This is a genomic window from Streptomyces sp. JL2001, from assembly GCF_050917515.1.
Lineage (GTDB): Bacteria > Actinomycetota > Actinomycetes > Streptomycetales > Streptomycetaceae > Streptomyces.
On record NZ_CP169421.1, the window covers coordinates 3,458,440 to 3,515,327 of the forward strand.

Annotated in this window: 48 protein-coding genes (2 of these 48 only partly in view); 22 read left to right on the forward strand and 26 right to left on the reverse strand. The window is 73.8% G+C overall.

The genetic code is table 11. The annotated features are described in order from the left end of the window. The 7 genes from ACE1OA_RS15275 to ACE1OA_RS15305 all read right to left on the reverse strand — a co-directional run. Positions 1–753, reverse strand: partial view of a 4-coumarate--CoA ligase family protein gene (locus ACE1OA_RS15275; protein ID WP_356599931.1) — the 5' end (the start) only. The gene continues 831 nt to the left of window position 1, outside the view; only the first 753 of its 1,584 coding nucleotides appear in the window; its start codon is at positions 751–753; its stop codon lies beyond the left edge, outside the window. A gap of 46 nt (positions 754–799) precedes the next feature. Continuing rightward, positions 800–1,936, reverse strand: a complete 1,137-nt coding sequence (locus tag ACE1OA_RS15280) for an acyl-CoA dehydrogenase family protein (protein ID WP_356599933.1) — start codon at positions 1,934–1,936, stop codon at positions 800–802. Further along, complete coding sequence (locus tag ACE1OA_RS15285) at positions 1,933–3,846, reverse strand: biotin carboxylase N-terminal domain-containing protein (protein WP_432752902.1); 1,914 nt, start codon at positions 3,844–3,846, stop codon at positions 1,933–1,935. Before ACE1OA_RS15285 ends, ACE1OA_RS15280 begins: the two co-directional genes overlap by 4 nt. A gap of 10 nt (positions 3,847–3,856) precedes the next feature. Beyond that, entirely contained in the window at positions 3,857–5,476 is a 1,620-nt protein-coding gene (locus tag ACE1OA_RS15290) for an acyl-CoA carboxylase subunit beta (protein WP_386546005.1), read from the reverse strand. After that, complete coding sequence (locus tag ACE1OA_RS15295; RefSeq protein WP_386546008.1) at positions 5,473–7,170, reverse strand: acyclic terpene utilization AtuA family protein; 1,698 nt, start codon at positions 7,168–7,170, stop codon at positions 5,473–5,475. Before ACE1OA_RS15295 ends, ACE1OA_RS15290 begins: the two co-directional genes overlap by 4 nt. Continuing rightward, positions 7,167–7,958: a TIGR03084 family metal-binding protein gene (locus ACE1OA_RS15300; RefSeq protein ID WP_384871223.1), complete on the reverse strand. Its 792-nt coding sequence runs from the start codon at positions 7,956–7,958 to the stop codon at positions 7,167–7,169. Before ACE1OA_RS15300 ends, ACE1OA_RS15295 begins: the two co-directional genes overlap by 4 nt. 187 nt (positions 7,959–8,145) lie before the next feature. Beyond that, complete coding sequence (locus ACE1OA_RS15305; protein WP_432754067.1) at positions 8,146–9,189, reverse strand: EamA family transporter; 1,044 nt, start codon at positions 9,187–9,189, stop codon at positions 8,146–8,148. Between the two features lie 224 nt (positions 9,190–9,413). Here ACE1OA_RS15305 and ACE1OA_RS15310 point away from each other — a divergent pair, with 224 nt between their 5' ends. Next, the gene (locus ACE1OA_RS15310) at positions 9,414–10,271 is read left to right on the forward strand and encodes a LysR family transcriptional regulator (RefSeq protein WP_432752903.1); all 858 of its coding nucleotides are present in this window, start codon (positions 9,414–9,416) and stop codon (positions 10,269–10,271) included. A 1,211-nt stretch (positions 10,272–11,482) separates the two neighbouring features. Here the strand turns inward: ACE1OA_RS15310 and ACE1OA_RS15315 are convergent. After that, the gene (locus tag ACE1OA_RS15315) at positions 11,483–12,112 is read right to left on the reverse strand and encodes an MBL fold metallo-hydrolase (protein ID WP_356609028.1); all 630 of its coding nucleotides are present in this window, start codon (positions 12,110–12,112) and stop codon (positions 11,483–11,485) included. 83 nt (positions 12,113–12,195) lie between these two features. Between ACE1OA_RS15315 and ACE1OA_RS15320 the strand changes: the two genes are divergently transcribed. Further along, positions 12,196–13,155, forward strand: a complete 960-nt coding sequence (locus ACE1OA_RS15320) for a GlxA family transcriptional regulator (protein WP_356779740.1) — start codon at positions 12,196–12,198, stop codon at positions 13,153–13,155. A gap of 12 nt (positions 13,156–13,167) precedes the next feature. On the opposite strand, the gene ACE1OA_RS15325 is transcribed toward ACE1OA_RS15320, so the two are convergent. After that, a complete protein-coding gene (locus tag ACE1OA_RS15325; RefSeq protein WP_432752904.1) occupies positions 13,168–15,954 on the reverse strand; it encodes an FAD-binding and (Fe-S)-binding domain-containing protein in 2,787 nt (928 codons plus the stop codon). Positions 15,955–16,034: 80 nt separating this feature from the next. On the opposite strand from ACE1OA_RS15325, the gene serC reads away from it, so the two are divergent. After that, a complete protein-coding gene (gene serC / locus ACE1OA_RS15330) occupies positions 16,035–17,153 on the forward strand; it encodes a phosphoserine transaminase (RefSeq protein ID WP_356609034.1) in 1,119 nt (372 codons plus the stop codon). Between the two features lie 115 nt (positions 17,154–17,268). On the opposite strand, the gene ACE1OA_RS15335 is transcribed toward serC, so the two are convergent. Further along, entirely contained in the window at positions 17,269–18,309 is a 1,041-nt protein-coding gene (locus ACE1OA_RS15335; RefSeq protein WP_361316734.1) for a WD40 repeat domain-containing protein, read from the reverse strand. Between the two features lie 81 nt (positions 18,310–18,390). Between ACE1OA_RS15335 and ACE1OA_RS15340 the strand changes: the two genes are divergently transcribed. From ACE1OA_RS15340 to ACE1OA_RS15350, 3 genes are all read left to right on the forward strand, one after another. Further along, positions 18,391–19,101 carry a GDSL-type esterase/lipase family protein gene (locus ACE1OA_RS15340; RefSeq protein WP_356609038.1) on the forward strand — a complete coding sequence of 237 codons (711 nt, stop codon included), beginning with the start codon at positions 18,391–18,393 and terminating at the stop codon, positions 19,099–19,101. A gap of 80 nt (positions 19,102–19,181) precedes the next feature. Continuing rightward, positions 19,182–20,183 carry an oxidoreductase gene (locus ACE1OA_RS15345; protein ID WP_384874124.1) on the forward strand — a complete coding sequence of 334 codons (1,002 nt, stop codon included), beginning with the start codon at positions 19,182–19,184 and terminating at the stop codon, positions 20,181–20,183. Between the two features lie 218 nt (positions 20,184–20,401). Next, positions 20,402–20,803, forward strand: coding sequence for a peptidoglycan-binding domain-containing protein (locus tag ACE1OA_RS15350; protein WP_386541341.1), 402 nt, complete (start codon positions 20,402–20,404; stop codon positions 20,801–20,803). Positions 20,804–20,850: 47 nt separating this feature from the next. Here the strand turns inward: ACE1OA_RS15350 and ACE1OA_RS15355 are convergent, their stop codons facing one another. Continuing rightward, entirely contained in the window at positions 20,851–21,321 is a 471-nt protein-coding gene (locus ACE1OA_RS15355; protein WP_432752905.1) for a carboxymuconolactone decarboxylase family protein, read from the reverse strand. A gap of 47 nt (positions 21,322–21,368) precedes the next feature. Here ACE1OA_RS15355 and ACE1OA_RS15360 point away from each other — a divergent pair, with 47 nt between their 5' ends. Next, on the forward strand, positions 21,369–21,878 hold the full coding sequence (locus tag ACE1OA_RS15360) for a MarR family winged helix-turn-helix transcriptional regulator (RefSeq protein WP_356609046.1): 510 nt from the start codon (positions 21,369–21,371) through the stop codon (positions 21,876–21,878). A gap of 238 nt (positions 21,879–22,116) precedes the next feature. On the opposite strand, the gene ACE1OA_RS15365 is transcribed toward ACE1OA_RS15360, so the two are convergent. Further along, positions 22,117–23,106 (reverse strand): aldo/keto reductase, encoded by a 990-nt coding sequence (locus ACE1OA_RS15365; protein WP_356609048.1) that lies wholly within the window; start codon positions 23,104–23,106, stop codon positions 22,117–22,119. A gap of 220 nt (positions 23,107–23,326) precedes the next feature. Next, positions 23,327–23,914, reverse strand: a complete 588-nt coding sequence (gene thpR, locus ACE1OA_RS15370) for an RNA 2',3'-cyclic phosphodiesterase (protein WP_432752906.1) — start codon at positions 23,912–23,914, stop codon at positions 23,327–23,329. A 33-nt stretch (positions 23,915–23,947) separates the two neighbouring features. Between thpR and ACE1OA_RS15375 the strand changes: the two genes are divergently transcribed. Beyond that, positions 23,948–24,457, forward strand: coding sequence for a GNAT family N-acetyltransferase (locus tag ACE1OA_RS15375; protein WP_432752907.1), 510 nt, complete (start codon positions 23,948–23,950; stop codon positions 24,455–24,457). Positions 24,458–24,581: 124 nt separating this feature from the next. Here the strand turns inward: ACE1OA_RS15375 and ACE1OA_RS15380 are convergent, their stop codons facing one another. Next, positions 24,582–25,988 carry an MFS transporter gene (locus ACE1OA_RS15380; protein ID WP_432752908.1) on the reverse strand — a complete coding sequence of 469 codons (1,407 nt, stop codon included), beginning with the start codon at positions 25,986–25,988 and terminating at the stop codon, positions 24,582–24,584. 25 nt (positions 25,989–26,013) lie between these two features. After that, complete coding sequence (locus ACE1OA_RS15385; protein ID WP_123457423.1) at positions 26,014–26,457, reverse strand: MarR family winged helix-turn-helix transcriptional regulator; 444 nt, start codon at positions 26,455–26,457, stop codon at positions 26,014–26,016. Between the two features lie 153 nt (positions 26,458–26,610). On the opposite strand from ACE1OA_RS15385, the gene ACE1OA_RS15390 reads away from it, so the two are divergent. Then, positions 26,611–26,835 (forward strand): hypothetical protein, encoded by a 225-nt coding sequence (locus ACE1OA_RS15390; RefSeq protein WP_147978509.1) that lies wholly within the window; start codon positions 26,611–26,613, stop codon positions 26,833–26,835. Here ACE1OA_RS15390 and ACE1OA_RS15395 read toward each other — a convergent pair. Beyond that, positions 26,805–28,256, reverse strand: coding sequence for an NCS2 family permease (locus ACE1OA_RS15395; RefSeq protein ID WP_356609055.1), 1,452 nt, complete (start codon positions 28,254–28,256; stop codon positions 26,805–26,807). The genes ACE1OA_RS15390 and ACE1OA_RS15395 overlap by 31 nt on opposite strands. 187 nt (positions 28,257–28,443) lie before the next feature. On the opposite strand from ACE1OA_RS15395, the gene ACE1OA_RS15400 reads away from it, so the two are divergent. Beyond that, on the forward strand, positions 28,444–28,758 hold the full coding sequence (locus ACE1OA_RS15400; protein ID WP_432752909.1) for a DUF2530 domain-containing protein: 315 nt from the start codon (positions 28,444–28,446) through the stop codon (positions 28,756–28,758). Positions 28,759–28,846: 88 nt separating this feature from the next. Next, entirely contained in the window at positions 28,847–31,255 is a 2,409-nt protein-coding gene (locus tag ACE1OA_RS15405; protein ID WP_432752910.1) for an HAD-IC family P-type ATPase, read from the forward strand. A 31-nt stretch (positions 31,256–31,286) separates the two neighbouring features. Here ACE1OA_RS15405 and ACE1OA_RS15410 read toward each other — a convergent pair whose 3' ends face one another. The 3 genes from ACE1OA_RS15410 to ACE1OA_RS15420 all read right to left on the reverse strand — a co-directional run bounded on the left by ACE1OA_RS15410 (position 31,287) and on the right by ACE1OA_RS15420 (position 37,396). Beyond that, the gene (locus ACE1OA_RS15410; protein ID WP_432752911.1) at positions 31,287–32,633 is read right to left on the reverse strand and encodes a glycosyltransferase 87 family protein; all 1,347 of its coding nucleotides are present in this window, start codon (positions 32,631–32,633) and stop codon (positions 31,287–31,289) included. Positions 32,634–32,828: 195 nt separating this feature from the next. Then, on the reverse strand, positions 32,829–35,993 hold the full coding sequence (locus tag ACE1OA_RS15415) for a sacsin N-terminal ATP-binding-like domain-containing protein (protein WP_432752912.1): 3,165 nt from the start codon (positions 35,991–35,993) through the stop codon (positions 32,829–32,831). A gap of 482 nt (positions 35,994–36,475) precedes the next feature. After that, positions 36,476–37,396 (reverse strand): DUF3027 domain-containing protein, encoded by a 921-nt coding sequence (locus tag ACE1OA_RS15420; protein WP_356609065.1) that lies wholly within the window; start codon positions 37,394–37,396, stop codon positions 36,476–36,478. 444 nt (positions 37,397–37,840) lie between these two features. Here ACE1OA_RS15420 and ACE1OA_RS15425 point away from each other — a divergent pair, with 444 nt between their 5' ends. From ACE1OA_RS15425 to ACE1OA_RS15440, 4 genes are all read left to right on the forward strand, one after another. Next, a complete protein-coding gene (locus ACE1OA_RS15425) occupies positions 37,841–39,205 on the forward strand; it encodes an MFS transporter (RefSeq protein ID WP_356609067.1) in 1,365 nt (454 codons plus the stop codon). A gap of 97 nt (positions 39,206–39,302) precedes the next feature. After that, a complete protein-coding gene (locus tag ACE1OA_RS15430; protein ID WP_356609069.1) occupies positions 39,303–39,785 on the forward strand; it encodes a DUF2771 domain-containing protein in 483 nt (160 codons plus the stop codon). Between the two features lie 7 nt (positions 39,786–39,792). Then, positions 39,793–40,572 (forward strand): futalosine hydrolase, encoded by a 780-nt coding sequence (locus ACE1OA_RS15435; protein ID WP_356779752.1) that lies wholly within the window; start codon positions 39,793–39,795, stop codon positions 40,570–40,572. Next, positions 40,569–41,426 carry a 1,4-dihydroxy-6-naphthoate synthase gene (locus tag ACE1OA_RS15440; RefSeq protein WP_356779753.1) on the forward strand — a complete coding sequence of 286 codons (858 nt, stop codon included), beginning with the start codon at positions 40,569–40,571 and terminating at the stop codon, positions 41,424–41,426. Before ACE1OA_RS15435 ends, ACE1OA_RS15440 begins: the two co-directional genes overlap by 4 nt. 67 nt (positions 41,427–41,493) lie before the next feature. Here ACE1OA_RS15440 and ACE1OA_RS15445 read toward each other — a convergent pair whose 3' ends face one another. After that, positions 41,494–41,877 carry a cold-shock protein gene (locus ACE1OA_RS15445; RefSeq protein ID WP_147978518.1) on the reverse strand — a complete coding sequence of 128 codons (384 nt, stop codon included), beginning with the start codon at positions 41,875–41,877 and terminating at the stop codon, positions 41,494–41,496. 183 nt (positions 41,878–42,060) lie between these two features. Between ACE1OA_RS15445 and ACE1OA_RS15450 the strand changes: the two genes are divergently transcribed. Continuing rightward, complete coding sequence (locus tag ACE1OA_RS15450) at positions 42,061–42,330, forward strand: hypothetical protein (RefSeq protein ID WP_356609075.1); 270 nt, start codon at positions 42,061–42,063, stop codon at positions 42,328–42,330. Here ACE1OA_RS15450 and ACE1OA_RS15455 read toward each other — a convergent pair. Together ACE1OA_RS15455 and ACE1OA_RS15460 are read right to left on the reverse strand one after the other, a co-directional pair. After that, positions 42,327–42,938, reverse strand: coding sequence for an HAD family hydrolase (locus tag ACE1OA_RS15455; protein ID WP_384874161.1), 612 nt, complete (start codon positions 42,936–42,938; stop codon positions 42,327–42,329). The two genes, ACE1OA_RS15450 and ACE1OA_RS15455, sit on opposite strands and share 4 nt — an antisense overlap. Before the next feature lie 167 nt (positions 42,939–43,105). Further along, positions 43,106–44,164, reverse strand: coding sequence for a hypothetical protein (locus ACE1OA_RS15460; RefSeq protein ID WP_432752913.1), 1,059 nt, complete (start codon positions 44,162–44,164; stop codon positions 43,106–43,108). A 62-nt stretch (positions 44,165–44,226) separates the two neighbouring features. Here ACE1OA_RS15460 and ACE1OA_RS15465 point away from each other — a divergent pair, with 62 nt between their 5' ends. Both ACE1OA_RS15465 and ACE1OA_RS15470 read left to right on the forward strand, forming a co-directional pair. After that, the gene (locus tag ACE1OA_RS15465) at positions 44,227–46,806 is read left to right on the forward strand and encodes a helicase-associated domain-containing protein (RefSeq protein ID WP_432752914.1); all 2,580 of its coding nucleotides are present in this window, start codon (positions 44,227–44,229) and stop codon (positions 46,804–46,806) included. 124 nt (positions 46,807–46,930) lie between these two features. After that, the gene (locus ACE1OA_RS15470) at positions 46,931–48,580 is read left to right on the forward strand and encodes a DNA repair helicase XPB (protein ID WP_432752915.1); all 1,650 of its coding nucleotides are present in this window, start codon (positions 46,931–46,933) and stop codon (positions 48,578–48,580) included. 25 nt (positions 48,581–48,605) lie between these two features. On the opposite strand, the gene ACE1OA_RS15475 is transcribed toward ACE1OA_RS15470, so the two are convergent. Then, positions 48,606–48,791 carry a hypothetical protein gene (locus ACE1OA_RS15475; RefSeq protein ID WP_356609085.1) on the reverse strand — a complete coding sequence of 62 codons (186 nt, stop codon included), beginning with the start codon at positions 48,789–48,791 and terminating at the stop codon, positions 48,606–48,608. 280 nt (positions 48,792–49,071) lie between these two features. Here ACE1OA_RS15475 and ACE1OA_RS15480 point away from each other — a divergent pair, with 280 nt between their 5' ends. Next, positions 49,072–51,099 carry a HelD family protein gene (locus ACE1OA_RS15480; protein WP_361316698.1) on the forward strand — a complete coding sequence of 676 codons (2,028 nt, stop codon included), beginning with the start codon at positions 49,072–49,074 and terminating at the stop codon, positions 51,097–51,099. Positions 51,100–51,201: 102 nt separating this feature from the next. On the opposite strand, the gene ACE1OA_RS15485 is transcribed toward ACE1OA_RS15480, so the two are convergent. Then, positions 51,202–52,110 (reverse strand): aminoglycoside phosphotransferase family protein, encoded by a 909-nt coding sequence (locus tag ACE1OA_RS15485; RefSeq protein ID WP_432752916.1) that lies wholly within the window; start codon positions 52,108–52,110, stop codon positions 51,202–51,204. 82 nt (positions 52,111–52,192) lie between these two features. On the opposite strand from ACE1OA_RS15485, the gene ACE1OA_RS15490 reads away from it, so the two are divergent. Further along, positions 52,193–52,960, forward strand: a complete 768-nt coding sequence (locus ACE1OA_RS15490; protein ID WP_356609091.1) for an SDR family oxidoreductase — start codon at positions 52,193–52,195, stop codon at positions 52,958–52,960. A gap of 110 nt (positions 52,961–53,070) precedes the next feature. Here ACE1OA_RS15490 and ACE1OA_RS15495 read toward each other — a convergent pair whose 3' ends face one another. After that, on the reverse strand, positions 53,071–53,760 hold the full coding sequence (locus ACE1OA_RS15495) for a copper homeostasis protein CutC (protein ID WP_147978527.1): 690 nt from the start codon (positions 53,758–53,760) through the stop codon (positions 53,071–53,073). Positions 53,761–53,813: 53 nt separating this feature from the next. Beyond that, positions 53,814–54,785, reverse strand: coding sequence for a hypothetical protein (locus tag ACE1OA_RS15500; RefSeq protein WP_384874179.1), 972 nt, complete (start codon positions 54,783–54,785; stop codon positions 53,814–53,816). Positions 54,786–54,952: 167 nt separating this feature from the next. Between ACE1OA_RS15500 and ACE1OA_RS15505 the strand changes: the two genes are divergently transcribed. After that, entirely contained in the window at positions 54,953–55,231 is a 279-nt protein-coding gene (locus ACE1OA_RS15505) for a cation transporter (RefSeq protein WP_432752917.1), read from the forward strand. A 54-nt stretch (positions 55,232–55,285) separates the two neighbouring features. Continuing rightward, on the forward strand, positions 55,286–56,888 hold the 5' portion of the coding sequence (locus ACE1OA_RS15510) for a heavy metal translocating P-type ATPase (protein ID WP_432752918.1). Its footprint extends 671 nt past the window's final position; the window shows 1,603 of its 2,274 coding nt (coding positions 1–1,603); it begins with the start codon at positions 55,286–55,288; its stop codon lies off the right edge, out of view.

The window sequence follows — 56,888 nt, forward strand, 5'->3', positions numbered from 1 at the left end:
GAAGCGCGGCAGCACGACGACCGTGGCGCCCTTGCGCAGCGGGGCGTTCATCAGCGCGGTCAGGCCGTAGATGTGGAAGAACGGCAGCACCGCGAGGATCCGGTCGCCCGGCCCCATCGGGATGAACGGTTCGAGCTGGGCCAGATTGGTGGCGATCGACCGGTGGGTGAGCATCACGCCCTTCGGTATCCCGGTCGTGCCCGAGGAGTACGGCAGGGCGGCGATGTCCTCGTCGGGGTCGATGGCGACCTCGGGCTCGGGCGCGCTCGTGCCGAGCATCGCCTGCAGCGAGCGGTACCCGTCCGGGCCCGCGGCCTGGTCGCAGATCAGGATCTCCTCGACGCCGCCCGCGAGTTCGGCGGCCAGCCGGGCCGTGTCGAGGAGCGGGGACACGGTGACGATCCAGCGGGCCGCCGAGTCGCGCAGCTGCTTGGCGAACTCCTCCGGCGTGGACAGCGGATGGACGGTGGTCACGGCGGCGCCGGCCCGGGAGGCGGCGTAGAACGCGATCGGGAAGAGGACGGTGTTGGGGCTGTGCAGGGCGAGGACGTCGCCCGGCCGCAGCCCCGCCTCCGCCAGGCCCGCCGCGATCCGCCGGTGGAACAGGTCGACCTGCGCGTAGGTCAGGGTGATGTCGCCGGTCCCGTCGATCAGCGCGGGAGTGTCGCCCCGCTCGGCGGCGCGGCCGAGGACGGCCTCGTGGATCGGCTGGGAGACGGCTTGGACATCCGCGTACTCGCTGAGAAACACCATGCTGCACCCCTCGGGTTGCCGACAGTGGTCGCCAGAATCGCGTGTGTCAGTACGACTTGGGGAGACCCAGGGACTGATGGGACACGTAGTTGAGGATCATCTCCCGGCTGACCGGCGCGATCCGGGCGACCCGGGAGGCGGCGATGAGCCGGGCCAGGCCGAACTCCCGGGTGAGACCGTTCCCGCCGAGGGTGTGCACGGCCTGGTCGACCGCCTTCACACACGCCTCGCCGGCCGCGTACTTGGCCATGTTGGCGGCCTCGCCGGCGCCGACGTCGTCCCCGGCGTCGTACAGGAGGGCGGCCTTCTGCATCATCAGCCGGGCCAGCTCCAGCTCGATGTGCGCCTGCGCCAGCGGATGGGCGATGGCCTGGTGGGCGCCGATCGGCGACTTCCAGACCTGCCGCTCCTTGGCGTACCGGACGGCCTGGTCCAGGGCGTAGCGGCCCATTCCGATGGCGAAGGCCGCCGTCATGACCCGCTCGGGGTTGAGCCCGGCGAAGAGCTGGAGGAGGCCCGCGTCCTCGTCGCCCACCAGCGCCTCGGGCGGCAGGTGGACGTCGTCCAGCGTCAGCTCGAACTGCTTCTCCTGGGCGTCCAGTTCCATGTCGATCTGCCGTCGCCCGAAGCCCGGGGCGTCACGCGGGACGACGAAGAGACACGGCTTGAGGGTGCCGGTCCGGGCGTCCGAGGTCCGGCTCACGATCAGGGTGGCGTCGGCGATGTCGACCCCGGAGACGAACACCTTCCGCCCGTTGAGGACCCAGCCCTGCTCGGTCCGCGTGGCGGTCGTCGTGATCCGGTGCGAGTTGGACCCCGCGTCCGGCTCGGTGATGCCGAACGCCATGGTGCGGCTGCCGTCGGCGAGACCGGGCAGCCACTCCCGCTTCTGCTCCTCGGTGCCGAACCGGGCGATCACCGTGCCGCAGATCGCGGGCGAGACGATCATCATCAGCAGCGGCGCGCCGGCCGCGCCCGCCTCCTCCAGGACGATGGAGAGCTCGGCGATGCCGCCGCCCCCGCCGCCGTACTCCTCGGGCAGGTTCACGCCGAGGTAGCCGAGCTTGCCGGCCTCGGCCCAGAGCGTGGCCCGGTCGAAATCGCGGCCGTGGCGCTGCCCGAGGGCGGAGACGGCGGCGCGCAGGGCGGTGTGCTCGGCGGACTCGACGACGGATCCGGTCATTGCTCTTCCTCCTGTGCTTCGTGCTGAACGACGGCGAGCAGGGCACCGACCTCGACCTGGCGGCCGGGGACGGCGTGGAGCGCGGTGAGCGTGCCGGAGGCGGGCGCGATGATGCGGTGCTCCATCTTCATGGCCTCCAGCCAGAGCAGCGGCTGCCCGGCGGTGACGGTGCCGCCGACGGCCAGGCCCTCGGCGACCCGGACGACGGTGCCGGGCATGGGCGCGAGCAGGGAGCCGGGCTCCCGCTGCGCGGTCGGATCGGGGAAACGGGGACGGACGGTGAGCCGGTGCGGGCCGACATGGACGGTGTCGCCGTATCGGGACACCTCGAAGTCGCGTACGACCCCGTCCACTTCGAGCCGGACCCGGCCGGGTGCGACCGTCACGGCACGGACGCCCTCGGGCGCCAGGACCTCGTACCCGCCGCCCCGGGTCGGCCGGTAGCGCACCTCGTGGTCGCCGTACGTCCGGCTCTGGTCCTGCGAGGCCACGTTCCGCCAGGCGCCGCCGAACCGGCCGCCGCCGGCCGCCGCCTCCGCGAGCGCGGCGGCCACCGCCGCCTGCGCCTCCCCCGGCAGCGGGGCCGCCAGCTCGTCCAGGTGCCGCTCGTAGAACCCGGTGTCGAGCCGGTCCGCGTCCAGGAACGCGGGATGCCGCAACGAGGCGACCAGCAGGTCCCGGTTGGTCACCGGCCCGTGGATCCGGGCCCGGGACAGGACGTGCGCCAGCCGGCGCGCCGCCTCGGCCCGGGTCGGCGCGTGGACGACGACCTTGGCGAGCATCGGGTCGTAGTGCACCCCGACGGCGTCCCCCGAGGCGTAGCCGCTGTCGACCCGCAGGCGGGACCCGGTCGCGACGCCCGGGAATCCGGTGCCGGCCGGCCCGTCGGGGAACTCCAGGGTGTGCAGCACACCCGTCTGCGGGGCCCAGCCCCGCGACGGGTCCTCCGCGTAGAGCCGTGCCTCGATCGCGTGCCCCGCGGCCCGCGGCGGCCCGTCCGGCAGCGCGGCGCCCTCGGCGACCGCGAGCTGGAGCGCGACCAGGTCGACACCGAAGACCGCCTCGGTCACCGGGTGCTCGACCTGGAGACGGGTGTTCATCTCCAGGAAGTGCGCCCGGCCGTCCGCGACCAGGAACTCCACCGTGCCCGCCCCGACGTAGCCGACCGCCCGGGCCGCCGCCACCGACCGCTCACGCAACTCCTCGACGAGCCCGGGCTCCAGACCCGGCGCCGGAGCCTCCTCGACGACCTTCTGGTGCCGGCGCTGGAGCGAGCAGTCACGCGTGCCGAGCGCCCACACCGCGCCGTGCCCGTCGGCCAGGACCTGCACCTCGACGTGCCGGCCGTTCTCGACGTACGGCTCGACGAACACCTCGCCGTCCCCGAAGGCACTCGCCGCCTCCGCCGACGCGGCGGCCAGCTCCGCCTCCAGCTCGGCCAGCTCGCGCACGATCCGCATACCGCGGCCACCACCGCCCGCCGCCGCCTTCACCAGCACCGGCAGGTCCGCCTCGGTCACCTCGGCCAGCGGGGCGACGCCCAGCAGCTCCTTCGCCCGTGTCTTCGACGCCATCGCCTCGATCGCGGCCGGCGGCGGACCGATCCAGACCAGACCGGCGTCGGTCACCGCCCGGGCGAAGTCCGCGTTCTCCGACAGGAACCCGTACCCCGGGTGCACCGCGTCCGCCCCGGCCGCCAGCGCCGCCTTCACCACCAGATCGCCGCGCAGATACGTCTCCGCGGGCGCCGAACCCGGCAGCCGCACCGCCGCGTCGGCCTCCCGGACGTGCAGCGCCGAGGCGTCGGCGTCCGAGTACACGGCCACCGTCCCGATGCCCAGCTCACGGCACGTACGGAACACCCGGCAGGCGATCTCCCCGCGGTTGGCGACGAGTACCGACTGAATCATCGAAGCTGCCTCACATTCGGAAGACGCCGAAGCCGCCGCGCGCGCCCTCGACCGGTGCCGTGTGGATCGCGGACAGGCACAGCCCGAGGACCGTGCGGGTGTCACGGGGGTCGATGACGCCGTCGTCGTAGAGCCGCCCGGACAGGAACATCGGCAGCGACTCCGACTCGATCTGCGCCTCGACCATCGCGCGCAGGCCCGCGTCCGCCTCGTCGTCGTAGGGCTGCCCCTTCGCCGCGGCGGCGGCCCGCGCCACGATCGACAGCACGCCCGCCAGCTGCTGCGGGCCCATGACGGCCGACTTCGCGCTCGGCCAGGCGAAGAGGAACCGCGGGTCGTAGGCCCGGCCGCACATGCCGTAGTGCCCGGCCCCGTACGACGCCCCCATGAGCACGCTCAGATGCGGCACCCGGCTGTTCGACACCGCGTTGATCATCATCGCGCCGTGCTTGATGATGCCGCCCTGCTCGTACTCCTTGCCGACCATGTAGCCGGTCGTGTTGTGCAGGAAGACCAGCGGGATGTCGCGCTGGTTGGCGAGCTGGATGAACTGCGCCGCCTTCTGCGACTCCGCGGAGAACAACACCCCCTGCGCGTTGGCGAGGACACCCACCGGATAGCCGTGCAGCGACGCCCAGCCGGTCACCAGACTCGGCCCGTACAGCGGCTTGAACTCGTCGAAGTCCGAGCCGTCCACCACCCGGGCGATCACCTCGCGCGGGTCGAACGGCGTCTTCAGGTCCCCCGGCACGATCCCGAGCAGCTCGTCCTCGTCGTACTTCGGCGGCAGCACTCCTCCCGCACCCGCCCCGAACCCCGCCGGATCCGGCCGCGCCTTGCGGTGGTTGAGCCGCGCGACGATCCGGCGCGCCTGGCGCAGGGCGTCGGGCTCGTCCGCGGCGTAGTGGTCGGCGAGCCCCGAGGTCCGGGCGTGCATCTCGGCGCCGCCCAGCGACTCGTCGTCGCTCTCCTCCCCCGTCGCCATCTTCACCAGCGGCGGACCACCGAGGAAGACCTTCGACCGCTCCCGGATCATCACGGTGTGGTCGGACATGCCGGGGACGTACGCGCCACCCGCCGTCGAATTGCCGAAGACGACCGCGATCGTCGGAATGCCCGCCGCCGAAAGCCGCGTGAGGTCCCGGAACAGCGCCCCGCCCGGAATGAAGATCTCCTTCTGGGACGGCAGATCCGCACCCCCCGACTCCACCAGCGAGATGACCGGCAGCCGGTTGGCGAAGGCGATCTCGTTGGCCCGCAGCGCCTTCCGCAGCGTCCACGGATTGGAGGCCCCGCCGCGCACCGTCGGGTCGTTGGCGGTGATCAGGCATTCGACGCCCTCCACCACCCCGATGCCGGTCACCAGCGACGCGCCCACCGGATAGTCGCTGCCCCAGGCCGCGAGCGGCGACAGCTCCAGGAACGGCGAGTCGGGGTCGACCAGCAACTCGATCCGCTCCCGGGCGAGCAGCTTGCCGCGCCCCCGGTGCCGGGCGACGTACTTCTCGCCGCCGCCCGCGAGCGCCTTGGCGTGCTCGGTGTCGAGGGCGGCCAGCTTGTCGAGCATGGCGGCGCGGTGGGCCGCGTAATCGGGTCCGCCGGTGTCGAGGGCGGAGGCGAGCACGGTCACAGCAGTTCCTCCAGAAGGTCCACCGGAATGTCCAGGTGCCGCGAGCGGAGCCACTCGCCCAGCGCCTTGGCCTGGGGGTCGAAACGGGCCTGGGAGGCGACGCCCTCGCCGAGGAGGCCGGTGACGACGAAGTTCACCGCCCGCAGCCCGGGCAGGACATGACGCACGACGGTCAGGCCCGCGGTCTCCGGCAGCAGCTCGCGGAACCGCTCCACGGTCAGGGTGTGGACGAGCCAACGCCAGGCCGCCTCGGACCGGACCCACACGCCCACGTTCGCGTCACCGCCCTTGTCGCCGCTGCGGGCACCGGCCACCCGCCCCAGCGGCGCCCGGCGCACCGGCCCGGCCGGCAGCGGCGCGGGCAGCGCGGGCTCCGGCACCGGCTCCAGGACCCGGGTCCGCGCCGGTACGGGAACGTCCCACCGGGTCCCGTCGGGCAGGACGGCGACGTGCGGGACCTCGGCGGCCGGCACGTACCGCGCCTCGAACACCCCGTACGGCGTGCCCTTCCCGGGCGGGGCCGTCACATGGAAACCGGGATAACTCCCCAGCGCCAGCTCCACGGCCGCACCGGTCAGCGCCCGGCCGACGGCCTGCGGGTCCGGGTCGCGCACGACGAGCCGGAGCAGCGCGCTCGCGGTCTCCTCAGTGGCCGCGTCGGGCCGGTCGGTGCGGGCCAGTTCCCACCGCACCTCGGCGGGCCGGGCCCCGGCCCGCTCGAACGCGTCCTCGACCTGGTCCCGGACGAGCCCCGCCTTCTCCTCGATGTCGAGGCCGGTCAGGACGAAGACCACCTCGTTGCGGAAGCCGCCGAGCCGGTTCACCCCGACCTTCAGCGTGGGCGGCGGGGCCTCGCCCCGCACGCCGCCGACCGCGACCCGGTCGGGACCCTCCTGGCCGAGCCGGACGGTGTCGAGGCGGGCCGTCGCGTCGGGGCCGGCGTAACGGGCGCCTCCCGTCTCGTACAGCAGCTGGGCGGTGACCGTGCCGACGTCGACGAAACCGCCCGTACCGGGGTGCTTGGTGATGACGGACGTGCCGTCGGCATGGATCTCGGCGACCGGGAAACCGGGCCGGCGCACGTCGGCCGGGCGGAAGAAGGCGTAGTTGCCACCGGTGGCCTGGGTACCGCACTCCAGGACGTGCCCGGCCACGACCGCGCCCGCCAGCTTGTCGTGCCAGTCGGGGTCCTCGGGGGTCCAGCCGAAACGCCACTGCGCGGGCCCGGTGACCAGGGCGGCGTCGGTGACCCGGCCGGTGACGACGACGTCCGCGCCGGCGCCCAGACAGGCGGCGATCCCGGCGCCGCCGAGGTAGGCGTTCGCCGTCAGCACGCCGTCGGCGGCGGGCAGCCGGTCACCCTCGACGTGCGCGATCCGGCTGGGGAGACCGAGCCGCTTCGCCAGGGCCCGCAGCGCCTCGGCGAGCCCGGCCGGATTGAGACCGCCCGCGTTGGCGACGATCCTGACGCCCCGCTCGTGCGCGAGCCCCAGCCCCTCCTCCATCTGACGCAGGAACGTCCTGGCATACCCGGCGTCCGGGTCCTTCAGAAGGTCGCGGCCGAGGATGAGCATCGTCAGCTCGGCGAGGTAGTCACCGGTCAGGACGTCGAGCTCGCCGCCGGTGAGCATCTCGCGCACGGCGTCGAAGCGGTCGCCGTAGAAGCCGGAGGCATTGCCGATACGGAGGATCACGGCCGCTCCCCGCGAGGCCGGCCCGGACCGGCGGGCCCGGCGAAGGCCTGCGCGATGGACAGCCACTCCTCGGCGTCGCCGCCCTCCGCCGTGAGACCGGTGTCGGCCCGGTGCACCCGCTGGGTGACGAGGAGACAGAAGTCGAGGGCCGGACCGGTGATCCGCTGGACGGCGTCCGCCGGCCCGTACGTCCACTCCTCGCCGTCGGGGGCGACGAGCTCGATCCGGAACGGCTCGTCGGGCGCCTTCCGACCACGGACGAGATAGGCGTAGTCACGGGCCCTGATGCCGATCCAGGCGACGTGCCGCAGCCGGGCGGTCGGCTCGCGCACCACCCCGAGGGCGTCGGCCACGTCCTGCCCGTGCGCCCAGGTCTCCATGAGCCGCGCGGTCCCCATGGACACGGCGCTCATCGGCGGGCCGTACCAGGGGAACCTGGCCCCCGGAGGGGCGGCCCGCAGCGCTTCCTGAAGCCGCTCCCGCCCGGTGCGCCACCGCTCCAGCAGCACGGCGGGCGGCAGCGCGGCACCCTCCTCGGCACCCTCGTCGACGAAGGTGTCGGGGGCCGCGAGGGCCTTCTCGGTCTCGGCCGCGAAGCCGGCGGGATCGGTGGCGGCGAGCAGGGCCGCCCGGTCGGTCCAGGCGAGATGCGCGATCTGATGCGCGACGCTCCAGCCGGCGGCCGGGGTCGGGGCCGCCCATTCCGCGTCGCTCAGCCCTCTGACGAGCCGGTCGACTTCTTCGCTCTCACTGCGCAGATCGTCGAGGACGACGACGGGGTCGGACACGGTGCGCTCCCCTCGGGGCACGGGCGAACCACGGGCGTGTGCCGAGGAGCATGGCAGCGACGAAGGAAACAATCAAGCGTGCTTGCTTGAGAATTTCGAGGGAGGGGAGGAGGGGGAGAGGGGCGAGGCGAGAGGTGGGGGGGTTGGGGCGGGTTGGGGTGGCTGGAAGGCACCCCCGGCCCGGTCACTACTTCTTCGAGGCCCTCGGGGCGGTGGGGGTCGTGGGGGCGGTGGGGGTCGTCGGGGCTGTCGATTCCTTCGAGCCCTCCTCGCCCTTCGCCTCCGTCGAACCCGTCGCCTCCGTCGCACCCTTCGCCTCCGCCTTCGGGGGCAGTACACCGCGCTTCGTCTGGGTGCGGACGGCGCCCATGCTCGCGGCGATGACCAGCGCGATCGCCAGCGCGTCGGTGACCGACAGCGCCTGGCTCAGGACGAGGAACCCGGCGGTAGCGGCGATGGCCGGCTCCAGGCTCATCAGGATCGCGAAGGTGGGAGCGGGCAGCCGGCGCAGCGCGAGGAGCTCCAGCGTGTACGGCAGCACCGAGGACATCAGCGCGACGGCCAGACCCAACCCGATCGTCGACGGCACGAGCAGCTTGTCGCCCGCCTCCACGATGCCGAACGGCAGCGACAGGACGGCGCCGAACGCCATCGCCAGCGCCAGCCCGTCCGCCTTCGGGAAGCGGCGCCCGGTGCGGGCGCTGAAGACGATGTACGTCGCCCACATCGCGCCGGCGGCCAGCGCGAACGCCGCGCCCAGGGGATCGAGGCGGTCGAAGCCGCCGCCGCCGAGCAGGACGACGCCGCCGAGTGCGAGACCCGCCCACAGCACGTTCATCAGCCGGCGCGAGGCGATCACCGACAGGAGCAGCGGGCCCAGGACCTCCAGGGTGACCGCGGCGCCGAGCGGGATCCGGTCGGCGGACTGGTAGAAGAGGATGTTCATGCCCGCCATCGCGGCGCCGAAGGCGACGATGGTGCCCCAGTCGGCGCGGCGGTAGCCGCGGACCTTGGGCCGGCAGACGATCAGCAGCACGGTGGCGGCGAGAACGAGGCGCAGGGTGACGACACCGAGGGCGCCGGCACGCGGCATGAGCAGGACGGCGACAGCCGATCCGAACTGCACGGAGAGCCCACCGGCCACGACGAGCGCGACGGGCCCGAGGCGGGTGGCACGGGAGGCGGCGGAAGCGGCCCCGGCGGCGTCGGACGCGGAACCGGACTCGGGCACGGAACCGGGTACCGAACCGGACGCGGGTACGGAGACGGCCTCGGGCACGGAGACGGCGGCGATGTCCTTGACCGGGCTGTCCACCGGCTCACTCCTCGGATAGTTCATTTCACTGGACTACCAGTCCAGAATAGTAGACCCGTCAAGTGGAGTCCGACTCTCACGCTACGAGCCCGTGCGCGCCGCGTGAAATGCCGATTGGTCTGCGGTTATGCTCCGGACGCATGGTCCTAGAGCTGCGCCACCTGCGCGCCTTCCTCGCCATCGCCGAAGAAGGCAACGTGACCCGGGCCGCCGCCCGCCTCCACCTCACCCAGCCCGCCGTCTCCCGCACCCTCGCCGCCCTGGAGACCCACCTCGGCGCCCGGCTCGTCGACCGGTCCACGCATCACCTCTCCCTCACCCCCGAGGGCCGCGCCTTCCGCGACCGGGCCGCCTCCGCGATCGCCGCGTTCGACGCGGCGGTCGACCCCGCCCGCCTCCGGCACCGGCCCCTGCGCCTCGGCCACGCATGGTCGGCCTTCGGCCCGTACACCACACCTCTACTGCGCCGATGGCAGCGCGAACACCCCGAGACGCCGCTCGAACTCCTGCGGATCGACGACCGAACCGCCGGACTCGTACGCGGCGACGTGGACGCGGCGCTGCTGCGCGGGCCGGTGGACGCGCCGGGGCTCGCGACGGAGGAGCTGACCACGGAACCCCGGGTGGCCGCACTGCCGGCGGACAGCCCCCTGGCGGAGCGTCCGGGGCTGACCCTGGGTGACCTGGCGACCGAGACCGTGGTCCTCAACACGGTGTCGGGCACGACGGGCCTCGACCTGTGGCCGCCCGAGGATCGACCCGCCGGCAGCCTCACCGTCGGCAACACCGACGACTGGCTGACCGCGATCGCGGCGGGCCGGGGCATCGGCGTCTCATCCGTCTCGACGGCGGACATGCACCCGCACCCCGGGGTGACCTACCGCCCCCTGACGGACGCACCCCCCATCCACGTGGTCCTGGCCTGGCGGGACACCTCCCCACACCCGGCGACCCCGTTGCTGGTGGCGCTGGCCCACGAACTCGCGAGGGAGGGGTGAGGGGAGGCACTTGTGGTGGAGGTGGGCCGGGGGCCTGGGGGGCGTTGGGGTGGGGGTGCTTGGGCGTCGAGCGTCACCTGGGGCGGGCGGACAGGATGGGGGTCTTCGCGCCGGGGGCCTGAGAGGGGGGCGGGGGCTTGGCGGGGGCGCTTGGGGCGGGCCGGCCTCCGTTGCTTCTGGTGATTGGCCGCCCTCTCTCCGAGTGTGGCGGGTTACGGCGCCGCTTCAAGGGCGCTCCTCGTTCCTCGTCGCGTCGCTGCGCGATGGGCTGCGCCCACCCTTGACCCGTCACCTCCACCCGCCTTTTCACACTCGGAGGGCGGCCCGGGGAGGGGCATCCGCTCCGGGGCCCGGTCCCTCTCGGGCGCCGTCGGCGGCCATCGGCTTTCGGCGTGGCTTCCCGCACCCATTGAATGGGGCGGCTGGGCATGGCTTAGCGGGTGCCGCTCGCTTCTCGGCTGGGATTCATGCCCCGCTGGTCATTCCCGGTGGTGGGTGATCCCTTATCCGAGGAGGACTTGGAAGGGGTGACGTCTCAAGCCGGCCGCCATCGAGTCCGGCCCGTCTTCGGCGGCGGGGGGTTCCATCCCTCTCCCCGGATGACGCTAGCGCGTACATTACTTGCGGTAACCAGGACGAGATAAGGGACTTCACGGGCATATCGGACTCTCGGGAGGCTTAATGTACGCCGTAGCGTCATTGAGCAGCCGATCCCGGATTGCCGATGGGGCTGCTGGGGCGGATGGGATCCGCGCGACCGCCGCCCCGCGCGCCCCGTGCCCCTGACCTGAGCCGGCGATGCTGGCTCCGGATTCGGCTTCACCCCCACCGGACATTGACCAGCGGGGCATGAATCCCAGCCGAGAAGCGAGCGGCATCCGCTAAGCCGAGCCCGGCCGCCCCATTCAATGGGTGCGGGAAGCCACCCCAAAAGCTGTCGGCCGCCGACGGCGCTGCGCGCCCCGCCGGCCCCCGCCTGGCCCCTCCCCGGGCCGCCCTCCGAGTGTGAAAAGGCGGGTGGAGGTGACGGGTCAAGGGTGGAGCGAAGCGAAATCGGCGAAGCCGACGCGACGAAGGAGCGCCCTTGAAGCGGCGCCGTAACCCGCCACACTCGGAGAGAGGGCGGCCAACCACCAGAAGCCACCGAGGCACCCGAGCCCCAAGCGCCAGGACCCCCACCCCCCAAGCCCCCCAGTCGAGGCCCCCACCCCCTACAGCGGCACGTCCTCCCCCGCCGGGAAGGGGCCGCCGTGGCCCGGGACGATGGTGTCCGCGGCCGCCAGGACGCGGAGGCGCGAGGTGCGGTGGGTGTCGCGGTGCGGGGCCACCGGGTCCTCGGCCGGCCCGTCCGGGCGCCACCAGAGGTCGCCCACGAAGGCGACCACCCCGTCCGCCGTGCCCGCGAGCAGGGTGATGTCCTCGGGGCTGTGCCCGGGCGTCCGGATCAGGCGCAGCGACGGCGTCAGCTCGTACCCCTCGGCGTCCCGGTCGGTCCACTGGTCGTGCAGGTACTCCGCCTTGTGGTCGTGGACCCGTGCCTGCCCGAACAGGCCCACGTTCATGGTGTTGTCGGGGTGGTGGTGGCTGAGCACCACGTCGGTGATGTCGTCGGGGCCGAGGCCCAGTTCCGCGAGCGGCCCGAGGATGCGGTCGCGGCTCGCCACCATGCCGGGGTCGATGATCACGTGCCGGTCGCCGTCGGAGACGTACGAGACGGTGGCGGCGACCCCGGGCCCCGTGGAGAGGGTGTAGCCGGTGGTCAGGATCTTGTGGACGGCGCTGTTGCCGCGCGGCCGGTCGGTGTCCCGGGCGGTCTCTCGGTCGATCACTCGCTCTGTCATGCCTCAAGCTTCGTACCCCGCAGCGGAGTTCCGTGAGTGGCCTTGCTGCCACCCATCGCGGGTTTTGTGCCACACTCCGCGCCATGCCGTTCCTCTCCGTCGCCGCGTACGCGCCGCCCCGCGTCGGCATGCTCGCCGTCGGTGTCGTCGCGGAGGTCTTCGGCGCTCCCCCGGCGGGTCTTCCGCGCTTCGACTTCGCGCTCTGCTCCGACCGGCCGGGGCAGGTCTCCACCGATCTCGGGGTGCCGCTGGCGGTCGAGCACGGCCTCGACCGGCTCGCCGTCGCCGATCTCGTCCTCGTCCTTCCCTGGGCCGACTTCCGGGTGCCGCCGCCCGATCCGGTGCTCGACGCGCTCCGTGCCGCGCACGCGCGGGGCGCGCTGGTGGGGGCCCATTGCGTGGGCGCGTTCGCCCTCGCCGCCGCCGGGCTGCTCGACGGTCTGCGGGCCACGACCCACTGGCGGTTCGCCGAGCTGCTGGCCCGTCGCCACCCGGCCGTCACCGTCGAGGCGGACGCCCTCTACGTCGACGAGGGCCGGGTCCTGACGGGCGCGGGCGCGGCCGCCGGATTCGACCTGTGCCTGCATCTGGTGCGCCGCGAGTACGGCGCCGCCGCCGCCAACACCGTGGCCCGCGACCTGGTGCTGCCGCCCCACCGGGACGGCGGGCAGGCCCAGTACCTCGTCGCCCCCGTCCCGGAGGACGGCGAGGACGAGCGGCTCGCGGAGGTGCTCGCCTGGGCCCGGGCGCATCTGCACGAGCCGTTGCCCGTCGCGGAGCTGGCGCGGCGCGCCCTGATGAGCCGGCGCTCCTTCGCCCGCCGGTTCGCCGCGGCGACCGGGACGACGCCGCACGCCTGGGTCCTCGGCCTGCGGCTGAGCCGGGCGGAGGAGCTTCTGGAGACCACCGAGTTGCCGGTCGAGGAGATCGCCCGGCTGGTCGGCTACGGCTCCGCCGCCGTCCTGCGCGAGCAGTTCGTCCGCCGCCGGGGCGTACCGCCCCGTACCTATCGCCGTACGTTCGGCCGCGTCTCGCTCTCGTAGGCCGCGCGGGTCCTACGGGGCCGGGGCCGGACCGGTCCGCTCCGGGCGATCAGGCGGGTCGTCCACCTCACCACCCGGTTCACCCCCCTTCTCGCCGCCCGCCGTCTCCCACTCCTCCTCCAGTTTCCGTGCCAGGACCTCGGCCAGGTGGCGTCCCCTGCGGTCCGACAGGTGGGCCAGTTGAGTGCGGCACGAGTAGCCGTCCGCGAGGACCACGACGTCCTCGCCGGCCGCCCGTACCGACGGCAGCAGCTGGTCCTCCGCGCAGGCCACCGAGACCTCGTAGTGGCCGGGTTCGAAGCCGAAGTTGCCGGCCAGGCCGCAGCAGCCGCCGCTCAGTTCGCCGGTGAGGCCGGCGCGTTCCCGTAGCCGGCGCTCGGCCCCGTCGCCGAGGACGGCGTGCTGGTGGCAGTGGGTCTGGCCGACGACCTCGCGGTCCAGGCGAGGCGGTTCCCAGTCGGGGGCGAACTCCTCCAGCGCCTGGGCGAAGGTCCTTACGGAGGAGGCCAGTCGGGCGGCCCGGGGGTCGTCCGGCAGCAGTTCCGGCAGGTCGGTCCGGAGGGTGGCCGCGCAGGAGGGTTCGAGGACGACCACGGGGTGCTCGGGGCCGTCGCCCAGCGCGTCGAGCGTCCGGCGCATCACCTTGCGGGCGCGGTCGAGCTGGCCCGTCGAGACGTAGGTGAGCCCGCAGCAGACCCGGCCCGGGGGCAGGCCGACTCGTACGCCGGCCGCGCCGAGGACGCGGACCGCCGCCCGGCCGACCTCGGGGGACAGGTGGTTGGTGAAGGTGTCCGGCCACACGAGGACGTCCGAGGGTGCTCCGAGCCGTGCCCCGAACCAGGAGACGAACGTCCGCGGCGCGACCCGCGGCAGCGGCCGTTCCGGGGTCGCCCCGGCCAGGCGGGCCGAGAACGGCAGGACGCGGGCCGCGTTCAGCAGCGGGCCCGCCCAGCGCAGCCACTGCGGCAGCCGGCCCATGGTGACGTGCGACCAGGGCCGCCGCCGGTCCTGGTAGTAGTGGTGCAGGAACTCCGCCTTGTAGGCGGCCATGTCCACGCCCACGGGGCAGTCGCTGCGGCAGCCCTTGCAGGACAGGCACAGGTCCAGCGCCTCGTGGACCTCCTCCGACCGCCAGCCGTCGGTGATCACCTCGCCGAGCGCCATCTCGTGCAGCAGCCGCGCCCGCCCCCGGGTGGAGTGCCGCTCCTCGCCGGTGGCGCGGTAGCTGGGGCACATGACGTCGGCGGCCGGACTCGGGCCGTCCACCCGGCACTTGGCGACGCCGACGCAGCGGGCCGCGTCCGGGACGAGGGTCAACCCCTTGAAGCGCAGGTTCCGGTCGAGTTTCCCCGGGCGGACCAGCATCCCGGGGTTCAGGCCGCCCTGGGGGTCCCACACGTCCTTGACCTGACCGAAGAGCCCGACGAGCTCGGGTCCGTACATCTTCGGCAGGAGTTCCGCCCGGGCCTGTCCGTCGCCGTGCTCCCCCGACAGCGAGCCGCCGTGTGCCACCACGAGGTCGGCCGCGGCCTCGGAGAAGCGCCGGAAGTGCTTCACCCCCGCCGGGGTCCACAGGTCGAAGTCGATGCGGACGTGGACGCATCCGTCTCCGAAGTGGCCGTAGGGCGTCCCCCGCAGCCCGTACTCCTTCAACAGCCGCCGGAAGTCCCGCAGGTAGGCCCCGAGCCGGGCGGGCGGCACCGCGCAGTCCTCCCATCCCGGCCAGGCGGCGGTCCCGTCCGGCATCCGTGTGGCCGTCCCGGCGGCGTCCTCGCGGATCCGCCACAGGGCCCGTTGCGCGGCGGGGTCCGTCACCACCGCGGCGTCCAGCGCGTCGGCGGCCCGGACCAGCGCCCGCGCGGCCGGTTCGCCGTCCGCCTCGACGAACAGCCAGGCGCCGCCGTGCGGGAGTCCGCTCGCGCCCTGTACGAGGTCGGCCGCCATGCCCTCGACCGTGAGCGCACCGCGGGCCGCGAGGCCGGCCGCCGCGTCGGCGGCCGCGCTCTCGTCCGGGTATCCGAGGACGGCGAGGACGGGCGCGGCCGGGGCGACCACCAGGCGGACCGTGGCCTCCGTCAGGATCCCGAGCGTGCCCTCGCTGCCGCAGAAGGAGCGCGCCACGTCCGCGCCGCGTTCCGGGAGCAGCGCGTCGAGCGCGTAGCCGGAGATGCGCCGGGGCAGGCCCTCGGGGTAGCCGGTCCTCAGCAGCGCCAGGTTCGCCTCGACGAGTTCCCGCAGGCCGTCCGGCGCGCCCTGGCCGTCGCGGCCGGGGCGCAGCCGTGTTCCCTCATAGGTGAGGACGTCGAGTTCCCGGACGTTGTCGGCGGTCGTGCCCCAGGCGACCGAGTGCGCGCCGCACGCGTTGTTGCCGATCATGCCGCCGAGGGTGCAGCGGCTGTGCGTGGACGGGTCGGGCCCGAAGGTCAGTCCGTGCGGGCGGGCCGCCTCGCGCAGCCGGTCGAGGACCACGCCGGGCTGCACGACGGCGGTCCTGGTGTCGGGGTCGAGGGACACGATGGCGCGCATGTGGCGTGTGAAGTCGAGCACGACGCCGGCGCCGGTGGCCTGTCCCGCGATCGACGTGCCGCCGCCTCTGGCGACGACGGGGACCTCGTGGGTGCGGCACACGGCGAGGGCGGCGGCCACGTCCGCCGCGTCCCGCGGGGCGACGACGCCCAGTGGTACACGGCGGTAGTTGGACGCGTCCATCGTCACGAGGGCCCGCGCACCCGCGCTGAAGTCGACGTCTCCGCCGACGGCCCGTCGCAGTTCCTGTGCAAGATCCCCGGGTTCCACCATGGGGACAGAATGTCCCACCGGGTGTCTCATCCGGCGGACATCGTCCGCCGCCACCCCCGCGACCCGATACGCTCCGCCTCGTGGCTGAGATCCAGATTCCCGCTGACATCAAGCCCGCCGACGGCCGTTTCGGCGCGGGCCCCTCCAAGGTGCGTACGGAGGCGCTGGACGCCCTGGCCGCCACCGGCGCCTCTCTGCTCGGCACGTCCCACCGCCAGGCCCCGGTCAAGAACCTGGTCGGCGAGGTACGTGCCGGTGTGCGTGACCTCTTCTCGCTGCCCGAGGGATACGAGGTGATCCTGGGCAACGGCGGCTCGACCGCGTTCTGGGACGTCGCGACCCACGGGCTCATCGAGAACAAGTCCCAGCACCTCACCTTCGGCGAGTTCTCCTCCAAGTTCGCGAAGGCCGCGAAGCTGGCCCCGTGGCTGGCCGAGCCGACCGTGATCTCCTCCGACCCGGGCACCCACCCGGAGCCGAAGGCCGAGGCCGGCGTCGACGTCTACGCGTACACGCACAACGAGACCTCCACCGGTGTCGCCGCGCCCGTCAAGCGCGTCGCGGGTGCCGACGAGGGCGCGCTGGTCCTGGTGGACGCGACCTCGGGTGCCGGCGGTCTGCCGGTCGACATCACCGAGTCGGACGTCTACTACTTCGCCCCGCAGAAGTCCTTCGCCGCCGAGGGCGGCCTGTGGCTGGCGGCGTTCTCCCCGGCGGCGCTGGAGCGCGCGGCGCGCGTCCACGCGTCGGGCCGGCACATCCCGGAGTTCTTCTCGCTGCCGACGGCGATCGACAACTCGCTGAAGAACCAGACGTACAACACCCCGGCGCTGTCGACCCTCTTCCTGCTGAACGAGCAGCTCAAGTGGATCAACGGCCAGGGTGGTCTGGACTGGGCCGTGGCCCGTACGGGTGCCTCCTCGCAGGCGCTGTACGGCTGGGCCGAGGAGTCCAAGCACGCCACGCCGTTCGTGACGGACCCGGCCAAGCGTTCGCAGGTCATCGGCACGATCGACTTCTCGGACGAGGTCGACGCGGCGGCGGTCGCCAAGGTGCTGCGCGCCAACGGCATCGTGGACACCGAGCCGTACCGGAAGCTGGGCCGCAACCAGCTGCGGATCGCGATGTTCCCGGCGATCGACCCGGCGGACGTGCAGGCGCTGACCGCCTGCATCGACTACGTGATCGAGAAGCTGTAACGGCGGATCCGGTCCTGCGGGGGCCCGGCATCGGACATGGCCGATGCCGGGCCCTCGTGCGTGCGGGCCGCGGGATGCCGTGGGTCCCGGTGCCCTTCCGGGCCGGCCGCCCGGGTCAGCGGCGGCGCAGGAGGCGCTTGCCGCCGATGACGAGGGCGGTGGCCGCGCCGAGGACGAGCACGCCGAGCGTGAAGTTGCCCTGCTCCCCCTGACCGGCACCGGCGTCCTTGCCGCCGTCTCCGGGCTTCGACGGCCCCGCGTCGCCGTCCCCGGACGGCTTCGCCCCGTCCTTCTTCTCGACGTCGACCCGGACGACCCGGCTCTCCTTGCCTTCCGAGCCGAACATCAGCGCCGAGCCGTCCGCCGTATAGGTGACGGACTCGGCCTGCCCCTGGAAGGGCGCCCCGGGTGACACCCCGTCGCCCACGATGCGCCCGTTCTTCCAGTCGTACACCCGGGCGCTGAAGTAGCCGCGCAGGACCAGCCGTTCGCCGTCGGGCGAGAACGCGCCGTCCGTCACCCAGGGCACCTCGCCGACCCGCCGGAAGACGTTCTTCCCGCCGGTGGAGAGTTTGGCCGGGCCCTCGTACAGGGCGCCGCCGCCCTCGCGCTTGCTGGCGATGTAGACCCGGCCGGTCTTCGGATGGACCATCAGGGCCTCGGCGTTGCGGGCTCCGTCCGCGTACGTCACGTCGAACTGCGTCGCCCGGACCGTCTGGTCCCCCAGCCGCTTCGGCTCGGGGAAGCGGTAGATCCAGACGTGGTCCCAGGAGCCGTCGAGGTTGTCGCCGATGTCGCCGACGTAGAGGTGGCCGTCCGGGCCGACGGAGATCGCCTCCATGTCGCGGGGCGTGCCGACGCCCTTCAGGGTGAGGGTCGCGACCGTCTCGCCCGTGCGGGAGTCGATGCCGTAGATCAGCGGCGCGTCCTGGTCGTTGTGCGTCCAGTAGACGCCGGGGTGGGCCCGGCTCGCGGCGAGTCCGCTGGACTCGGTGATCCGCGGGTCCTTGATCGTGAAGTCCTGGTCGGCGGCCCCGTCCTCGGCGGGGGCCGCGGCGCCGGCGACGACCGCTCCCGCCTCCTGGGAGGCACCGGCCGGCACCGCCGTGAGCAGGACGAGGGCCGCCGTACCGGTGGCGCACAGAAACGATCGCATGCCCTCAAGCCTGCCACGGCGGCCGGGAGGTGGCCCGGATCACGTCGCAGCCCGCGGCCGCCGTCCGCGATGATGGGAGCCATGCGTTTTATGTTCGTCGGCGACAGCATGACCATCGGACGCGCCGGCGACTACACCTGGCGCTACCGCATGTGGCAGCACCTGGAGTCGGTCCTGCCGGGACGGTACGAGATCGTCGGCCCGCGCACGGAGCTGTACGACACCGCCGCGGACGCCCCCCGCTCGCACGCCTACGCCGACCCGGCCTTCCCCGCGCCCGCCCGCCGCCATCTCGCCGGCTGGGGCGAGGGCTGGCTGCACATGGCGCCGGTCGTCGGCGAGGCGGTCGCCACCACCCGGACGGACGTCCTCCTCGTCTCGCTGGGCCTGATCGACCTCGGCTTCTACACCGACAGCGACCAGACGGCGGAGAACGTGCACGCCTTCGTGGCCGCCGCGCGCTCGGCGAACCCGCACGTCAAGGCCGTGCTGCTGCCGGTCATCCCGAACGTCCGGGCGGAGTCCGACGGCCCCTTCGCCGCCGACTGCCACCGCTTCAACGTCCTGCTCGCCAAGGCGGTCGCGGACCTGGACACGGCCGCCTCCCCGCTGCTCCTCGCGACGGTCCCGGAGTCGTACGACATCCACGCGGACACCTACGACGGCACCCACCCCGGTCCGACCGGCGAGCACAAGCTGGCGGCGGCCTTCGCGGACGCGATGCACCAGGCGTGGGGCATCGGTGCCGCCTACGGCAGCGCGCACCGTGCCGGGGTGACGGCAGGCGCCTGAGCCCGGTACGGGCCCGGCACGGCGTCCGCCGACGGCGAATCCGCCCGCGCCCGCCGGGGCCGGGGTGTTCGACTGTCGGCATGGAGATCCTGATTCTGGGTGGAACGGCATGGCTCGGCCGGGAGCTGGCCCGGCAGGCGGTCGGGCGCGGGCACCGGGTGACCTGCCTGGCCCGCGGCGAGAGCGGCGAGGTCGCCGACGGCGCCCGGCTGGTGGCCGCCGACCGGGCCGCCGGCCCGCGTGCCTACGCGCAGCTCCTCGACCGCCGCTGGGACGCGGTCGTCGAGGTGTCCTGGCAGCCGGGGTTCGTCCGGGAGGCCCTGGCCGCGCTGGGCGACCGCGCCCGGCACTGGACCTACGTCTCCTCGGTGAGCGCCTACGCCTCCCACGCCGAGCTCGGCGCGGACGAGTCCGCGGCCCTGCTGCCCCCGACCGACCGGGACGAGGCGGACCGCGAGGGCTACGGAGAGGCGAAGTCGGCCTGTGAGCAGGCGTCGACGGCCGCCGTGGGCGACCGCCTCCTGATCGCCCGCGCGGGTCTCATCGGCGGCCCCGGCGACGCCAGCGGGCGCTCCGGCTACTGGGCGGCCCGTGCCGCCCGCGATCCGCTGGGACCGATGCTGGTGCCCGACGAACCGGCGATCGCGACGCAGGCCGTCGACGTACGGGACCTCGCCGGCTGGCTGCTGGACTGCGCGGAGAAGGGCACGGCCGGCACTTTCGACGCCGTCGGCCCGGTCGTACCGTTCACCGAGTGGATCGAGCTGTCCCGCACCGCCGGCGGGCACACCGGTCCGGTGGTCACCGCCGACTCCGCCTGGCTGCTCGCGCAGGGTGTGGCCGAGTACATGGGGCCCGGGTCGTTGCCGATGTGGGTGGTCCAGCCCGGCTGGGAGGGGTGGTCGAGCCGGAGCGGCGCCGCGGCGTCCGCGGCGGGCCTCCGGCACCGGCCGCGGGCGGAGCTGCTGGCCGACACGGTCCGCTGGGAGCGGGAGGAGGGCCTGGACCGCGACCGGCGTGCCGGGCTGAGCGCCGCGCGGGAGCGCGAACTGCTCACGGCCCTGGCCGCGCACCGCGGCTGACGGGCCCGCCGGTCCCTCGCGGGACGGCGGAGGCCGGCGCCGCCGTCCCCGTCCGAGGTCGGGACACGTCCCAAGGCACAGCTCAGCGCCCTGGGACGGCTGGGACGTGGCCGGAGGCCCCTTCTCGTGTGCCGCCGGGGGCCGGCGCTGCAGCAGAGTGGCGTCCGAAGTGATCGCCACTTCTCCTGCCGGACACGACACACAGGAGTACCTGTCCCATGCTCAAGAGGCTCACCGCGAAGGCCGCCCTGGTCGCCACGTCGGCCGCTCTGCTCGGCGCGACGCTGACCGGCGGCACCGCGTCCGCGGCCACCACGTCGCCCTACATCGGCGACGGCTACTCCAACAACACGCACGCCGTGTGGTGCGTGCAGCGTCTGATCAACTACGCGATCGACCGGGGCTACTACTACGGTCTCGCCAAGGTCGCCGAGGACGGCAAGTGGGGTCCGAAGACCAAGGGGGCCGTGATCTTCGCCCAGCGGAGCAACGGGTTCCCGGCCGACGGGATCGTCGGGCCGCAGACGGGCGACCAGCTGATGATGGACGGCGACCCGTACTACACCGGCGGCGGCGCGGGCGACGGCTACTGCCACACCTACATCCCCACCACCTACTGAGCCGGCGGGCGCGTGCGAACACGCCCCCGGTTCCGGCCGGAACCGCCTCACGCCGCGCGCGTGAGGCGGTTCGCCAGGGTCGACAGGGTGTACGCGCCGATGCCGAGGACGACCTCCAGCGCGTTCTGCCGGGTGTAGCCGTGCCGGAAGAAGCGCTCCAGGTCCTCGTCGCCCACCGCGCCCGACGAGGCGATGACCTGATGGGTGAACTCCCGGACGGCCTCCAGCCGGGCCGGGTCCTCCGCGGGGCCCAGCCTGGCGAGCTTCGCCTCGTGGATGCGGACGCAGAGGTGGCACTGGTTGCGGGTGGCGACCGTCAGGACGACGGTCTCGCGGGAGTGCGGATCGAGGGTCGTGGACTCGAAGAGCGCGCTCATCTTCAGGAAGCCGTCGAGCGCGTGCGGTGAGGCGGCCATGCGGCCGACGGCCTGCGACAGATGGCCCCAGGCGGCGGTCACGGACTCCATGGCGGGCCGGGCGGCGGCGGGGGCGGTCTCGACGGTGTGGTCGGTGAACAAGGGGCGGCTCCTGGGTAGGCGGGGGCACACATGAGAGAATCGACAACATGGTTGACCCTGTCGACGAGAGAAACGTAAACCAGGTTGTCGATAACGGCAAGGGGTTCGAGCTGCCGCTCCTCCTCTTCGGCGGCTTCCGCACCCTGATCGACCGCCTCCACGCCGAGCTCGCCCGCCAGGGCCACCCCGAGCTCCGCCCCGCGCACGGCTTCGCCATGCAGGCCGTCGGCGCCCACGGCGCGACCGCGAGCGACATCGGACGGCGGCTCGGCGTCTCGAAGCAGGCCGCGGGGAAGACCGTCGACCGGCTCCTCGCCGCCGGCTACGCCGAGCGTGCCGACGACCCCGCCGACGCCCGCCGCAAGCTCGTCCGCCTCACCCCGCGCGGCCTCGACGCACTCGCCCGCTCGGCCGCCGTCTTCGACGAGCTGCGCGCGGAGTGGGCGGCCACACTGGGCCCGGAGCGGGTCCGGGACCTGGAGGCGGCGCTGCGCACCGTCGTACCGGCGGAGACGACGTACCGGCTGGACGCCACGAGCTGGCTCGGCGGCACCTGACCCCGGGGCCGCGCCGGAAATGCCCCGGAACCGCGCGGGAGTCCACCCCCACACGGCGAGGAGCCGTACGCCCGCGGCCGCCCGCCCGCGCGACGAGGAGCCGCACGTCCGCGCACCCGCCGCGCCCGCACGGCAAGGAGCCGCGAACCCGCCCTCCCACCCCCGTGGGACGCCGACGGCCGCCGTCGCGGACGAGGCGACGGCGGCCGTCGGGCGAGGGGACGGGACGGCTACGCACTCACCAGGCGAAGGCCTCCGGGGAGGGCCCCGGGCCGGGGAAGATCTCGTCCAGACCGGCCAGCAGCTCCTCGCTCAGCTCCAGCTCCAGGGCGCGCAGGGCGCTCTCCAGCTGCTCGGCCGTGCGCGGGCCGACGATCGGGCCGGTGACGCCCGGACGGGTCAGGAGCCAGGCCAGGGCCGTCTCGCCGGGTTCGAGGCCGTGCTTGTCCAGCAGGTCCTCGTACGCCTGCACCTGGGCGCGGACCGTGGTGTTCGCGAGCGAGTCCGCGGACCGGCCGGAGGCGCGCCGACCGCTCTTGGCCTGCTTCTTCAGGACACCGCCGAGGAGCCCGCCGTGCAGCGGCGACCAGGGGATGACGCCGAGCCCGTACTCCTGGGCCGCCGGGATGACCTCCATCTCGGCGCGCCGCTCCGCGAGGTTGTACAGGCACTGCTCGCTGACCAGCCCGACGGCGCCGCGGCGGGCGGCCGTCTCGTTCGCCTGGGCGATCTTGTAGCCCGGGAAGTTCGAGGAGCCCGCGTAGAGCACCTTGCCCTGCTGGATCAGGACGTCGACCGCCTGCCAGATCTCCTCGAAGGGAGTCCGCCGGTCGACGTGGTGGAACTGGTAGAGGTCGATGTGGTCCGTGTTGAGCCGCTTCAGGCTCGCCTCGACGGCACGGCGGATGTTCAGCGCCGAGAGCCGGTCGTGGTTGGGCCACGGGTCGCCCTCGGCGGCCATGTTGCCGTACACCTTCGTGGCGAGGACGGTCTTCTCGCGCCGGCCGCCGCCCTGGGCGAACCAGCTGCCGAGGATCTCCTCGGTGCGGCCCTTGTTCTCGCCCCACCCGTAGACGTTGGCGGTGTCGACGAAGTTCAGGCCCGCGTCGATCGCGCTGTCCAGGATGGCGTGACTGGTCGGTTCGTCTGTCTGGGGACCGAAGTTCATCGTGCCGAGGACGAGTCGGCTGACCTTGAGTCCCGTGCGTCCGAGCTGCGTGTACTTCATGGGCCCCAAGCCAACTGCTTCGAGTCCACTCGAAGCAAGGGCGTGCCCGCGGAGCGGGATCCCGGAGCTCGCGCGGGCGCCCCGCGGCGGGCGCGGCGGCAGGGCGCGGCGGCGGGGGTACGGGTCAGCCCACGACCGACGCCACCGCGATGATCGCGAACATCAGTACGAGCACGCCGGCCATGATCCGGTTACGGGTCTTCGGGTCCACCCGTCGAGGTTAACCCGGGCCCGGACCGTGCTCCGCCCCGCCCAGGGGCCAGGAGCCGACCGTCTCGTAGCGCGGCCGTTCGCCCGACACCCCGGCGACCGGCAGCCGGCTGCGCACGAGAGCCAGCTCGGAGACCTCCCAGCGGGTGCCCTCGAAGGTGTCGAGCGCGGCGGCGAAGGGCCTCAGATCCCGGTCCGCACGGGCCCGGGCGACGGTGAGGTGGGCCTGGTAGCGGCGGTGCTCGTCCATCGGCACGCCCGCCCGGCGGGCGGCCGCGTCGGCGCGCTCGGCGAGCAGCCGCATCTCGTCCAGGTCGCCGGCCGCCCCCACCCACAGCGCGCGGCGGCCGAAGTGGCCGCCCCGGTGGAGACGGAGCGGGAACGGCGCGGTGCGGTGGGCGGCACGGGCGAGACGCGCTTGGAGGTCGGGGAGCAGGTCCTCGTCGACCTCGCCCATGAAGGCGAGCGTGAAGTGCCAGCCCGGCCGGGCGGTCCAGCGCAGGTCGTCGGCGCCGGGCAGCCGGCTCAGCCGGTCCACGGCCCGGCCGAGCTCGTCCTGCTGCTCCGCGGGTGGCGACACCGCGGCGAAAAGCCTCATGTGACGAGTCTGGCAGCGACTACCGTCGGCGGGATGGAGATCACGATCAGGAAGGGCGGGTCCGACGACGTTCCCGCGATACTCGCGATGCTCGACAGCGCGGTCGTCTGGCTGAACGGCCGGGGGATCACCGCACAGTGGGGCACCACACCGTGGACGTCCCGGCCCGCGGCGGTGCGGACGGTCGAGGAGGTCGTCGCGTCGGGGACGCCGTGGATGGCGGAGATCGACGGGGAGCCGGCCGGGACGATGACCCTGACGCCGCACCCCGGCTCGTACGTGGCGCCGGCGGACGAACCGGAGCTGTACGTGCACCTGCTGGCGACGGACGGGCGGTTCCACGGCCGGGGCGTGGGCGCGGCGCTGCTCGCGCACGCGGTGGAGGAGACCCGCCGGCAGGGCCTGTCCCTGCTGCGGGTGGACTGCTTCGCGGGGAGCGAGGGGCGGCTGGTGGCGTACTACGAGCGCCAGGGGTTCCGCAGGACGGAGCCGTTCACGGTCGGCGAGTGGCCCGGCCAGGTCCTGGAACAGCGCGTCGTCTGACCGCCGGGAAGCGGCCGCGGACGGGCGGGGCTGCGCGCGGCCGGCGGACGGGGCGGGGGCCGGGACGGAGCGGGGGCCGGGACGCCCCCGCCGTCGAGGCGTCCCGCCCCCGCCCGTACGGGCGTCAGGCCGCCGTGGCGAGTCGTTCGCGGGGCACGAAGCGGACCTGCGGGTGGTTGCCCTGCCAGGTGAAGGACACCCTCAGCCCGCCGACGCGCGCCAGGATCAGGCCGATCACACCCGCCGCCGTGAGCGACACCAGGCCGCCGGTGGCGAAGCCGACCCGCGGGCCGTAGGTGTCCGTGATCCAGCCGAGCAGCGGCGCCCCGATCGGCGTGCCGCCGGCGAAGACCATCATGTAGAGGCTCATGACCCGGCCCCGCATGACGGGGTCGGTCGCCAGCTGGACGGCGGAGTTGGCGGTGATGTTGACCGTCAGCCCGAACATGCCGATCGGGACGAGCAGCAGGGCGAACAGCCAGAACGACGGCGACAGCGCCGCGGCGATCTCCAGCACGCCGAAGACGACCGCGGCCCCGACGAGCATCCGCAGCCGGGAGCTGCCGCGCCGGGCGGCCAGCAGGGCGCCGACGAGCGATCCGGCCGCCATCAGGGTGTTGAGGAAGCCGTAGGTGCCGGCGCCGACGTGGAAGATGTCGTCCGAGAAGGCGGTCAGCCAGATCGGGAAGTTGAACCCGAACGTGCCGACGAAGCCGACGAGGACGATCGGCCAGATCAGGTCCGGACGGCCCGCCACGTACCGCAGGCCCTCCTGCAGCTGCCCCTTGCCGCGGGGCGCGCGTTCCGTCTTGTGGAACTCGCTCGGGCGCATCAGCAGCAGGCCGGCGAGCGGCGCGAGGAAGAACAGGCCGTTGAGCAGGAACGCCCAGCCGCTGCCGACGGTGGCGATCAGCAGGCCGGCGACGGCGGGGCCGACGAGGCGGGCGGACTGGAAGTTCGCGGAGTTCAGCGAGACGGCGTTGCGCAGCTGGTCCGGGCCGACCATCTCGGAGACGAAGGACTGGCGGCTCGGGTTGTCGACGACGGTGACCATGCCGAGCAGGAAGGCGATCAGGTAGACGTGCCAGACCTGGACGTGGCCGGAGAGCGTGAGGACGGCGAGCGCGAGTCCGCACAGGCCGAGGGCGGCCTGGCTGAAGAGGAGGATGAGCCGCTTCGGGTAGCGGTCGGCGATGACTCCGCCGTAGAGGCCGAAGAGGAGCATCGGCAGGAACTGCAGTGCCGTGGTGATGCCGACGGCGGCGGCGGAGCCGGTGAGGCTGAGGACCAGCCAGTCCTGGGTGATGCGGGCCATCCAGGTGCCGGTGTTCGAGACGATGGCGCCGGTGAAGAACAGCCGGTAGTTCCGGATCTTGAGGGAGGAGAACGTTCCACCGTTCTCGCGGGTGTGCGCACGGCCGCCGGAGATGCCGCCGCGGCGGTCGCTCTCGCGGTCGTCTCCGGGTCCCTCGCGGGTGTAGGTGTCGGATTCATGGACGGGGGCGGAGTCTGCTCCGGATCCCGTACTCAAGGTGCGTCGCCTCCTCGGCGTCGGGTTACAGGTGGGCGAGCTTCTCCAGTACGGGGGCGGCCGCGCGCAGCTTGGCCCACTCGTCCTCGTCCAGACCTTCGGCCAGGGTGGCCAGCCAGGCGTTCCGCTTGCGGCGGGACTCCTCGAGCATGGCCTCGGCCTGCTCGGTCTGGCTGACGACCTTCTGCCGGCGGTCGTCGGGGTGCGGCTCGAGCCGGACCAGTCCCTTGGCTTCGAGCAGTGCCACGATGCGGGTCATCGACGGCGGCTGGACGTGCTCCTTGCGGGCCAGCTCACCGGGGGTGGCGGAACCGCAGAGCGACAGCGTGCCGAGCACCGACATCTCGGTGGGGCTCAGCGACTCGTCGACACGCTGGTGCTTGAGGCGTCGGCCCAGTCGCATGACGGAGGAGCGGAGCGCGTTCACGGCCGCGGCGTCGTCGGCTGTGCCGTGGGACAGGTCAGGCATAGTCCTTAGAGTAACTCATTACTCTTCCTAAAGACCAATGCGAACCGCCGTACCGTCCACCTGGTCACGGTTCGCTCTCGATGTATCACCCAAATGAGTGAGTCAGATCCGGAAAGTGACGTCGGCGGGCCTGTCTGCCCCGACTCTGACGGCATGGGATCGACAGTGCTCAGTCTGCGCATCGACGGTGAGCTGCTCGACCGGCTCAGAAGTCACGCCGCCAAACGCGGAATGAGCGTCCAGGACTACGTGGCCCGGACGCTCATTCGCGAGGATTTCGACGAGCGGTTCAAGACCGCCGTCGACGAGACGGAGAAGTTCTACGGGGCGCCCGACGCGCCCCGCGATCACGTGAGGCCGAGCGCCGGCATCGCGTAGTAGAAGACGAAGACCGCCGAGACGACGTACATGGCCACCGGGACCTCGCGGCCCCGGCCGGCCGCGAGCCGCAGCACGCTGAAGGCGATGAAGCCGATGCCGATGCCGTTCGTGATCGAGTACGTGAACGGCATCATGACCATCGCCAGGAACGCCGGCACGGCGATGGTGAAGTCGCTCCAGTCGATGTCCTTGACGGACCCGGCCAGGATCAGGAAGCCGACCGCCAGCAGGGCGGGCGTCGCCGCCTGGGACGGGACCATCGTCGCGAGCGGCGTGAGGAACAGCGCCACCGAGAACAGCGCGCCGGTCACCACCGACGCCAGACCCGTGCGGGCCCCCTCGCCGACGCCCGCCGTGGACTCCACGAAGCAGGTGGTGGCCGAGGAGGAGGTGGCGCCGCCGGAGGCGACGGCCAGGCCGTCCACCAGCAGGACCTTGTTGATGCCCGGGAAGTTGCCGTCCTTGTCCATCAGCTTGGCCTCGTCGCCGACGCCGAGGATCGTGCCCATCGCGTCGAAGAAGCAGGACAGCAGCACGGTGAAGACGAAGAGGACGCCGGTCAGCATGCCGACCTTGCCGAAGCCGCCGAACAGGCTCACCTCGCCGACGAGCCCGAAGTCGGGCGAGGCCACCGGGTTGCCCGGCCACGTCGGGGTCGTCAGACCCCAGGACGGCACGGTGGCGACCGCGTTGATCACCATCGCGACGATCGTCATGACGACGATGGAGATGAGGATCGCACCCGGCACCTTGCGGATGATCAGCGCGAGGGTGAGCAGGGTGCCCAGGACGAAGACGAGGACCGGCCAGCCGGTGAGGTGCCCGTCGGCGCCGAGCTGGAGCGGGACGGTGGTGTGCGCGGCGTCGGGGATGCGGGAGACGAAGCCCGAGTCGACGAGGCCGATCAGCATGATGAAGAGGCCGATGCCGATCGCGATGCCCTTGCGCAGGCCGACCGGGACGGCGTTCATGACGCGTTCGCGCAGCCCGGTCGCGACGAGCAGCATCACGACGATGCCGGCGAGGACGACCATGCCCATGGCGTCCGGCCAGGACATCCGCGGCGCGAGCTGGAGGGCGACGACCGTGTTGACGCCGAGGCCGGCCGCGAGCGCGATCGGGACGTTGCCGATGACGCCCATCAGCAGGGTCGAGAAGGCGGCGGTGAGCACGGTCGCGGTGACCAGCTGGCCACCGTCGAGCTGGTGCCCGTACATGTCCTTGGCGCTGCCGAGGATGATCGGGTTCAGCACGATGATGTAGGCCATCGCGAAGAACGTGGCGAAGCCGCCACGGACCTCGCGGGCCACGGTGGAGCCGCGCTCGGAGATCTTGAAGTAGCGGTCGAGACCCGAGGCCGGCCCCTGCGGGGACGCGGGCTCCGGGGCGGTGGCCTTGGCGGTGGCCGTGGTGCTCATGGGGTGTCCTCTTGGGTATGTTCTTGGCGGTTCATACGAAGGAAACCCGCCAGAGGCAAACCGTTTCAGTATGAACACATGAACGAAGCAGCGTCCATCTCCGCGCGTAGACCCCCCGCGAATCAGCCCGTCCGATGCCGCGGACCGGCCCGTGGGGGGCCGCCCGGACACCCCCTAGACTGGCCGCATGGCGAAGTGGACCCCCCGACACGAGGCACCCGAGCCCCTGGAGGGGCCCGTCGTCGCCACCATCACCGGCGGCACGGTCCTCTGGTTCGTGCTCTTCCTGGTGCAGGTCCCCTTCTACGGCTGGTTCGACGACCGCGACCTGACCTGGTGGGTCTGGACCTGCCTGGCCGGGGCCGGGCTCGGCCTGATCGGCATCTGGTACGTCCGCAAGCGCGACGCGGCGATCAAGCGGGACGAGGCCCGGCGGGCCGCCGAGGCCGGGAACGCACCCGAGGCCGGGAACGCGCCCGGGGCCGACAGCACGTCCCTGTAGTACCGGGGGACCATTCCGCTCCTCCCTCGGTCTGATCTTCGGATACCTCGGCGGGTGAACAGTCCGCTCCGGCCGTACCGTCGAAAACATGACTCAGCGGGCGAAGATCGGCACGGGCGACGACACGACCGCGGCGCCCGAACCCCCCGTCGTGCACCGTGTCGACGGGCTCACCTCCGCCGAGGTTGCCGAGCGGGTCGCCCGCGGTGAGGTCAACGACGTACCCGTCCGGTCCAGCCGCTCCACCGCCGACATCGTCCGCGGCAACGTCTTCACCCGCTTCAACGCGATCATCGGCGTCCTCTGGGTGGTCATGCTCTGCGTGGCGCCGATCCAGGACAGCCTCTTCGGCTTCGTGATCATCGCCAACACGGGCATCGGCATCGTCCAGGAGCTGCGGGCCAAGAAGACCCTCGACGGACTCGCGGTCATCGGCGAGGCCAGACCGACCGTCCGCCGCGACGGGGCGGCCGTCGAGGTCTCCACCTCCGGGATCGTCCTCGGAGACCTCATCGAACTCGGCCCCGGCGACAAGGTCGTGGTCGACGGCGAGGTGGCCGAGGCCGACAGCCTGGAGATCGACGAGTCGCTGCTGACCGGCGAGGCGGACCCGGTCGTGAAGAAACCCGGCGACCGGATGATGTCGGGCTCCTTCGTCGTCGCGGGCGGCGGCGCCTTCACCGCCACCAAGGTCGGCCGCGAGGCGTACGCCGCCCAGCTGGCCGAGGAGGCCTCCCGCTTCACCCTGGTCCACTCCGAGCTGCGCAGCGGCATCTCCACGATCCTCAAGTACGTGACGTGGATGATGATCCCCACCGCGCTCGGCCTCGTCATCAGCCAGCTCGTCGTCAAGGACGACGACTTCAAGGACGCCGTCGCCCGCACCGTCGGCGGCATCGTCCCGATGATCCCCGAGGGCCTGGTCCTGCTCACCTCCGTCGCCTTCGCGATCGGCGTCATCCGGCTCGGCCGCAAGCAGTGCCTGGTGCAGGAGCTGCCGGCCATCGAGGGCCTCGCCCGGGTCGACGTCGTCTGCCTCGACAAGACGGGCACGCTGACCGAGGGCGGCATGGACGTCACGGAGCTGCGGCCGCTGGGCGGCGCGGACGAGGCGTACGTACGCAAGGTCCTGGGCTCCCTCGGCGAGTCCGACCCCCGGCCGAACGGCTCGCTCCAGGCCGTCATCGACGCCTACCCCGCCGGCGAGGGCTGGCGCTGCACGCAGGCGCTGCCCTTCTCGTCCGCCCGCAAGTACAGCGGCGCCGCCTTCAGCGAGGGCAACGGCGAGAACTCGTCCTGGCTCCTCGGCGCCCCCGACGTCCTGCTGCCGGCCGGCGACCCGGCCCTCGCCGAGATCGACCGGCTCAACGAACAGGGCCTGCGCGTCCTGCTCCTGGCCCGCACCACCCGCGAACTCGACTCCGCCGACGTGGCGCACGGCGCCCGCGCCACCGCCCTCGTCGTCCTCGAACAACGGCTGCGGCCCGACGCGGCCGACACCCTGGCCTACTTCGCCGACCAGAACGTCGCCGCCAAGGTCATCTCCGGCGACAACGCCGTCGCGGTCGGCGCGGTGGCCGGAAAGCTCGGCCTGGCGGGCGCCGAGAACACCGTCGACGCCCGCCGGCTGCCCACCGAACGCGACGAGATGGCCACGGCCCTCGACGCGCACACGGTCTTCGGCCGGGTCGCCCCGCGGCAGAAGCGCGACATGGTCGGCGCGCTCCAGTCCCGCGGCCACACCGTCGCGATGACCGGCGACGGCGTCAACGACGTCCTCGCCCTCAAGGACGCCGACATCGGCGTCTCCATGGGCTCCGGCTCCGAGGCGACCCGGGCCGTCGCCCAGATCGTGCTGCTGAACAACTCGTTCGCGACGCTGCCGTCGGTGGTCGCCGAGGGCCGCCGGGTCATCGGCAACATCACGCGGGTGGCGACCCTCTTCCTCACCAAGACGGTCTACTCCGTCCTGCTGGCGGTCCTGGTGGTCTGCTCGCAGGTCGAGTACCCCTTCCTGCCGCGGCACCTGACCCTGCTGTCCACGCTGACGATCGGCGTCCCGGCCTTCTTCCTCGCGCTCGCCCCCAACAAGGAACGCGCCAAGCCGCACTTCGTGAAGCGGGTGATGCGGTACGCGATCCCGGCCGGCATCGTCGCCGCGGCGGCCACCTTCGCCACGTACCTGCTCGCCCGCCACCACTACAGCGGCCCGGGCGCCCTGGACGCCGAGACGAGCGCGGCGACGCTGACGCTCTTCCTCGTCTCCATGTGGGTCCTGGCGATCATCGCCCGCCCCTACACGTGGTGGCGGATCCTCCTGGTCGCCTCGATGGGCGGCGCGTTCCTGCTGGTGCTCGTCGTGCCCTGGCTCCAGGACTTCTTCGCGCTGAAGCTCGTGGGCAAGACGATGCCGTGGACGGCGGTGGTGATCGCCGCCGCCGGCGCGGTCGTCCTGGAGTTCGCGTGGCGGTGGGTGGACCGGAGGTTCCCCGCCTGAGCCGCGGGCCCGGATCCGGCCGGGCGGCCGGTCAGGAGTGCCCGGGGATCGCCGGGGGCGTTGAGGCCGTCGCCCTCCACAGCCGGTGGCAGGACAGCAGCACCGCCGCCACCAGCAGCCCGTTGCGGACGACCATGAGGGTGTTGCCCAGCGCCGTGCCCTGAATGACGTCCAGGTAGTACGTGGGGAACGCGAGCGCGGTCACCGCGGTCGCGGCGAGCAGCACCGCGGCCACCGGACGCTGGGTGGTGTGCCGGGAGGTGAGGCAGACCGCCGCCAGGCCGAGCAGCCACACCATGTACTGCGGACTGATCACCCGGCTGGTCACGGTGAAGAGCAGGACGGCGGCGAGCGCGGCGTCGAACGGGGTCGCCGCGGTCCACCGGGAGGCCCGCCCGCGCCAGAGCATCAGCCAGCCGAAGGCGGCGGCCGTCAGCATCAGCGACAGCTGGGCCACGAGATCGACCTGCGCGCCGCTGAACTCCAGGGCGCCGTAGCGGGACTCGATCCGGATCGGCTCCCCCGCCGCCCGCAGCAGCGCCAGGACCGTGCCGCCGAGGGACTCGATCTGCACGCCCCTGGCCCCCTGCTGCCGGAGGAAGCCGAGGCTGTCGGTGAAACAGAGGGCCAGCACGGTCAGCAACGCGGCGGCCGACGCGACGGCGGACAGCCAGGCGTCGCGGCTGGAGCGCCCGCGTTCCGCACCCAGCAGGGTGAGCAGCGGCCACACCTTGATCAGGGCGCCCAGCGCGGCGAAGGCGCCGCCGAGCCGCGGGCGGCGCGTGCCGCTCAGCAGCGCCAGGACGGCGAGGGCCGTCACCTGGATGTCGAAGCGGCCGTGCGGCAGGTTCAGCAGCAGGGGCAGCGCGGCCGCCCACAGCCAGGCCCCGGCGAGCAGCCGTCCCGGCCTGGCCAGGGCGAGCGTGATCACGGCGTCGGCGGCGAGGGTCAGCAGGAGGAACGCGGCGAAGTAGTCCAGGAAGGGCAGCGCCGAGGGGAACAGGAAGAGCAGACCGGCGCCCGGCGGGTACTGCCAGGTGACGTCGCCGACCGGGTAGGAGCCCCCGGCCAGCTGCTCGGACCAGCGCGGATAGAGGAAGTTCACCTCGCTCGCCACGTTGCTGACGCCGATGTCGTCCTGGACGAGCAGGTACACCATGACGATCCGGGTGAGGACCCAGACCGCCCAGAGCGCCGCGAGGGACCTCCGCCGGGACCAGGAGGAGGTCCAGGCGTCGGCGTGGTGCGCCGCCCGGACCAGGGCACGCGCCGCCGCGCCTCGCCCTTCGGCCGGACCGTCCGCCGGACGGGGTGCGGGCGGATCCTGGTCCGGCCCGGTGGGAGCGCCGCCCAGCAGGCCGGCCTTCTGCTGCGTCATGGATCGGGAATGTAGGCGGACGAATCCGCCGATCCCGGTCGGCGGACCGCGCGGCGGCGCCAGGTCCCCCGAGAGCGGGCACGCATGGACCCAGGTGGATCAACGCGGGGCCCGCCACCGGACCGCCCGCGACCGCGGGCCGGAACAGCCGCGCGGACGGGCCCGGGTCCACGGGCGGAGGGACCCGGACAGGACCTAGTCGAACCAGCGGTCCCGGGCCAGTTCCGCCGTCCTGGACGGGTCCTCGAGCAGGGCGGCCACCTCGAACCGGCGGGGCCACTGGCCGGCCGCCCAGGCCAGCCCGGCCGCGACGCCCTCCAGTGTCGCGGCGTGGATGACGCCGTCCGGGGTCCGGCGCCAGTCCAGTTCGACGCCGGCCGCGCGGAGCTCCTCATGCTCGATGTACGTCTCCGGGGTCGCCGGACCGAGCAGGGCGTGCACCGAGGACGGCACGTCGTGCTCCTCGCCGACCGTGGTGACCTCGGCCTCCACGGTCTCGCTCAGCCGGCGCACCTGGAACAGCTCCGCCAGGTCGGCCGCGCGGGACGGGGCGACCGGCAGCAGCGGCAGGTCGCCGGCGAGCGGCAGGAGGTCGGGGGCGTCGGCGACCAGCGCCTCGGCGGCGTCGACCACCACGAGCGCGCCGTCGACGACCGCGCGCAGCTCGTCGGGGAGGGTGACCTGCTCGGGGTCCAGGTCGGCGAGCGCGGTGTACAGCGCGTGCAGCTGGGCGCCGGTCACCTCGCGCTCCGGGTCGGCGAGGCGGGTCAGCAGTTCGGCGGCGCCGCCCGGCTCGTCGAGGAGGGCCGCCACCGAGGTGCGGACGCCGAGCGCCCGCAGGACCTGCTCGTCCTCGAAGCCGGTCGCGTCGGCGGAGTCGTAGAGCCCGGCGAGCAGCGGGTCCGTGCCCGCCGCGCGCAGTCCGGCCGGGCGCCGGCCGTCCAGGACGGGGTGGTCGCGCAGCCACCACGCGGTGTACGGCCGCACGGTCTCGGTCGTGCCGTCCGGGAGCAGCACCCGGACCGGCTGGGTGAGCGCGTCCCGCAGCGGGGGCCGCGCCAGCATCGCGAGCGCCTGGGGCCAGGCGTCGTCGTCGACCAGGTCCAGGTCGCGTACGGCGACGATCTCGGTCGCCACCGGCGGCACCGGCGCCTCGGGCAGCCGGTCCAGCACGTCCTCGCACCAGACGTCGACCGCGTCGAGCAGCCCGGCGTCGTCGGGTTCGGCGAAGTCGCCGTCGCGGGGCTCCAGTTCGTCCGGGTCGAGGACGAGGTCGGTGGCCCGGACCAGGACGAAGTCCGCGAGCACGCCGCAAGCGGCGAGCGGCTGTTCGCCCCACCGCTCGGCCAGCTCGGCGTCGCAGTAGGCGAGTTCGTCCTCGCGCATCACGGCGGCGAAGGCGCTGCCCGGCAGGACCAGTTCACCGGCCGGGGCCGGTTCGCCGTCCTCGTCGGGGAGGGCCAGCGCGCCGAGCCACGGCTCGTCGCCCGGTTCCAGTTCGGCGTCCCGTACGAGCGCGAGCACGGTCTCCGCGAGCTCCTCGGCGTCCAGCGCGTCCGCGTCCTCGTCCCAGATCTCCCCGGCGTCGAGGGAGCCGGCGACGGCCGCCCTGACCTGGGGGGTCGTCAGCACCGCGCGGGGCGTGGCGGGCAGGGCGCCCAGTTTCTCCAGGAGCGGGTGGACGGCGTCCGGGTGGGCGACCTTGAGCCCGAGCCGGGTGAGTTCGGCGGGCGTGCGGTCCTGCGGCAGCAGGACCTGGCGGGGGCCGATGGTGGTACGGGTGCGGGCGGGCGTCTCCGGGTCGACGGGCTCCGCGGCGGCCAGCGGGACGGGCAGGCCGGTGAGCCGGTCGGGGTCGACGCCCGCGAGGGAGTCGTAGAGCCGCCACCACCACGTCGGCGGGCGGTCGACGCCCGCGAGCCGGTCGATCGCCTCGGTCAGCGGCACCCGGCCGATGCCGAGCGTGCGGAGCTCCACGCGCCGCTCCAGGCCGGCGGGCAGCAGCGTCGGGAAGACCTCGGCGAGGACGCCGACGGTCTCGGCGCCCGCGCCCTCCACGACCTCGGCCTCCACGGGCCGCAGCGCGGGCATCTCCTCGGAGGGGGCCTCGGGCGCCAGGAAGGCCACGCGCGGCAGCCGCTGCAGGATCGCCGCGCGCAGGGCGCCGTCCAGGGGGCCCTTGCCGAGCGGTCCGGGCACCAGGTCGAGGGTGGCGACCGTCACCGGCTGCCAGGCGGCGAGGAGTTCGGTGTAGGCGTCGGCGGCGCGTTCCAGCAGGAAGTCGGTGAGCGGCCCGGGCGCGGGGTGCCGGCGGGCGGTGTCCAGCGGCAGCGAGGCGATCAGCAGGGCGGGCAGGCCGAGCGGTTCGTCGGTGGGGGTGGGCGCGTGGACGACGGGGGCGGTACCGGGGAAACGCGGTGCGCCGGTGGCGTCGACGGGTACGGCCCAGGTCACCGACCAGTACGGGCGCAGGCGCTCCTCGACCGGCCGGCCCTTGAGGAGGGCGGGGTCGAGGGCGCCGCCTTGGCTGACGGTCCGCCAGCGGTGCGTGCCGGCGGTGGAGGCGGTGTCCTCGATGTGGACGTAGCCGTCCTGTTCGGACCGCCGGAGGGTGCGGGTGCCGGCCGCCGTGTCCACGACGATCTCGGCGAGACCGGGCAGGGTCAGCAGCAGGGCGTCGTCGATGGAGTCGAGGAGCCGCTCGGCGAGGTCGACGGCGGCGGAGTCGCGCAGCGGGAGGACGACGACCGTGTCGTAGCCGTCGGGGGCGGTGCCCTCGGCGGGCAGCGGGAGGCGGAGCACCGGCACGTGGCCGTCGCGGCGGCGGAGTTCGTCGCCGAGCCCGGGGCTGTGGCGGGCGGCGTCGGCGGCCAGCTCGCGGGCCTCGGCGAGGGACCAGCGGACGCCGCCGTGGCGGCCGAGGACGGCGGGCTCGTCGGTGACGGCGAGGACGGCGGCGAAGCCGACGCCGAAGCGGCCGACGGCCTCGCGGTCGTTCTCGCGCTTGGCGGAGGCGCGCAGGGTGGAGAGCGACTCGACGCCGGTGGCGTCCAGCGGGGCGCCGGTGTTGGCGGCGGCCAGGACGGCGGGCGCGTCGGCGTCGGCGGGGTGCAGGGTCAGCCGGAGACGGCCGGTCACGCCGGCGCGGCGGGCGGCGTCGGCGGCGTTCTGGGCCAGTTCGACGACGAGCCGGTCGCGGTACCCGCCGAGGGCGAGGTCCTCCTCGGCGTTGGCGTCCTCCCGGAACCGGGCGGGCCCGGCTCCCCAGGCGTCGAGCACGCCCCGCCGCAGCCGGGCGGTGCCGAAGGGGTCGGCTCCGTCGGTCGTCGTCCTGACGCTGACGCTCACGTCTGACTCCACTCTGCGGGACGGGATGGGGCGGGTGCCCGAAGGTACCGCGACCTGTGGGTGTCCCGCGTCGCCCGTTCCGGGCGCCTGCCCGGCCGGACGCTGCGCATGCGCCCCGGGGGCCGCGGGCACCGGGCCGAGGACGCCCGCGGGAGGGCGTACGGGCCGCCTCCCCGAGGGGGCGGCACCGTCCGGGAGGGACGGGGCCGCTTCAGGCGGGGCGGGGGGCGGGGTCGGCAGGACGGAGGACGCGCCGGGTTCCGCACATCCCCCTCCAGGGTGCCGGAAGCCTCCGGTCCGGCTGCCCTGTGGGCGCAGGGGAGGTGCGGGGGTGCGTCCGGGACCGGGACGTCCGTGGGGAGATCGGTGGACGTCCGTGCGGGGTCGTCGGTACGGGACCTCCGCCGGCGCCCGCGGCCCGGTCGGGGCCGCGGGATCCCGGGACGGATCCCGGGTCGGCGAGAGTCCCGGAGTTGCGGACCCCGCCGAGGGACCTACGAGTGGCCCAGGTCTTCCGAGGTGCCGTCCGGCTCCGTCGTGGAGCCGGAGTCCTTGGCCGGGCGGAGCGGGAACGCGTCCGTCGCCATCGAGTCGAGCACCGGCGGCGCCGGGCGCGGGGGCTTCGGCATGACCGCGGCCTCGGAGTGGCCACCGCATCCGTACGACAGCGAGACGACCCGGCCGTCCGCCGGGGAGAACTCGTTCGCGCAGACGCCGAACGCCTGCTTGAGCGAGCCGGCCAGCGGCACCAGGAAGCCGCACGACTCGCACGAGGCCGGCGCGGCCTGCGCCATCGGGGTCTTGGCGCCGAAGGCCTCGTCCCAGCGGTCCGCCGCCACGTGCAGGCCGTACCGGGACAGCACCCGGGCCCGTCGCACGCCGAGTTCCTCGGCGACCGAGGCGATCGCGCCGCGGGACGGCGTACGGGAGACGATCTCGGCGTCCTCGGCGTCGAGGTGGTCCGCCATGTCCTCGGAGACCGCGGAGTTCGGCGGCGGGGCGTCCTCGCCCGTGTAGCCCGGCTCCAGCCGCAGGTCGTCCTGCTCCGTGGGCAGCAGGTCGCCCGGTCCCATGTCGCCCGGCCGCAGCCGCTCGCTCCACGGCACCCACTCGGGGGCCAGGAGGGCGTCGGCGCCGGGCAGCAGGACGGTTTCGTCAAGCGTGACGTTCTTGGCGCGCGAGGCCCGGGTGACCGTCACGGCCCAGCGCCAGCCGCGGTAGCCGGGCTCCTCGCACGCGAAAAAGTGGGTGACGACCCGGTCGCCCTCGGCGACGACCCCCTCGTGGTCCCCGATGACACCCGGGGCGGCGGCCTCCTCGGCGGCCTCCCTGGCGAGGTCTACCGCCTCGGCGCACAGACGGTCGGGGGTACGCGGGGTACGCGGGGTACGGCTTCGCGTCGTCGCAGCACTCACAGGTCTCGCTTCTCTCCTACGCCGTCTCACGGGTGCGCCGGCCGAGGAGCGGAGCGAAGCACCGGGCGGCGGGCGGAGCGGACCAGAGGGCCGCATCGACGTCCGCACCCGACACGTCTCGCGTGTCTCGGGCACACCTATCGCCATCCATTCTGCGGGATGCCGAAGTGGCGCGCGGCCGAGAACTTCCGCCGGTGGCGCGCTACGCACGCTACCCCCTCCGCCGCGTTGCGCCCACCTGCCCGTCCCAAGTGGCCCGGATCGCGGACGCCTCGGGCCCGGATCGCGGACGGTCCGAAGTCGGCCCGGGATGCCGGCCGAGGCCCGGATCGGCCGCGCCACCAGGGCCGGACCCGGGCATCCGGCACGGCGCCTGAGTGGCCCGTGGAGCGCCTTGGGCCGCGCCACGGTTCGTACGGCGGGGGCGTGGGGCACTATGACGGAGTGGCAGCCGCACGGTCTTCCGCACGATCCCACGATCATGCCGGGCCGCTCAGCCGAGCGGGCCGGTCGCTGGGGCGCGCCCTGCACCTGCCCTTCACCGGCACCGCGAAAGGCATCAGAAAGGCGACCCACGCCCATGGCGCGGGCGAGTCGGGTCTGGGCCGGCTCATCGAACTGCACGCGGTGAACGGCGCGGGTGACGTCATGATCACCGTCGCGCTCGCCTCCACCGTGTTCTTCTCCGTCCCGACCGACGAGGCACGCGGCCGGGTCGCGCTCTACCTCGGCATCACCATGCTGCCGTTCACCCTGCTGGCCCCCGTGATCGGTCCGCTTCTGGACCGCATCCCGCACGGCCGGCGCGCGGCGATGGCGGGGGCGATGCTCACCCGGGCCGTCCTCGCGCTCACGATGTCCGCGGCGGTGGCCACGGGCGGGCTCCAGCTGTATCCGGCGGCGCTCGGGGTGCTGGTGGCCTCGAAGGCGTACGGCGTGGTCCGCAGCGCCGTCGTGCCCCGGCTGCTGCCGCCGAACTTCTCACTCGTCAAAGCGAACTCCCGCGTCACCCTCGCGGGTCTGCTCGCCACCGGGATCGCCGCACCGATCGGCGCGGGACTCCAGCAGATCGGGCCCGGCTGGCCGCTGTACGGAGCGTGCGTGCTGTTCCTGCTGGGCACGTACTGGGCGTTCCGGATGCCGCACAAGGTGGACTCGGCGAAGGGCGAGCGGCGGGCGCACCTGCTGACGCACGGCGAGAAGAAACCGAGCCTGCGGACGGTCGGACCGTCGGTCCTGCACGGCCTGCAGGCCAACGCGGCGCAACGGATGCTGTCCGGGTTCCTGATCTTCTTCCTGGCCTTCCTGCTCCGGGTGCATCCGCTGCCGGGACAGAGCGCCGCGGTGTCGCTGGCCATGGTCGCCGTGGCGGCCGGGGTGGGGAACGCCTGCGGCACGGCGGTCGGCTCGCTGCTGCGCGAACGCGGCCACGGCCCGGAGGTGATCATCGCGACCATGATCACGATCGTGCTGGGCGCGGCGATCTGCGCGGCGCTGTTCTTCGGCGGGCTGATGGTGGCGGTCCTCGGGGCGGTGGCCGGTCTGACGCAGGCGCTGTCGAAGCTGTCGCTGGACGCGCTGATCCAGCGGGACGTGCCGGAAGTGGTGCGCACGTCCGCGTTCGCCCGCTCGGAGACGGCGCTGCAGATGGCCTGGGTCGTGGGCGGCGGGATCGGCATCTCGCTGCCGCTGAACGGGACGGTGGGCATGTGGGTCGCGGCCGGGATCCTGGGGCTCGGCGCCCTGCTGTCGGTCCGCGGCCTGCTGGCGGCGGCCCGCCGTCCCGGGCCGCCCGCGCGTCCGGAGTAGGGCCGGACGGCACCGGTGGCCCGGCATCGGGGGCGGAAAACGCGGCGCGCCGCACCCCCGCGTGGCGCAGCTCGACACGCCCGATAGCCTTCGGGCCATGACCGTTGCGTTCTTCACCGGCTCGCGCCGCCGGGCCGCCGTCGCCCTCGGGGCCGTCTCCGCCGGGCTCCTCGTCCTCTCCGCCTGCGACAAGCCGACCCCGCTCGCGACCCTGACGGTCGGGACTGAGTCGGTGCACTCCGAGGCCGCCTGCTACAACGACGGCGACCCGATCAAGGAGTCGCAGTTCCAGAAGTGCCTCAACGAGAAGGCCGAGAAGTCCATCTCGGTCTCCGCGGACGACAAGATCCGCTTCGGTGTGGACCCCGAGATCGCCGAGAACGGCTGGACGATCTTCCTCGGTGGCCAGGCCGCCGAGCCGGAGCCGTACCACAAGACGTACCGGACCATCCCGGCCAGCGCCTTCTTCGCCAGCCAGACCGGCGAGGCGACGAACCAGGCCCAGGTCACCATCGTCGAGACCGACGGCAAGAAGCTGACCGGTGTCTGGCACTTCGACCTGAAGAAGAAGGACTCCTGATCCTCCGGTGACCTTCCGGATCCTGATCGTGACGGCCGTGGCGGCGGAGGCCGACTCCGTCGGCCTCGGCCTCCCCTTCCACGGTCCGGGCTCGGGCGAGGTCCCGCTCCCGGGCGGGTTCGCCCTGCGCCGTCACACGGGCCCGGCCCCGGATCCCGCCGGGACCCCGCAGGCCGCCCCGGCCCATCCGGCCGTCGTCGCCGACGTGCTCGTCGGCGGGGTCGGCCCCGCGGCCGTCGCCGCCGCCACCGCGACCGCGCTCGCCTCGGCCGCCGCACCCTACGACCTGGTCGTCTCCGCCGGAATCGCCGGCGGCTTCGCGCCGGCGGCCCCCCTCGGATCGGTCGTCGTGGCCGACACCCTTGTCGCGGCCGACCTCGGGGCCCAGACCCCCGACGGCTACCTCGACGTCGAGGAGCTCGGCTTCGGCCGCTCCGCACACCGCTCGCCCGAACCGCTGACCCGCCGCATCTCCGCGGCGCTCGCCGCGGGCGGACAGCGCCACACCGTCGCCCCCGTGCTGACCGTCTCCACCGTCACCGGCACCGCCGCGCGCGCCTCCGAGCTCGCCGGACGCCACCCGGACGCCGCCGCCGAGGCGATGGAGGGCTTCGGCGTCGCCGAGGCCGCCGCCGCCTACGGCGTGCCCGTCGTCGAGATCCGCGCGGTCTCCAACGCCGTCGGCCCGCGCGACCGCGCCGCCTGGCGGATCGGCGAGGCCCTGGACTCGCTGCGGAACACGTTCCAGCTGCTCAGCCACTCCGTCTTCGTGGAGCCTGCCCCATGACGCCAGCGCTCAAGATCGCCTACTCGCCCTGCCCGAACGACACGTTCGTCTTCGACGCCTGGGCCCACGGCCGGGTCCCGGGCGCGCCCCGGCTCGACGTGACCTTCGCCGACATCGACCTGACCAACGGGTGGGCCGAGCGCGGCACGTCCGTCCACGACGTGCTGAAGGTCTCGTACGCCGTGCTGCCCTGGGTCCTCGACGAGTACGCGCTGCTGCCCTGCGGCGGGGCGCTCGGCCGGGGCTGCGGGCCGCTGGTCCTCACCCGCGAGCCGGGAGCGCCGGCGGAGCTGGCGGGCAGGACGGTGGCGGTGCCGAGCGAGCGGTCGACGGCCTACCTGCTGTTCCGGCTGTGGGCGGCCGACGTGGTCCCGGAGGGCGTCGGAGAGATCGTCGTCATGCCCTTCCACGAGATCATGCCGGCGGTGCGCGACGGGAAGGTCGACGCGGGTCTGGTCATCCACGAGGCCCGCTTCACCTACCAGAACTACGGGCTGCACGCGCTGGCCGACATGGGGGCGCACTGGGAGGACACGACCGGGCTGCCGATCCCGCTGGGCGCGATCATCGCCCGCCGGTCGCTGGGCGAGGACACGCTGCGGCGGCTCGCGGACGCCGCCCGCGCATCGGTCCGGATGGCCTGGGACGACCCGGCCGTCTCCCGCCCGTACGTACTGGAACACGCGCAGGAGATGGACCCGAAGGTGGCCGATCAGCACATCGGTCTCTACGTCAACGAGTTCACCGCGGACCTGGGCGAGCACGGCTACGCGGCGGTCCGCGGCCTGCTCACGCGCGCCGCGGCCGAGGGGCTCGTACCGCCCCTCGGACCGGACGCGCTGGCGTTCCCCTGAGGGGGTCCGGCCCCGGAGGTTTCCCGTCGCCCCCGCGGATCGGGGGCCCCGGGAGCGGGTCGGTGGATCAGACGTCGAGCTGGTCGGCGACCGCCCGCAGCAGACCGGCGATCTTCGAGCCCTGCGCCTTGTCGGGGTAGCGGCCGCGCTCCAGCATCGGCGTGATGTTCTCCAGGAGCGTCGTCAGGTCCTGGACGATGGAGGCCAGTTCGTCGGGCTTGCGGCGCTGGGCTGCGGCGACGGACGGGGTCGGGTCGAGCACCGTCACGGAGAGGGCCTGGTCGCCGCGCTGTCCCGCGACCACTCCGAACTCCACACGCTGCCCCGGCTTCAGGGCGTCGACTCCGGCAGGGAGGACCGACGAGTGCACGAAGACGTCGCCGCCGTCGTCGCGGGAGAGGAAGCCGAAGCCCTTCTCGCTGTTGAACCATTTGACCTTGCCGGTAGGCACGTCTGTCCTCGTCCTCGTACTCGATGGGGGCGCCGGGATTCCGGCACCGGATGGCTGCCTGCTGGCAGTCCGGAAAGCGGTACAGCGGGTCGCCCGACCCGCCGGGCACCAGGCTAATGGTCAGGTAGCTGGTGACAAGACGTCGCCGGTCTGTTCCTTCGGCCTGGGAACTACCCTGGCCGAATGCGTAGTGAAACCCCTTCGGCCTCGCCGGACGACACCGCTCCGGGTGACGGTCTGGTCCGCGCCGGTGCGATCGTCTTCATCATCGGCGCGGTGGCCACCCTGGTCACGGTGGCCCCGCTGTTCCTGGGCACCGATCCGTTCCCGCCCGTCGCGTACGCCGTCTGCATGCTGATGGGCGTCGGCTTCCTCGTCGCGGGCGCCGGCGTGCTGCGCTCGATCGCTGCGCAGCGCCGCCAGGCCCGCCGGGCGGCCGCACCGGGCCACTAGGCCGCGAGAAAGCCCTCCCACCAGGCACGGAACTCCGTCAGGTCGGCCAGCACGACGTCGGCGCCGGCCGCGCGCAGCTCGCCGGCGTCGCACGGGCCGGTCGTCACACCCACGGACAGGGCACCCGCGGTCGCGGCGCCGCGCACGTCACCGGTGTGGTCGCCGACGTAGACGCGCGCCCCGTACGCGCGCAGCGCCTCCGCCTTGCCCTCGGCCCACAGCCCCCCGATGACGGCGTCCGGCTCCATGTCGAGGTGGGTGAGGTGCAGCGCCGCGTGCGGCTCGTTCTTGGCGGTCACCACGATCGTCCGGCCGCCGGCCTCGCGAACGGCTTGAATCGCATCCCTGGCACCCGGCATCGGGAGCGACGGCTCGATCGCGTACGTCGGGTAGGCGGCGCGGTACTCCGCGGCCCGCGCCACGACCTCCTCCTCGGGGAACCAGTGCGCGAGCTCGTGCTCCAGCGGCGGTCCGAGCCGGGAGACGACGAGGTCGGCGTCGATCGGGACGCCGGTCCGGGCGGAGAACGCCTCGAACGCCGCCTTGATGCCGGGGCCGGAGTCGATCAGGGTCATGTCGAGGTCGAAGCCGACGGTGAGACGAGTCATGCGGGTCATTGTGCCCGGGTGTTCGAAAACGTCGGCGGCCCGGACCGGGCTCCACCCCCGCCTCGGTTCGTACGCGCGTCCGACGGGCTCCGGTGCCGGCCGCCCTCCGTTCCCGCCGTGTCTCCCGCGGCCTCGGCGGCCCCTGCCGCCCTGGTCGCCGCCCGGCGTCAGACCCGGCGCTGCGACCTCCACAGCAGGAACAGCGCCGACGCGACCGCCGCGCCCCGCACCACCCACGGCCAGGTCTGGCCGATCGCCGCGCCCATCGCCTCCCCGCCCTCCGCGATCGGCGCTCCCCAGCGCCCCGCCAGCCGGCCCCAGATCCACACGGCGCCGGCCGTGGCCGCGAGCCCGGGGAGGACGATGACGGCCCCCTGGATCTCGCCCCGGGACAGCCGCCGCGAGGCGTAGGCCAGCAGCCAGCCGAACGCGAGGGCGAGCAGCGAACCGAACAGCGCGCCCCCCAGCAGCAGGAGCGCGGCGAGCAGCAGCGACGGGTTGGCCAGGCGGAACCGCCGCTCCGTCGCGTCGGCCCCCGCGTCCGCCCCGTCCGCCCCCGCCACGACGGCGTCCCGCCGGACCTTGACCGGGCGCAGCCATCCCCGGCGCCCCGCGGCGTCCTCGTCCGGGACCGTCTCCCCCGCCGGCTCCGGCCCGTCCCCGGCCTCCACGGCGCCGTCGGCGGCGGCGGCGTCTTCATCGTCGTCGTCGGTGGGCGGCGGCTTCAGCAGCTCCGGGATCTCCACCCCGCCCACGAACCCCGGCACCAGGTCGTCCCCGCGCCGCGGAGTGGCGTCCGTGCGCCACCAGTCGGGCTCGGTGTCGGCGGCCCCGACGTCGTCCATCCCCGCCAGATGCGGCGGCGGCGCGCCCGTACGCGACCCCGGCACCGTGCCGGACGACCGCGCCGTCGTCCGGGGCTTCGGCACCGCGCCCCTCCTCCACCGCCGCCCCCGCTGCGCCGGGAGTTCCGCCTCCGGAGGGTCCGGAACAGGCGCGACACCCGCCGCCCGGTCCACCACCTCGTCCGGCGTGCCGAGCTGCCGGAGGATGCCCCGCACCGCCTCCGGGCCCTCCTCGCCGTACGTGGCGCGCCGACGGTCGATCTCGCCGCGGAGAGCCGACACGAGCCGCATCCGGGAGCCCGACGACAGCTGCCGTTGCTGCGCCAGATCGCCGACCCGGCTCAGATAGTCGAAGACCAACTGGTCGCTCTCGATCCCCACAGTGCCCTCCACGGCCGGTACGCCCCGACGTTAGCGCCCGCGCAGGGGCTAACGTGGGGCGGATGGGGATCGGTGAGCTCGACCGGGAGGCACACGTGCCCGCAGGAACTGGTGCCGCCGCCGCACCGCGCACGCTCGCGGAGGCGCTGCGCGCGCGGGGCGACGAAGGGCTCGCCGCGCTGCTCCGCGCCCGCCCGGATCTGCTCAACCCGGTGCCGAACGACCTGACGCAGCTCGCCACCCGGGCCGGCACCCGCGCCTCCGTCGTCCGTGCCCTGGAACGGCTCGACCGCTTCGCGCTGCAGACCGCCGAGGCGCTCGCCATCGCCCCGGACCCGGCGCCCTACCCCGCACTCCTCTCGCTGCTCGCCGGCGACGAGAGCGACCCGGACATCGAGGCGGCGCTGCCGCACGCGGTGGAGATGCTGCGCGAACAGGCACTGGTGTGGGGTGAGGACGACCGGCTGCGCCTCGTGCGGACCGCGCGCGAACTGCTCGCCCCCTCACCGCAGCACCCGTCCCCTACCGGGCTCGGGCCGACCGTCGCCGAGGCCACGTCCGGCATGTCGCCCGGCCGGATCCAGGAGATCATCGGGACCGCCGGACTGCCCCCGACCCACGACGCCGTCTCCGCGGTGGCCTCGCTCACGGCGCTGTTCACCGACCGGGCCCGCATGGACGCCCTCCTCGACACGGCGCCCTCGGACGCGCTCACGGTCCTGGACCGCCTGGTGTGGGGACCGCCGTACGGCGAGGTGACCGCGAACCCGGCCCCGCCCGTGCGCTGGCTGCGCGACCGCGGCCTGCTGCTGCCCGCCTCGCCGCGCACGGTCGTCCTGCCCCGGGAGGCGGCCCTGCACCTGCGGGGCGGCCGGGCCCACCGGACACCCGCACCGCATCCCCCGGCGCTGTCCGAACTCCGCTCCTACTCTCCCCAGGCGGTGGACAGCGCGGCCGCCGGCCAGGCGTACACCGCCCTCGCGACTGTCGAGGAACTCCTCAAGGCGTGGAACCAGGGCGGCCCGCCGGTGCTGCGCGCGGGCGGCCTGTCCGTCCGCGACCTGAAGCGGACGGCGACCACGCTGGAGGTCACGGAACAGGTCGCGGCCTTCTGGCTGGAGCTCTGCTACGGGGCCGGTCTGCTGGCCTCGGACGGCGAGGCCGACGAACGGTACGCGCCCACCCCCGCCTACGACGACTGGCTCGACCTGCCGCCGGCCGAGCGTTGGGCACGGCTCGCCTCCGTCTGGCTCACCGCGACCCGCACGTCCGGACTGGTCGGCGGCCAGGACGCGAAGGGCCGCACGCTGTCCGCCCTCGGCCCCGACCTCGACCGGGGCCCGGCCCCCGAGGTCCGCCACCGGGTCCTGACGCTCCAGGCCACGCTGCCGCCCGGCTCGGCGGCCGACCCGGAGTCCCTGCTCGCCCGGCTGCGCTGGGAACGGCCCCTGCGCGGCGGCGCGACGGTCACCGGCGGCACCGTCCCGAACCCGGCCGGCACCGTCGGCGGCAGTTCCACCACCACCTCCACCGACCTCCGCTCCCGCATCGCCCTGTGGACGCTCACCGAGGCCGAGATGCTCGGCATCACCGGCCGCGGCGCCCTGTCCTCGCCCGCCCGTGCCCTGCTCAACCTGCCCCTCGCCGAGGCGGCGACCGAACCGGTGACCGACGGCGGCGTCGAACCGTCCCTGGCCGCCTCGCGGGCCGCCACGCTCCTCGCCCCCCTGCTCCCCGAGGCCGTCGACCACGTCCTCCTCCAGGCCGACCTCACCGCCGTGGCCCCCGGCCCGCTCCGGCGCCCCCTCGCGGACACCCTGGCCGTCCTGGCGGACGTGGAATCGAAGGGTGGCGCCACGGTCTACCGGTTCACGCCCGGCTCGGTGCGCCGGGCCCTCGACGCCGGCCGCTCCGCCTCCGACCTGCACGACTTCCTGACCGCCCACTCCCGGACGCCGGTCCCGCAGCCCCTCGCGTACCTCATCGACGACGTCGCCAGGAAGCACGGCCACCTGCGCGTGGGCGCCGCGTCCGCCTACGTGCGCTGCGACGACGACGCGCTGCTCGGGGAGATCCTGGCGGACCGGCGGTCCGCCCCGCTGCGGCTGCGCCGCCTCGCCCCGACGGTCCTGGCCGCCCAGACCGACCCGGCGGCACTGCTCGAAGGGCTGCGGTCGATGGGGTACGCCCCGGCCGCCGAGTCCGCGGAGGGCGCGGTCCTGATCACCCGCGCCGACGCCTACCGCACCGGTCACCGCACCGCCCCCGTCCCGGTCCCCGACGGCCCGCCGGTGCCCGACGGGACCCTGCTCGGGGCGGCCGTCCGCGCCATCCGGGCCGGGGACCTGGCGTCGACGGCGGTCCGCAAGGAACGCCCCGAGGCGGCCCCGCTGACCGGGGGCGAACTCCCCCGCACCTCCCCCGCCGAGACCCTGGCGACCGTCCAGGCCGCCGCGATGACCGGCTCGGCCGTCTGGATCGGCTACGTCAACGCGGAGGGCGCGGCCAGCCAGCGGGTCATCGCCCCGGTCCGGGTGGAGGGCGGCTTCGTGACGGGCTACGACCACACGGCGGACGAGGTCCGGACGTACCCGCTGCACCGGATCACGGGCGTCGCGGAACTCGCGGACGACGCGGTCTGACGCGGTCCAGGGGGTTCGTCCGGACCGACCCGCTTCCCGCCTCGCCCGCGCCGTATCCGCCGCCGATGCGGGACACTGGATGTTTGGCCGTTACGGGAACGGCACGGGAAGGACCTGATCAAGCGTGAATGGACCTCTCATCGTCCAGAGCGACAAGACGCTCCTGCTGGAGGTGGACCACGAGCAGGCGGACGCCTGCCGCCGTGCCATCGCGCCCTTCGCGGAGCTGGAGCGGGCGCCCGAGCACATCCACACCTACCGCGTGACCCCCCTCGGCTTGTGGAACGCCCGCGCGGCCGGGCACGACGCCGAGCAGGTCGTCGACGCGCTGGTGGAGTTCTCCCGCTACCCCGTGCCGCACGCGCTGCTCGTGGACGTCGCCGAGACGATGGCCCGCTACGGCCGGCTGACCCTGAGCAAGCACCCCACCCACGGCCTGGTGCTGACCAGCACCGACCGGCCGGTGCTGGAGGAGATCCTGCGCTCGAAGAAGGTGCAGCCGCTGGTCGGCGCCCGGATCGACGCGGACACGGTCGTCGTGCACCCCTCCGAGCGCGGCCAGATCAAGCAGACGCTGCTGAAGCTGGGCTGGCCGGCCGAGGACCTCGCCGGCTATGTGGACGGCGAGGCGCACCGCATCGACCTCGCCGAGGACGGCTGGGCCCTGCGCCCGTACCAGAGGCAGGCCGTCGAGGGCTTCTGGCACGGCGGTTCCGGCGTCGTGGTGCTGCCCTGCGGGGCCGGAAAGACGCTGGTCGGCGCCGGGGCGATGGCCCAGGCGAAGGCGACCACACTGATCCTCGTCACCAACACCGTCTCGGCCCGGCAGTGGAAGCACGAGCTGGTGAAGCGGACCTCGCTGACCGAGGACGAGATCGGCGAGTACAGCGGGACGCGGAAGGAGATCCGGCCGGTCACCATCGCGACCTACCAGGTCCTGACGACGAAGCGGAAGGGCATCTACCCGCATCTGGAGCTCTTCGACTCCCGCGACTGGGGTCTGATCGTCTACGACGAGGTGCACCTGCTGCCCGCGCCGGTGTTCAAGTTCACCGCCGACCTCCAGGCCCGGCGGCGGCTCGGCCTGACGGCGACGCTGGTCCGCGAGGACGGGCGCGAGTCGGACGTCTTCTCGCTGATCGGCCCGAAGCGCTTCGACGCCCCGTGGAAGGAGATCGAGGCGCAGGGCTACATCGCGCCCGCCGACTGCGTCGAGGTCCGGGTCAACCTGACCGACGCCGAGCGGCTCGCGTACGCGACCGCGGAGGCGGAGGAGAAGTACCGCTTCTGTGCGACGACCGCGACGAAGCGGAAGGTGACGGAAGCGCTGGTCAGGAAGTTCGCCGGGCAGCAGATCCTCGTCATCGGCCAGTACATCGACCAGCTGGACGAGCTCGGCGAGCACCTCGACGCGCCGGTCATCAAGGGCGAGACGTCCAACGCGCAGCGCGAGAAGCTCTTCGACGCCTTCCGCAACGGCGAGATCAGCGTGCTCGTGGTCTCGAAGGTCGCGAACTTCTCGATCGACCTGCCGGAGGCGACGGTCGCGATCCAGGTGTCGGGCACCTTCGGTTCGCGCCAGGAGGAGGCCCAGCGCCTCGGCCGGGTGCTGCGGCCGAAGGCCGACGGCCACCAGGCGCACTTCTACTCGGTGGTCGCCCGGGACACGATCGACCAGGACTTCGCGGCGCACCGGCAGCGGTTCCTGGCGGAGCAGGGGTACGCGTACCGGATCGTCGACGCGGACGAACTGCTGGCGGGCGACACCCCGTAGGGGGTGGCAGGACAGGCCCCGGAGGTCAGTCCGCGCCTCCCCGGTACACGGGGCGGGGGTTCCGCACCCCCGCCTCGCGCGGGTGGTCGCCGAGCAGGACGACGCCCACGGCCGCGCCGCCGTACGCGCGTATCGCGCGCAGCGCGGTGGTGAGCGGCCGGGTGCGGGAGCCGGGGAGGGAACGGGCCGGGGTGAAGGTCGCCGTGGTCATGCCTCCATGATGGATTTCGGACATTCCGAACACATCGCCCTGGGGGTGGAAGCGGGCGGCGGCACGGGTACGACCTGAGTCGGGTGCCGTCCCCTACGGGATGTACGGGACGACCGGCGCGGGCCGTGCGACCGCCCGTCCGGGTGCAATTCCATTCGCCCGCCGCCCCGGCCGGAAGCTACACTCTCCGACTTCCCCGCCTCCCCCGTGGAGAGCCACCGCCCGGTCGGAAACCGGCGGTCGCCCCGACATGCCCACGCACCAGCCTGGAGGCACCGCCATGTCCGCGCCCGCAACCGATCCGCTCGCGCGCGAACGCGCCCATCTCGCCGAGTCCCGTGCCGCGCTCCGCGCGATGCGGGAGGACGTCGAAGCCCTCGACATCAAGGACGTCACCGCGAACTGGGTCAACTCGGTGGTGCTCGGCCGCCAGATCGAGGAGCGGATCAAGGCGCTGGCGGACCTCTCCCACACGCCGCTGTTCTTCGGCCGCCTCGACTACCTGCACACCACGCAGGAGGGGCAGCGCTTCTACATCGGCCGCCGGCACGTCCACGACTCCGGCGGCGACCCGATGGTGATCGACTGGCGCGCGCCGGTCTCGCAGCCCTTCTACCGGGCGTCGCGGAAGGACCCGCAGGACGTGGGGCTGAGGCGCCGCTTCGGCTACACGGGCGGCGACCTCACCGCGTACGAGGACGAACACCTCTCCGACCCCGCGGAACTGGAGCGCACGAGCCGGCTGCTCCAGGCGGAGATCGAACGCCCCCGCGTGGGCCCGATGCGGGACATCGTCGCCACCATCCAGCCCGAGCAGGACGAGATCGTCCGCTCCGACCTGTCCGGCACGGTCTGCGTGCAGGGAGGGCCCGGCACCGGGAAGACGGCCGTCGGCCTGCACCGTGTCGCCTACCTGCTGTACGCGCACCGGGAGCGGCTGGCCCGCACGGGCACGCTCGTCATCGGGCCGAACCGCTCCTTCCTCCACTACATCGAGCAGGTGCTGCCCGCCCTGGGCGAGCTGGAGGTGCAGCAGGCGACGGTCGACGACCTCGTGGCGCACGTCGAGGTCCGCGGCACGGACGAGGCGCCGACGGCGGTGATCAAGGGTGACGCGAGAATGGCGGAGGTGCTGCGCCGGGCCGTGCGCGCGCACGTCACGCCGCCGACGGAGTCCCTGACGGTGGTCCGCGGATCGCGGCGCTGGCGGGTCCCCTCGTACGAACTGGAGGAGATTGTCCGGGAGTTGCTGGAGCGCGACATCCGTTACGGCGCCGCCCGCGACGCGCTCCCCCAGCGCGTCGCCCACGCGGTCCTGGTCCGGATGGAGCAGGCCGGCGAGGCCCCGGACGACCGGGTGCAGGACGCGGTGGCCCGCAACCCCGCGGTGAAGGCGTTCGTGAAGGCGGTCTGGCCGCCGGTCGACCCGGCGAAGCTGGTGCTGCGCCTGCTGGGCGACGCCGCGTTCCTCGCGGAGCACGCGGAGGGGATCCTCGACGAGGACGAGCAGAAGCTGCTGCTCTGGACGAAGCCCGCCCGGTCGGTGAAGTCGGCACGGTGGTCGCCGGCCGACGCCGTGCTGATCGACGAGGCGAGGGACGTGGTGGAGCGGACCCACTCGCTCGGCCACGTCGTGCTCGACGAGGCGCAGGACCTGTCACCCATGCAGTACCGGGCGGTGGGGCGCCGCTGCACGACCGGTTCGGCGACGATCCTCGGGGACCTGGCGCAGGGCACGACCCCGTGGGCGACCGGGAGCTGGGCGCAGGCGCTGGCGCACCTGGGCAAGCCCGCGGCGGTCGTGGAGGAGCTGACGGCCGGCTTCCGCGTGCCGCGCGAGGTCATCGCGTACGCCTCCCGGCTGCTGCCGCACATGTCCCCCGGGCTCGCGGCGGTCGAGTCGGTCCGTGAGAACCCGGGCTCGCTGTCGGTCCGCGCCTGCGGGCCGGCGGAGCTGGACACGGAGGTGGTCGCGGCCTGTGTCGCGTCCCTCGCCCACGAGGGCTCGATCGGCCTGATCGCCGCCGACGCGCGGATCGCACCGCTGGCGGAGGCGCTGACCGCCGCCGGGCTCGCGTACCTGTCGCCGGGCGAGGAGACCACGGCCGAGTCACGGCTGACGCTGGTCCCGGCGTCGCTGGCGAAGGGCCTGGAGTACGACTACGTGGTCCTGGACGACCCGGCGGCCGTCGTCGACGGCGAACCGGACGAGCGCACCGGACTGCGACGGCTCTACGTCGCGCTCACCCGCGCCGTGTCGGGCCTGACGATCCTTCACTCCTCGCCCCTGCCGTCCCAGTTGGGCTGACCCTCCGACTCCGGGCCCCCGCATCGGGCCCGGAGCCCGTGTCAGGTGCGGAGGAGGCGCGCACGCCCCGGGAGGCTCGCGCCCCGACCGCGCACGGGCGCGTCACACCGCGGTCTCGTACTCGGCCAGCGCCTGGCCGAGCGCGCGGCGGGCGACGTCGGCGAGGACCGGGTTCGTGACGCGGTAGTAGTGCTCGGTGACCAGGCCCCAGCACAGCGCCCAGCCGCGACCGCGGGCCCAGGTCGCGTCGTCGACCCGGGCGGCCTCACGGAACAGCGGCCGGGTCCCGGGGGTCAGCAGGGTCCAGGCGGCCATCATGTCGCAGGCCGGGTCCCCGGTGCCGACACCGCCGAAGTCGATGACGGCGCTGAGGCGCCCGTCGCGGGTGAGCAGGTTGCCCGGCAGCAGGTCGCCGTGGACCCAGACCGGGTCGCCCTCCCACTGCGGGAGGCGGAGCACCGACTCCCAGGCCGCGGTGACCAGGGCCCGGTCCGCGGTGCCGTCGGCGTCGAGGTCCCGCAGCACGCGGGCCGGGTAGTCGCCCGCCCACTCGGTGACATGACCGCCGCGGAAGGACGCGGGCCCGCCGGAGGCGTCCACCCCGCGCAGGGCCACCCCGAAGCGGCCCAACGCGACGGCAGCGCCGGCGAGATCGACGAGCGGCTCGTCGTAGGCGTCGGCTCCGTCGAGCCACGCGTACACCGACCAGGGCAGCGGAAAGCCCTCGCCGGGCACCCCCTTGCCCAGGGGCACCGGCACGGGCAGCGGAAGGTGCGGGGCGAGGTGCGGCAGCCAGCGCTGCTCCTTGCCGATCTGGCGGGCCGCGGAGGGCAGACGCGGCAGCCGGACGACGAGGTCGTCGCCGAGCCGGTACATCGCGTTGTCCGTGCCGGCCGAGGGCACCGCGCGGACCGGAAGCCCCGACCAGCGCGGGAACTGCGCGTCCACGAGCCGTCGGACGAGCTTCTCGTCGATGTCGAGTTCGTCAGCGGGCAGCTCAGGGGTGGCCATGGTCGGCGAGGCTAGCCAGCCGGGACGCGCGGCGGCCATCGAATTACCGTGGGGCGGCGCGACCACGAGAGAGGTGGACCTGATGTCCGGTACGGAACTCCCCCCGGCCGCACGGCCGGTCACGGTCGTCACCGGGGGCAGTCGCGGGATCGGCGCGGCGACCTGCGTACGGCTGGCGGCCGACGGGCACGACCTGGTGCTCGGCTACGTACGCGACTCCGCGGCGGCCGAATCGACGGCCCACGCGGTCCGCGAGGCCGGCGCGCGGTGCGCCGTCGTCCGCGTGGACACGTCCGTCGAGGCGGACGTGGAGCGGCTCTTCGACACGGCGGCGGCCGCGTTCGGTCGCCCGGTGACGGGCCTGGTGAACAACGCGGGCGTGACCGGGCCGCTGGGGCGGCTGGCGGACGCGCGGACGGCGGACCTGCGGCGGGTGGTGGAGGTCAACCTCCTCGGCTACCTGCTGTGTTGCCGGCGCGCGGCCCGGGACATGGCCGCCCGGGGCGGCGGGGCGATCGTGAACGTCTCCTCGGCCGCGGCCACGCTGGGCAGCCCCGGCGACTACGTGCACTACGCGGCGACGAAGGCGGCGGCCGACGCGCTGACCGTCGGCCTGTCCAAGGAACTCGGCCCGGACGGCGTCCGGGTCAACGCGGTCGCGCCCGGCCTGATCGACACGGACATGCACGCGGCGATGGGCGCCCCCGACCGTCCGGCCCGGGCCGCCCCGACGATCCCGCTGCGCCGCCCGGGCCGCCCGTCGGAGATCGCGTCCGCGGTCGCCTGGCTGCTGTCCGAGGACGCGTCCTACACGACGGGCACGATCCTGCGGGTCGCCGGAGGCCGCTGAACCGCCGACGGCGGGACCGCTTCCGGCGGCCTCGCCGAGACGGGCGTCCAGGTCCTGTCCGGCGGGCTTCCCGCGCCCGCGACCCGGGCCCGGTCATCCCGGGAGAGGACCTACGCGTCGATCGCCACGCGCCAGGCGCGGACCGCGTCCGTGGAGACCGGTGCTGCCCAGCCCAGCGGGCGGGCCGCGCCGCCGATGTGGAAGGCGTTCAGGCCGGCGGCCCGCAGGGTCGGGAGATGGTCGAGGCGCAGGCCGCCGCCGACGAGGATCCGGGGCTCGTAGCCCGGCTCACCGGCGCGGGCCGCCTCGGCGCGCAGGACGGGGAGACCGTCGTCGACACCGGTCGCCGCACCGGCCGTGAGGTAGGTGTCCAGGCCCGGCAGGTCCGCGAGCAGCTTGCGCAGCCCGTCGCGGTCGTCGGCACGGTCGATCGCACGGTGGAAGGTCCAGCGGCAGCCGTCCAGGACGGCCAGGAGCCGCTCCACGGCGACCAGGTCGGGCGAGCCGTCGGCCGTCAGGAAACCGAGGACGAACTCGTCCGCGCCCGCCTCCCGCAGCTCGCGCGCCCGGCCCACCAGGGCGTCCACGTCGCCGGCGGCGAAACCGTCGGTCAGTCTGAGCATCACGCGCAGCGGGATGTCCACCGCGGCGCGGATCGCCGTGAAGCCGGCCCGGGACGGGGTCAGCCCGTCCGCCGCCATGTCGGTGACCAGCTCGAGGCGGTCCGCCCCACCGGCCTGGGCCGCGACCGCGTCCTCCTCGTCGAGGGCGATCACCTCCAGCACTGCACGGTTGCTCATTGAGCCCATTCCTCCATGGATGACGGCTATACAGGTCTAGTCCAATGACCAGCCTAGCCGTGCGCGTGCCCTCCCGCATCGTGCGTGGCACTCGCCGACGGCACCGGCGCGGCCGGGGCGTCCGCGTCGGCCCCCGCGCCGGCCCGCACCGTGAAGGCCGCCGTGCGCACCTTCCCGTCGTGCCGGAAGTCGAGGAAGAGGCGGTACGTGCCCGCGCTCGGCGCCGTCGCCGTGAACGAGACGACCGGCCCCGGGCCGCCCGCGTTGGGGTGGACGTGGAGGTAGGCGAGGTCACCGTCCCGGAGGGCGACGAGATGGCCGTACGCCCCGAGGTAGGGCTCCAGGTCCGTGACGGGGCGGCCGCCCTTGGCGACGGTGAGCCGCAGCTCCCCCGGCTTCCCCGGGTCGAGCGTCCCGCCCAGGGTGACGCGGTACCCGTCCACGACGGCCGTCCGCTCGGCGGCCGGCAGCGGTCGCGGCGCGTACGCGCCCGGTACGGACAGGTCGGCGCCGAGCGTGACGCCCTCGGCGCCCTTCGCCGCGGGCCTGAAGTCGGCGAACACCTTGTATCCGCCCGCCGCGGGCAGGTCGACCGGCGTCGACCAGGTCCCGTCGGCCCCCCGCACGGGGTGCAGGTGGCGATAGACCGTCAGGTCGCGGGAGGCGACGATGAAGTGGAGCTCCTTGCCGTGCTCGGTCGCGTAGGCGGTGACCTTCCGGCCGCCGCCGTCCTCGACCGCGAACCTCAGCACGCTACGGCCCACGGCCGGCCGGGGCGTCTCCAGCACCAGCGTGTAGCCGCCCTCGGACACCTGCAGACCCCCGGCCGCCGGCGCGTTCGCGGCACCCGCGCCGTGTTCCGCGTGCGCCGCGTCCTCGTCCGGTTCCGCCGACGCCGCGTGTTCCCCGTGCGCGGCCGCCGCCGGCTCGGCCACGGGTCCGATGCCCTGGCCGACGCCGTACGCGGTCCCGAAGGTCGCGGCGATTGCCGCGGCGAAGGCGGTGATCTTCATCCCGGTGTTCATGACAGCTCTCCCGTACCTGGGCGACCGATCCGTGCGATGTCTTCACAATACCCCTGGGGGGTATCAAGTCAAGGTGGGGGAGACGCTTGCGCGGAATACCGACCGGGGGTATACATGAACTCAGCACACCATACCCCCCAGGGGTATCCAGAACGGAGGAGGAACCCATGTCCCGCCGCACTCCCGACGCCGGCCGCCCGACCGCCGCCACCACCACCACGTACGCCGCCACCGCCGCCACCACCACGTACGCCGTCTCCGGCATGAGCTGCGGCCACTGCAGGACCGCCGTCACCGAGGCCGTCGGCGCACTCGACGACGTCACCTCCGTCGACGTCGACGTGCCGGGCGGCCAGGTGACCGTCACCACCGGCGGCGCACCCGACGACACGGCGATCGCCGCCGCGATCGACGACGCCGGCTACACGCTGACCGGCCGCGCCTGACCGGCCGGCGCCCGGCGCCCCGGAGACGCACCGCCCCGACACAGAGAGGCCCCCATGACCACCACCGCTCCCGGCGCCACCCAGGTCGAGCTCGCCATCGGCGGCATGACCTGCGCCTCCTGCGCGGCCCGCATCGAGAAGAAGCTCAACCGCATGGACGGGGTCGAGGCCACCGTCAACTACGCCACCGAGAAGGCCAAGGTCACCTTCGACACGGACGTCTCCGTCGCCGACCTCATCGCCACCGTCGAGGCCACCGGCTACACCGCGACCGAACCACGCACCGGAACAGCCCGCGCCGACGACACCGCCGACGGGGACGACACCGACGACGAGAAGCGGGCGGACGAGGAACTGCGCCCGCTGCGGCAGCGGCTCGTCACCGCCGTCACACTCGCCGTCCCCGTCATCGCCATGGCCATGGTCCCCGCCCTCCAGATCGAGTACTGGCAGTGGCTCAGCCTCACCCTCGCCGCGCCCGTCGTCGTCTACGCCGCCTGGCCCTTCCACCGGGCCGCCTGGACCAACGCCCGGCACGGCGCCGCCACGATGGACACCCTGATCTCCGTCGGCACGACCGCCGCGTTCCTCTGGTCGCTGTGGGCCCTGTTCCTCGGCACAGCGGGGACGCCGGGGATGACGCACCCCTTCGAGTTCACGATCGCCCGCACCGACGGCGCCGGGAACATCTACCTGGAGGCCGCGGCCGGCGTCACCGCCTTCATCCTGGCCGGCCGCTACTTCGAGGCCCGCTCCAAGCGCAAGGCCGGCGCCGCGCTCAAGGCACTGATGCGACTCGGCGCCAAGGAGGTCACCGTCCTGCGCGACGGCCGCGAGGTCACCGTACCGACGACCGAACTCCAGGCCGGCGCCCGCTTCCTGGTCCGCCCCGGCGAGAAGATCGCCACGGACGGCACCGTCGTCGAGGGCTCCTCCGCGGTGGACGCCTCCATGCTCACCGGCGAGTCCGTGCCCGTCGAGGTCTCCGTCGGCGACACCGTCACGGGCGCCACCCTGAACGCCGGCGGCCGGCTCGTCGTCGAGGCCACCCGCGTCGGCTCCGACACCCAACTGGCCCGGATGGCCAAGCTCGTCGAGGACGCCCAGAACGGCAAGGCCGCCGCCCAGCGCCTCGCCGACCGGATCTCGGCCGTCTTCGTCCCCGTCGTCATCGCCCTCGCGCTCGGCACCCTCGGCTTCTGGCTCGGCACCGGCGCCGGACTGACCGCCGCCTTCACCGCCGCCGTCGCCGTCCTGATCATCGCCTGCCCCTGCGCCCTCGGGCTCGCCACACCGACCGCCCTCATGGTCGGCACCGGCCGCGGCGCCCAGCTCGGCATCCTCATCAAGGGCCCCGAGGTCCTGGAGACGACCCGCCGCGTCGACACGATCGTCCTGGACAAGACCGGCACCGTCACCACCGGCCGGATGACACTCCTCGCCGTCCACACCGCCGACGGGATCGCGGAGACCGACGTCCTGCGCCTCGCCGGCGCTCTGGAGCACTCCTCCGAACACCCCATCGCCCAGGCCGTCGCCACCGGCGCCGCCGCCCGCGTCGGCGTTCTGCCCACCCCCGAGGACTTCGCCAACGTCCCCGGACTCGGCGTCCAGGGCGTCGTCGAGGGCCACGCCGTGCTGGTCGGCCGCGAGAAGC

Coding starts and splice junctions, on each gene's coding strand:
- ACE1OA_RS15280 (WP_356599933.1), bottom strand. CDS start 1,936: ATGACCGGATCCGTCGTCGAGTCCGCCGAGCACACCGCCCTGCGCGCC.
- ACE1OA_RS15285 (WP_432752902.1), bottom strand. CDS start 3,846: ATGATTCAGTCGGTACTCGTCGCCAACCGCGGGGAGATCGCCTGCCGG.
- ACE1OA_RS15310 (WP_432752903.1), top strand. CDS start 9,414: ATGGTCCTAGAGCTGCGCCACCTGCGCGCCTTCCTCGCCATCGCCGAA.
- ACE1OA_RS15315 (WP_356609028.1), bottom strand. CDS start 12,112: ATGACAGAGCGAGTGATCGACCGAGAGACCGCCCGGGACACCGACCGG.
- ACE1OA_RS15320 (WP_356779740.1), top strand. CDS start 12,196: ATGCCGTTCCTCTCCGTCGCCGCGTACGCGCCGCCCCGCGTCGGCATG.
- ACE1OA_RS15325 (WP_432752904.1), bottom strand. CDS start 15,954: ATGGTGGAACCCGGGGATCTTGCACAGGAACTGCGACGGGCCGTCGGC.
- ACE1OA_RS15335 (WP_361316734.1), bottom strand. CDS start 18,309: ATGCGATCGTTTCTGTGCGCCACCGGTACGGCGGCCCTCGTCCTGCTC.
- ACE1OA_RS15340 (WP_356609038.1), top strand. CDS start 18,391: ATGCGTTTTATGTTCGTCGGCGACAGCATGACCATCGGACGCGCCGGC.
- ACE1OA_RS15345 (WP_384874124.1), top strand. CDS start 19,182: ATGGAGATCCTGATTCTGGGTGGAACGGCATGGCTCGGCCGGGAGCTG.
- ACE1OA_RS15350 (WP_386541341.1), top strand. CDS start 20,402: ATGCTCAAGAGGCTCACCGCGAAGGCCGCCCTGGTCGCCACGTCGGCC.
- ACE1OA_RS15360 (WP_356609046.1), top strand. CDS start 21,369: ATGGTTGACCCTGTCGACGAGAGAAACGTAAACCAGGTTGTCGATAAC.
- ACE1OA_RS15365 (WP_356609048.1), bottom strand. CDS start 23,106: ATGAAGTACACGCAGCTCGGACGCACGGGACTCAAGGTCAGCCGACTC.
- thpR (WP_432752906.1), bottom strand. CDS start 23,914: ATGAGGCTTTTCGCCGCGGTGTCGCCACCCGCGGAGCAGCAGGACGAG.
- ACE1OA_RS15375 (WP_432752907.1), top strand. CDS start 23,948: ATGGAGATCACGATCAGGAAGGGCGGGTCCGACGACGTTCCCGCGATA.
- ACE1OA_RS15385 (WP_123457423.1), bottom strand. CDS start 26,457: ATGCCTGACCTGTCCCACGGCACAGCCGACGACGCCGCGGCCGTGAAC.
- ACE1OA_RS15390 (WP_147978509.1), top strand. CDS start 26,611: ATGGGATCGACAGTGCTCAGTCTGCGCATCGACGGTGAGCTGCTCGAC.
- ACE1OA_RS15395 (WP_356609055.1), bottom strand. CDS start 28,256: ATGAGCACCACGGCCACCGCCAAGGCCACCGCCCCGGAGCCCGCGTCC.
- ACE1OA_RS15400 (WP_432752909.1), top strand. CDS start 28,444: ATGGCGAAGTGGACCCCCCGACACGAGGCACCCGAGCCCCTGGAGGGG.
- ACE1OA_RS15405 (WP_432752910.1), top strand. CDS start 28,847: ATGACTCAGCGGGCGAAGATCGGCACGGGCGACGACACGACCGCGGCG.
- ACE1OA_RS15410 (WP_432752911.1), bottom strand. CDS start 32,633: ATGACGCAGCAGAAGGCCGGCCTGCTGGGCGGCGCTCCCACCGGGCCG.
- ACE1OA_RS15430 (WP_356609069.1), top strand. CDS start 39,303: ATGACCGTTGCGTTCTTCACCGGCTCGCGCCGCCGGGCCGCCGTCGCC.
- ACE1OA_RS15440 (WP_356779753.1), top strand. CDS start 40,569: ATGACGCCAGCGCTCAAGATCGCCTACTCGCCCTGCCCGAACGACACG.
- ACE1OA_RS15450 (WP_356609075.1), top strand. CDS start 42,061: ATGCGTAGTGAAACCCCTTCGGCCTCGCCGGACGACACCGCTCCGGGT.
- ACE1OA_RS15455 (WP_384874161.1), bottom strand. CDS start 42,938: ATGACTCGTCTCACCGTCGGCTTCGACCTCGACATGACCCTGATCGAC.
- ACE1OA_RS15465 (WP_432752914.1), top strand. CDS start 44,227: ATGGGGATCGGTGAGCTCGACCGGGAGGCACACGTGCCCGCAGGAACT.
- ACE1OA_RS15475 (WP_356609085.1), bottom strand. CDS start 48,791: ATGACCACGGCGACCTTCACCCCGGCCCGTTCCCTCCCCGGCTCCCGC.
- ACE1OA_RS15480 (WP_361316698.1), top strand. CDS start 49,072: ATGTCCGCGCCCGCAACCGATCCGCTCGCGCGCGAACGCGCCCATCTC.
- ACE1OA_RS15485 (WP_432752916.1), bottom strand. CDS start 52,110: ATGGCCACCCCTGAGCTGCCCGCTGACGAACTCGACATCGACGAGAAG.
- ACE1OA_RS15490 (WP_356609091.1), top strand. CDS start 52,193: ATGTCCGGTACGGAACTCCCCCCGGCCGCACGGCCGGTCACGGTCGTC.
- ACE1OA_RS15495 (WP_147978527.1), bottom strand. CDS start 53,760: ATGAGCAACCGTGCAGTGCTGGAGGTGATCGCCCTCGACGAGGAGGAC.
- ACE1OA_RS15500 (WP_384874179.1), bottom strand. CDS start 54,785: ATGAACACCGGGATGAAGATCACCGCCTTCGCCGCGGCAATCGCCGCG.
- ACE1OA_RS15505 (WP_432752917.1), top strand. CDS start 54,953: ATGTCCCGCCGCACTCCCGACGCCGGCCGCCCGACCGCCGCCACCACC.